Genomic DNA, 57671 nt, shown 5'->3' with positions numbered 1-57671 from the left:
GTCAGCTCTATTTTAATCTGGATGATGTAATGAAAGATGTCTATATCAAACCAGATCCATTCGCCGCCACGATGACGGTGCTAAAATATGACTTGTCCCTGCATCGCAGCAAGAAAGGCTGGGTCGGCATCTCCTTGCCCCAGCTCCAGCAGCGTATGAGCCAGCTCTCTTATACGACCAATGAAATCAATAGGATCGTCATTCAACTGTCTGATGTGCACGAGCTGCTGCAAAAAACAGTTTCGCAGCCAGCTGCAGCCGGAAGAAGTGTCGGCGCTTAAACGACAAACGAGGCTGTCCCAAAAGTTCAAAAGAGAGGCTGTCCCGCGGTCATTGGATGACTTGGGACAGCCTCTTATGTTTGTTTTAAGAATAGCGGGAAAAACTCCCGTTATTTCAAGCAATTTCGGTTTAGAAAACCAAATAACTGGAAAAATTACAGTTAATTCACTCCAACTCTCCTACTTCCTGGCTCAATCGCCCCCATTAACAGGAGAAAATTCCATTTATTCACCCAATAGCTGTGTTACTCAATTAAATAGCGGTAGTATTTCCCGTTAATCTAAGGGGGGCGCTACCAAAAGTTCAAAAAAGGCTCTCCTTCGGTCATTGGATGACTTTTGGGACAGCCTCGTTTATTTGAAAAGCATTTATTTAAATTGATCGCCGCATAAATAAGCAGCTAATGTCCGTACCATAACGCCTGTTGCTCCTTTGGGCTCGATGCCTTTGGCTGACCATAACCAGGCGGTGCCGCCAGTATCGAGATGAATCCAAGGCGTTTCTTCGGCGAAGTATCCGATGAAAAGCCCTCCGGTGATAGCCCCCGCCCAGCGGTCTGAGGAGGCTTGATTCTTGATATCGGCCACATCGCTTTTCAGCATGTCGCGATATTCCGGGTAGTTCGGCAGCTGCCAGAGCTTCTCTCCCGCTTCACCGGCCGCTTGAAGCAGCGGTTTCAGGAATTCATCATCGTTCGTCACAGCCCCCGTCGCTACATCAGCAAAGGAGATTAAGATAGCTCCTGTCAAAGTAGCTACATCAATCAGGCGCGTCGCTCCGAGCCTCTTCGCGTAGGTGATGCCCTCCGCCAAAATAATACGGCCCTCTGCGTCCGTATTCAGCACTTCCACAGAGTGTCCGCTAAGCATCGTCACGATATCGCCGGGACGATAAGCCGAGCCGGACGTCATATTTTCTGCTGACGGTATGACGACTACTAGGTTAATCTTCGGTTTCAGCTGCCCGACGACGTGAAGAGCACCCAGTAGCGTTGCAGCTCCGCCCATATCGCTGATCATCTCTTCCATGCCGTCGGGGCTTTTCATCGAGATGCCGCCGGTATCGAAGGTCACGCCCTTGCCGACGAAGCCCAGCACATCGGCTGAGTCCGGATCACCCTTATATTGCAGGGTGATCATCCGTGGCGGGTTGACGCTGCCTGCGCCAACCGCGATCAGGCCACCCATCCCCCGGGCGGCGATCTCGTGCTCATCCAGCACTTCGCAGCCGAAGCCGTAATGCTGGGCAAGCCTCATGGCTTCCTCTGCGAGGGTAGCCGGAACGAGCTTATTGGCCGGGAGGTTCGTGAGATCCCGGGCATAGTTCGTGCCCTCCGCAACCGCCTCAGCGGCTGCGATCGCAGATAACAGAAGCGCTGCATCCGCAGACGCTTCTGTGAGCAGTACCGCCCGGCGCAGCTCTGCGCGTGCCGGCTCGTTTTTGCGGTACACCGCGATGCGGTATGTACCGAGAAGCAGCCCTTCGGTCAGCGCCGTGACGGCGGACCGGCTGTCGATGCCGCTTGGCAGCTTCAGCGCCAAGCTATCGAGCTTCAGCGCGAGTGCCTCGCGCGCTGCATGCACGGCGGCTGCTCGCAGCGTATCGCGTGATGCTGCGGGGCCGAGCCCCGCAACGAGCACGTACGCGTACGGCAGCAGCCCGTGGGTGGGCAGCGCCTCGAGCTCGCCTGAGGCGCCGGTGAAGATGCCCTTTGCGCGCATGCGCTGAAGGGCTTGGTCGAGCTGCGGCTCGCCGAGGACGGTGTCCTCGCGCAGCTCAGCTTCGCTTAGGCAGACGAGGATGGCGTCTGCCCCTTGCTCGTTATGCGTGAATGACGTGAACACGCCTGTCGTAATTGCTGTGTTTTTTGCAAACATAGTGTCATTCTCCCTGTTAACTTAATAGAAAGATGCTGCCTTCTGGATAACTGACTGCATAGGCAGGTGGTACGGGCATTTCTCTTCGCAAATCGGCTTCTCTTTGCATGGATCGTGGTCAGCACAGCCTACTATTCTATCCTTTTGTCTCTGGAAAAATCCCTCGCCTTTCGGCAGCAAACCAAATTTTTCCCTGAATCTGCTCGCAATCATCACATCCGGAATGGCGATTTCAAGTGGGCAGGAGCAGTAGTTGCAGCGTCTGCAATCGTGCTGTCCGAGTTCAACGGCCAGTTGCTCAAGCTCCTGACGTTCTTCCGATCCAACCTCCTGCTCTTGGGCAGCCAGGTTTTCCTGCACTTCCTTAACGCTGACCATCCCCGAAATGGTTACATGCACGTTTTGGCTGTAGGGATATCGAATGGCCCGGTCAACGGGCTGAATGAAGCCACCTGATAGAGGCTTCATCGCAACCTTCATCAAATCCATCTCTGTCGCTTTGGGAATAAGCTCATCTAAAGCAAAAGGCTGCGCTAAATTCAAATGAAATAGAATTTGATCAAATTGCCCCTTTGCGATCCATTTCGTCAGCAAATCCGGCCGATGTCCGGAAATTCCGATGAAGCGGACCTTGCCTTCTCGCTGAGCTTCCAGAGCCGCCTTGTAAGCGCCTTCGATATCCATTGCTTTTTTAAATTCAGTTACATAGTTGACATAGTGAATTTGGAGTAAATCGACATGGTCCGTTTTCATCCGCACCAGGCTTCGCTCAATCTCCGCCTTCGCCGTTTCATAATCTCGCGCCCCTGTCTTCGTCGCCAAGAAGTACTCGTCCCTGCGATGCGAAATGCATTCGCCGATGATTTCTTCACTGTTGCGATAGGCTGCTGCGGTGTCGATATAATTAATACCGTGATCCAAGGCATAGTTCAATGCTTCTCTAGCTTGTTCCAAGGGTACATTTGGAAGATTCATTGCACCAAAGCCCAGTGATGATACGTTATAGCCGGATTTACCGAATCTTGAATATCTCAAGCTAATAGCTCCCTTCCATTCCGTTCGCGAGGATATGAATAATTGCACATGCAACTATTGTAATACAACTCTATCCTACTTTCCACGAGATCGTGAATGCTTGGGGGAACTACAGGGCGTTATTCCTTCAGTATGAGCACCATTTCCCCGAAAGTTGGCAAAATAGAGGACCAGAGTTCCTCTCATTTGTCCAAACGCCTGATCTTCAACAAATAGAGGACCGTAGTTCCCCCTGTTGGGGATTAGGTTGGGGCGTTGGGTTGAGTGGTTCGTCTGAGGTAGCTGGCCTTGGAGCTCGGTGGAGTTAGTTGGAGTAACTAGTTAGTTGGGGTAAACGGTTGGCGCAGTTGGTCAAGTTAGATGTTCGGGGTAGCAAAAAACCCCAAGCCACTCACCAGAGTGTCTCAGGGTTCCCATAACATGAGTCGTCATTATGACTCCTCAATCGTTAATGCTCATCAATCCTTACCATCATTCTTCTGTCCCCAGTCCCGATTGCCCCAATTCCAATTGAAATTGTGGTCATTCTCTGACTTCGGGGTTGATGTTGGCTTTGCTGTAGGCTTAGCCGTTGGTTTCGCTGTCGGTTTCGCCGTCGGTTTTGCTGTCGGCTTGCTCGTGCTTGTTGGTTTAACGGTCGGCTTTACACTTGGCTTAGGAGTCTCTCGTGGCTTAGACGATGACCCATTTTTCGGATCATCGTCATTGTCGTCCTTACGGCCTGGCTTTGGTGTATTTTTGTTATCATCGTCGTTATCCTTACCACCGTTGTCCTTGCCGTTGTTATCATCGTTGTCGTTCTTGCCATTTTTGTCGTCGTTATCGTCACGACCGTTTCTACCGTCCTGGCCGTTCTTGCTGTCATTACGATTGACTCTTGGCGTAGGCGTAGGTGTCGGCTTCACACTAGGCTTGCCATTATTATCGTTCTTACCAAGTTTGGTATTGTTATTACTATTATTATTATTATTGGCATTGCCGTTCTTATCGTTCTTATCATTGTTCGCATTGCTTTTGCCTTTATCTCGGTCGTTTTGAATTTGCTGAATTCGCTCACTCAATTTCCCTGACTTTTCATCGGCGACAAGTCTTTTTAGCGAGGACTTATCGATAGGCTTCGATGATGGCACCAGCTTCTCGATCCCGCCGTTATCTTTGGCTAACTGATGGATGGAGACGCTTTTGATGTCATCCAGAGATACTTTTGCCCCATTGTCTACAGCATTGAGATAAATGGCATATTTCCCGGCGGATACACCGCTGGCCTTTGCTTCTTGTCTCACTTCTTGCGGTGCTGCGAATGCAGTCACTTCATAGTTTTTGACTTGCTCAGGATGCGCTTGCTCAATATGTTTGCTAACCTGATTCTTCATCTTAGTGGCTATCGCCTCATCATTCACCACTGCATTTTGTTCTACGACTGTAGATGAGATGATAATATCGCCTTCCCCTTTGGCAAGGGCTCCCTGCTCCGCTTTATCCAAGATATCTGAGGTAACAGCTTCTAGCGACTTGCCCTTGTACACCAAGGTGCTGATTAACTCATCGCCATCTGAATTTAATCCCTGTAGATCTTGAACCACCTCTTCGTTATCAATACCAATTTCAATACTTGGATTGATATCTATGGTTACGTAAGCAACCACTTGACCACCTGGCACACTTCCCGTCAATGTGGATACTAAGACGAAGCACAAGACAATTGCGGCAGCCAAACCAGATAGGATTCCTATTTGCGGTACCCGGAAGCGCCTTGTCGCAGGTGCAAATAATATCTCTTCCCCTACTTCACAATTTCGTGTTCCCTTAGGGAGTTTCTCAAATCGACCCTCTGGACTCATGACGATAATGGAGCTGTCGCTTATTTCCATTACGATTCCCTTGTTCATGCGCTGTTCTTCCTTTCTTTATGCCGTCCTCATTCTCGAATATGTAAATAATCCCGCAAGTAAGGGTATGGACCGTTGTAAATGAGAGCAATGGCTATCAAATATTTACGGTTGCGCTCCAAGGTTTTTCTAGAAACCTGTACTTGCTCCAGCAGCTCTTTAATGGGTAGCTGCCGTTTCGTTAGAAGAGTCCGCATAAGTTCCGCATCCTGTGCCAGCGTCCGACCGATGCCGAAAAGCATCTGTCTGGAATCGTCATGTTTAGGAGAGGCTTCCGTCAATTCAGAGAAATCGATATCAAAATCACTTAGGCAGCGGCTGAAATCCATGATTTCACTTCGCCGTTCTTCAAGTCCTTTTTGCTTTTCATAAGCTTCTATTGCTTGATGAACCTCAATCGGATTGAGTAGGTTATCTTCATCATCTTCCTGATCGAATGAACTATAAGGAATCTGTCCTTTGAAACGTTGTTCTTTCCGCAAGAAATCAATTAGTCTTCTCCGCATAACGGTTTCGGCAAACCCTAGGAAAGATCTTCCCATCACAGAAGAATATTGATTAATAGCTTCATTAAATGCCCCTAAAGCAATACTGAATTCATCATCCCTGGCAGGATCTATGTATCTCTTGCAGAACCTGCTTGTCACTTTAGCCACATAGGGCTGATAGTCTGAAATAAATTGATTCCTAAGTCTTAGGTCTCCTGATTGAATTTGATGTATGGTAACCTCAAGGGAAGAGGCATAGGATTCACTTTGACCCTGGGATTCCTTTTTTCCAAGGAACCTTTTGAATAGTACCAGTAGCACCTTTCCACCTCACAGTATAGTAATTTCGTCCTTATGTATATCAATTCGGGGGGTACAATATATGTTAAACAGAAATAAAAAGCAAATTTATTATAACATAGATGTCCAAACGAGCACCTACTGGGAAATAAAACCTTTGTAGACGATTTCATTTTAATCTAGAATCCTTTACAATTAAGGTAAGGAGGTGTTTCATTTGGAACAAGGTAATCAATTTGGCAAATTTCTAGAGACGCTGCGAGGCAAAATGTCCTTGCGCAAGGTTGCCAGCAAAAGCGGCCTATCTCATGCGTACATTCGAGACTTAGAGCTCGGACGTAATCGTACCACGAATGACATCATCAAGCCATCCCCTGACACCTTAAGGAAGCTTTCGCAAGCTTATCAATATCCTTACACGGATCTTTTAATGAAAGCCGGGTATCTGGAAGAAGCGTCATCTTGGCAGACGCCTAACGAAATCCGTTTAGATAATGTCTGGTATGTGGAGTTCGGTACGAAATCGATCAAGTACGTCTCGCAAGATGGCATTGTGGAAGAAAACGTAGAATCACTCGTGGCTTTTACTAGTTTCATAGAAACATTGATGGATCTTCAATTTGCCAAAATGGATATGCATCTGTTCGTAAACCTGAACAAAATAAAAAAGTATGCCCCCTCAGAGGGCAAACTTTATTTTGATTCTTATGAAGATGGGCATTGTGTGACAATTGCAGCCATGGCGCAGATGAAATATCATCAAACGCTCTTGGACTACGTGGCTCGCAACACAGGCGCAGCTGCTGGGGCCGATGGCGATACCCGTCACTTATCGTTGAAAGCTAAGCTCCTTACCTAGCATAACATAGATGAATAGAGCTGTTGCGATACCAAGCATTTGAATCGGCATCAGTGCGCTCAGCACACTGTCTGGATAGGAATGTCGGTAAACAATTCCGATCATTACGACAATGATGAAAAGATAGAAGCCTACATTTTCTTTGGTTGGTAGTATTCGTGTGTAATGCGTCAAGAACGTAAAGCCCAGTCTAAGCTTATGCATGCCTACAAGAATACTGCATTTCACGCATAAAGCCAGCAGTAGGATGATAACGAGCTTCTCAGGATCATTTTTCAAGTCAGCATAGGAAGTCAGCGGGGTCAGTTCCCATATCGCAAATACTCCTGTAGACACAATCACAGACAGAATATACCCAGATAATGCGAGAATGACCGCAGGTATTGGGTAGAATTTCCAAACAGATACTAACAGCACACATATGATACTTATGTATAAAATAGGCCTTTGGCCAAGGGATGTGGCCATCGTTCCAGCAAGGACAGCCAATGCAATCGGCAGCCAGTGCGGCTTTATTTTTTGTCTGAATAGAACCAATGAGAATAGAATCATGGGAACAAAATCAAGACAGGTCAAGATAAATATCGCCCATGTAAACAAATACTAACCCCTCATTTCTAAGCTTGCTCTTAAGAAATTACGTCAATTAACTCTACAACTAGAATTATACAGGATAATAGATCTTTTGCGTTCAATGTGGACTAAGTTGGCTGTTTCTGAGCATGAGCTGACAGAATGCATGGATGGTCTTAGAGAAATGGAGTGCGATGATCGTATGGGGCATCGTTTCACGGTTGCCATCGTGGAAGATAATTATTGGGTTGGTAAATTACTTGAAAGCTATTGTGAACAATGCGGATTACAAGTCGTCGCGATCGCCACGGATGGCGAACAATTCATTCGGATGTATGACCAGCTTCTTCCGGATGTACTGCTCGTCGATATTGGACTAGAAGGCAATCTGGACGGCATTACTATGGTGCAGACACTACGAAGAGCTGGCTATCAGATGAAGGTCATCATGGTTAGCGGAACTACAAATATAGATCATATCCTCACGAGCTTTCATGACCTAGGTTCTCTTTATTTCCTGTCTAAGCCCGTGATGTTGCCTAAATTTCAAGCAGCCATTCGGAAAGCAATTGCCGAAATTCAATTGGAACGCAGTCATACGCAGCAAGTACCACCACCAATGAAAACAACTTGGATCACCGTCAAAAATCAGAAATCGCAGCTGCCCATCTCGGAGGAATCGATCCTTTTCATCGAGAAAGAGGACAAGCGGTTATCAAGAATTCATCTTATGAATGGTGCACACATGGATTCCAGCACGAATTTATCGGATATTTTATCTCAAAGCTCACCAATGATGTTCAGCCCCTTCAAGGGCTTTCTTGTCAATATGCGGCACGTTGTAAGTTATGTGAAGGAAAGCAGTTTTCCAACATCCCGCAGGTTCCTTATTCACTTGAACCATACCCCGGTAAAAATCCCTTTAAGCAGAAATCTGCAAAAAGAGTTCGGGCGATTGCTCCAAGACATTCATGACCAAGTCTAGTCTCACCCAAACAAAAAGCCGCCCCTTCTTCCGACAGGAAAAAGATGCGGCTTTTATGGTTATAACCTCTACATGGGCTTAGAGGTTTTTTTGTTTTTCAGCTTATCGCGGCGTACACTTAGCATTTTCAATCGTTTCATGAGCTGATCTTCCCATTCGGCATCCGCTAAGGATTTGGCCACCATGAGCAGATCTAGCGCCATATCGATTTGGCTGCGCACAATATCCATAGGCTCTTCGCCTTCATGATTAACACAATTGTCATGCAGCAGATGGTCTTTCCCATCTACATATTCCACAAAGTCAACCTCTGCAGCCCCATCACCATGGGCATATTCCGCCAATATCTCGTATTCGTTCTCTACCAGATAATGAACCTCAATGTGGTGACATACCGGGCAGAAGAGGATAGGGACATTATGAATTTGTGTACGGATGTGCTTCAATGTACCTTTTGTTCCAATCATACTAGCGCCACAACAAAAACTCATCGACATCACTCCCTTTGAGCTTTCCGTGAGGAAAACTTGCATCGTAGCATAATCTTTGTCGCCCGGATTAATCCAATATATTCGCCGTAAAAGTGCGAAATTCCTTTTTTACGAGACATCTAGATTTTAGCAATCCACGCATATTTTTCTGTTGAAAAGCGAATGCTTTTACAAGAAAATGGTCATCGAACACGCGATTGCCAGAAAAGAGGAATAGCCTTGAAAGCTTCGCTAATCTCGGAGTATGAGGTACCCGGAAGATATTACAAGGATTTACTCCATCTTATGGTTGTAGGTACAAATTCGCTCTATGTATATTGGGAAATATCTGATAGGCGCAGGTGGCTGATGTCTCAGCACTTTGAATGTGATTTTGGCGCCATGCCGTCTGTCATTCGCTTGTACGATGTGACCCATGTGCTCTTTAATGGACATAATGCCCATACCTACTGGGATACAACCATGTTGCCCGAAACTACTCATTCGTACTTACATCAAGCAGGGGCTAATCGCAGCTATATCGTGGACGTAGGTACGTACACGTGGGAGCATGAGTTTATCCCTTTACTTCGTTCCAATTGTGTCGTAACCCCCAAAGATTCGGAAGAGAATTGGGGAGAACCGAGGTGACGATAAGTTTTGATTAATCGCATGAAATCGAAGCCAGAGATCAAGGGTTATTTCGCCCTCGTCCTGCATGCCCATCTTCCTTATTTCAGCCACCAAGGACCGGACATGGCTATGGAAGAGCGTTGGTTTTTTGAAGCCATGACAGAAACGTATTTGCCATTATTAGAAGTTATGCATCAACTCTCACAGGATCAAATCGATTTCCGTTTGACCTTCTCCATCACTTCAACACTCTTATCCCTGCTCAGCGATCCGTTCTGGCAAGCGAACTATCGTGCTCACCTCCAAGAACATATAGCGTTAGCAGATAGCGAACAGGTTCGTTTACAACAGGATCCCGTTCTGCTTCCGGTTGCCAAACAGTACGCGCTGAGACTACATAAGCTTCAGAATCTGTATGAGAGCTATAACAGTAATGTCATTGTTGCCCTCAAACACTTTCAAGAGTTAGGACACATAGAAATCATTACTTCCGCTGCTACGCATGCCTATCTGCCGCTCATACAAACGGAAGAATCTCTCAGGGCGCAGATTCTGACGGCTGTGAAAGACTTTGAGCATTATTTCGATCAAAAGCCCCGCGGCTTCTGGTTACCCGAATGCGGCTATATGCCAGGGATTGAGCAGATTTTGAACGAAGCTGGCATTCCCTATTTCTTCACGGATGCCACCGCTGTTGCTTTCGCTTCCCCTCACCCCCACCGGGAGCGGTTAGCTCCGCTGATGACGTCGCCAGGTGGCGTGACGGCTTTCCCGTGTGATCTCGCTTCTGTTCATCAGATTTATTCGCCTGAGGACGGTTACTGCAGCGATTTTCTCTATCGAGATTATTACTCGGATAACGGCTCAGGTTTCAAATATGACCGTAATACAAGTAAAGGCCGGCTCAAAATGCCCTATCATCCAGCACTCGCATTAGAAAAAGCGGAAGAGCACGCAGATGATTTTCTCAAGCATCGTCAAAAGCAGGTGCAACAAGGGCATCGCTGGCTGGATCGAAATCCGATCATCGTCTCCTCTTATCAAGCGGAGCTTTTTGGGCATTGGTGGTATGAAGGTCCCCACTTCCTAGAGCAGCTTTGCCGTAAAATGTTTCTCGATCAGACGACGGTGAAAATGATAACGCCCAGCGAATACCTAGATGAGTATCCAACGGCTGGCGTCAGCCAATTGAACCCTTCCAGCACAGGGCGTAACCACAACTCTGAAACATGGCTGCAAGCAGGCAATGACTGGATCTACCGGCATCTTCACGAAGCTGAAGGGCGGATGATTCAGTTAGCCACCAATCAGGAGCGTTACACCCATTCTGACAAAGCCAACGCCGATAACTTCAAGCGAGCTTTGAATCAAGCCGCCAGAGAGCTCATGCTGGCTCAGAGCAGCGATTGGCCACTCATGATGGCCATAGCAACCTACGCTGACTATGCCAGCCGCAGGTTCAAAAACTACCTCGGCTGCTTCCACCAGCTTTGCGATCAATTGGATCGTAATCAGATCAATGAGGAATTCCTAGCTGCCCTGGAGGAGCATGATCATTGCCTTCCCGAGGTAGAATACCAGGCTTTCAGGAGCATCAGCCTCCAGTCGCCTATTCCTATTATTCCAAGCAGAGGTGAATGGGAAACCTTATTGGAGGAAACAAACCATCATCCCAATGTGTTCATGCTTGCTTGGGAATATCCACCCAAGCAAGTCGGCGGTTTATCGAAAGCAGTCCATGAACTATCGGAAACCCTTGCTTCCCGCGGTGAAATCGTCCATGTCATTACGACGTCCTATGATGGTGCACCTTCTTTTGAGAAGAAAAATGGCGTTTATGTGCATCGATTGCCTGTCCAACATTCCGGAGATACTTCTTTTTACCACTGGACTTTCGAAATGAATCTAGCCATGACGGATCATCTGGTCAAATGGAAAGAAAACGGCGGTCGCATTGATCTTTTGCATGCACATGATTGGATGGTTTTTCACACGGCAAGAGAAATAAAAATGAGTTATGACATCCCGCTTATAGCGACGATACACGCAACGGAATGGGGAAGAAATCAAGGACATTTAGGTTCCGACTTGCAGCGCAAAATTCATCAGTTAGAGTGGAAGCTGACTTATGAGGCCAACCGCATCTTTGTTTGCAGCTCCTATATGAAAGATGAAGTTGTCCGAATATTCAACTTGCCTCCGGATAAAGTCACTGTTCATCCGAATGGCATTCAGCTCCATCCTACATCCAGCAAGGAAACAGGGAAACGTCCTCGTTATATGACAAAAACCGATAAAGTCATTTTCTATATTGGCAGGCTCGTATATGAAAAGGGAGTTCACACGCTCATCCATGCCATGCCAGGCATCCTATCGCATGTGCCACAAGCTAAGCTCATCATAGCGGGGTCAGGACCGATGGAACATGAGCTTCGCATGTTAGCCGCCCATTTGGGAGATCGCGTCTTATTTACAGGCTTCATTGATGACAGCTACCGAGTCCAGCTCTACCAATATGCCAATGTTTGTGTTATTCCGAGTTTGTATGAGCCATTCGGAATCGTTGCCTTGGAGGCTATGGCCAGTCGGCGGCCGCTCGTAATCTCGGATACAGGCGGTCTGGCTGAAATCATTCGACATGGCGTGGATGGCTACAAAGCTCTGCCAGGACACGTCAATTCACTCTCATGGCATATTACCGAAATGCTGCTGCATCCCAAGTTAGCCGCCAAAATGGCCGACAGCGCCTACCAGCTGCTTCAGAATAACTACCAATGGAGCCATATCGCTGCGCAAATTCAGGAGGATTACCGCAAACTAACCAATAATCTTTCCGACATTCCGGTTACAGCAAAAGGTTGAGCAATTGCAAATCTTACGAAGCAAGTTTTCTCACGAAAACTCAAGCTAATGCTTACGAAGCAAGTTTTCTCACGAAAACTCTAAGGAGGAACCCACTATGAAGGCTGTTATTATGGCTGGAGGCAAAGGCACACGGCTTCGCCCCCTTACTTGCCATCTTCCCAAACCCATGGTGCCTCTCCTGGGAAGACCGTGCATGGCCTATATTATTGAACTGCTTCACAAACACGGCATCCAAGACATTGCCGTCACGATGCAGTATAAACCTGAAGTGATTCGCGACTATTTTGGCGATGGAGAAGCGTTTAACGTCAATCTCCACTATTTTGAAGAGATGAGTCCCTTGGGCACTGCCGGAAGCGTTAAGCAGGCGCACGAATTTCTAGACGACACCTTCGTAGTTATTAGCGGCGATGCCCTAACCGATTTTGATTTGGAGCAGGCGCTCGCTTTTCACAAAGAAAAACAAGCCAAAGCCACGTTGCTGCTGACCCGTGTCTCTCATCCTCTGGAATATGGCGTGGTCATGACCGATCAGAACGGCCTGATTACCCGCTTCTTGGAGAAACCAAGCTGGGGAGAAGTTTTTAGCGACACGGTGAATACCGGCATCTACATCATGGAGCCAGAGCTGTTAGAGCGCGTGCCGCTTGGGCAGGAATTTGACTTTAGTCAGCAGCTTTTCCCGGCATTGCTGCAAGAAAACAGAGCGCTCTACGGTTACGTAAGCTCCGGATATTGGATGGACATTGGCAACTTGCAGCAGTATCGGCAAACCCAATTTGATATGCTCGATGGAAAGGTCCAGCTCCATATCCACGGCACCCAAATTCGGCCTCGCGTGTACATCGCCGATGACGTAGAGACTAGCGACACAGCCCGCGTCGTTGGACCCGCTTTTATCGGCAAAGGAAGCAAGATTGAAGACGGGGTGGAACTCGGAGAATACTGCATCGTCGGGGAAAATAATCGACTTTCCAAGGGCAGCAAGCTCACGCGCAGCGTGCTTTGGGACCATAACCACATCGCTGCGAACAATGAATTAGCCGGTTCGACGTTAACTAGCCGCATTGTTTGCAAAGAAGCCTCGTATCTCGGAGAAGGCTCGGTCGTTGGCAATCATGTCATCATTGGGGAAAAAAGTAGGATCGAACCTCATGTGAAAATATGGCCGCATAAACAAATTCGCGATAAGTCCCGCCTTCATACTTCTCATATATGGGGGGAGCATGCTGCCAAAACGTTATTCAAAACCCGCGGCGTAAGCGGCCTTCCCAATCTCGAAGTAACACCCGAGATGACCGCCAAATTCGGCACAGCCTACGGAGCAACCCTTGCTGCAGGCAAAACACTCACGGTAAGCTGCGCTCCGCATACCTTCACTCGTTTGCTAAAGCGCACTTTGACTGCAAGTCTGCAATCGGTCGGCACGCATGTCATTGATTTGGGAGATTGCTTGGCTCCAGCAGCTTCGTTTGCTATTCGTCACTTGGGTGCCGCAGGAGGCATCCACCTGGATTGGTCGGGCAACGAGAACGATCGATGTCTACTTGCCTGCATGGATGCCGAAGGACTGCCTATTACAAGATCAGCCGAACGCAAAGTGGAGAACAGCTTTTGGCAAGAGGATTATGGACGGGCATCTATGAATCACCTTGGCAGCTATAAAGATGAAACCCATTGGTTCCAAACCTATATCCGAACTTTGTCCGAAGAAATCGCAGATGAAGGAGAAGGTTTGCCTCTATCGACGATGAAGATCGTCATTGAAGCCAGCCCTTGGCTGCAGCCTTATCTAGTACCATTTTTCGAGAAATTAGGGATTGAAGCGATTCATGTGACCACTCTTAATAACCAGGAACCACTCCCTCTCTTCACGTCGCTAGCCGGAGCCAATCTTGGTTTGCGCATCTTGGACGATGGCCGTATCTTACAGATCGTGACGGAAAAGGGGGAGCTTGTCGATTCGGATTTACAAACCGTTTTCTTGTATCTGTGCTACCTGCATAGCCGGCCAGGGGCAACAATCGGTGCTCCCGTCAGCGCTCCTGAGCTCCTTGAGAGTATGGCAGAGGGGCTGGGCGCAACAATCGTTCGTACGAAGGAATGGGAACGGGCCATTCTCGAGGCCACAGAGCAAGCGCGGATGCATCCGTTGTTCGACGCTCTTTTTGCTACTGGACTTGTCGTTCTTCATCTTGGCAGAACCGGCTTGCCGCTTTCTGAGCTTCTGGCGCTGATTCCGACCTTCTACCTGCACCGCGAGCAAATCGATTGTCCTTGGGACGCCAAGGGTGAAGTGATGCGGAGTATGATGAACAAGGCGAAGGATACATCTGTTGATTTGGTGGACGGGATCAAATTCTATCATGAAAATGGTTGGATTTTGCTGCTGCCCGATAGTGAAGACCCTGTTTTCAGGCTTGTCGCCCAGTCTCAAAATCCGACACTTGCCGAAGAACTCGTCCATTCCTATCGAGACCACATTCTAAATGTGTTGCAATAAGCATAATATATGACAGATATATCCATAAGCGGGTGATCCGAAGTCTTAAGATGAAGGGGAGAGCGGCGTGAATATGATTCCAAGCGTTTCCAGGCAGATCGCTTTTGTGCAGTATGACGATCAATCCTCCAGTATGACGGTTCAATATCATACCGGTTTCAAGGCATCTTATACGAATATTAATCAGGATGATTATCTGTTGATTCTGAGCTCTGTCAATCGATATGATTCTTTAATGAGGCTTACGGAAACCCGGTACATGGAAGGTCAACCTCCAATCAAGTAAGCACATACAGGAGATCTCCCCCTTCTTGAAAGGAGGAGATTTTTCGTTTCCAAGGCACGTATGCTACAATGTTGTCCGAAAGGTCAATGCCATTTATTTCCCATTATGACCTAAGAAAAGGTGAGTCTGATTCCTACCCAAGCTTTCTCTGCCCATCCAAATGACAGGGACACACTCCACTTGCTGGTGCAGTCATGGGCTAATCTTTTTGCCTATTGGCAGCTTTCTGCCAGAAAAAAAAGAATGGTGCAGGATCACTTCAGAGCGGACTGGCTCCTGCTTCAACCTACACTGCGTTTCTATGAAACTACTGTCGAACAAGCCGTCAGCACGCATCTTCCGGCTTCCATTTCTGAACTCCCTCTTCCAGAAGGAGAATGCTGCTTCCTAAACGGTTTTCTACCCTGCCGGCTTTACTTCGCAGAACTCGGCATTAAGAATGAACAGGGACAATTTCTCCTGCTTCTGCGTTCTAATACGATTCAGACTCCCCATATACATACGAATCAAGAATTTCCTTCAAACGATTTAACACTGGATAACCAAGTTACTTACCGGCCTACTGCCGTTTCCATTCAACGAAAGGCTTCTATAGCTCATGAGCATTTCTCAGCCTACTCCGTGTACTTACCCAAGTGCACAAACCCAGCAGATTCGGAATTCGGAGGCGATCTCGATTGAGCACAAACGTACACGGTTATGTTGCTTTGCTCCTGCATGCCCATATCCCTTACGTGCGTCATAATGAAGACGAAGTTACGCTTGAAGAACGTTGGTTTTTCGAAGCGGTTGTGGACAGCTATCTGCCTTTGATTGAAATGATGGATCGGCTGCTTGAGGAAGGCGTGCCCTTTGGGCTGACTTTATCCCTATCTCCGCCGCTGCTTGCTATGCTCGAAGATACCGGCTTACAGAAACGGCTTCGCAAGCATCTAGCCTCCCTGTGCGAGCTGTCACAGCGTGAAGTGATTCGCCTATGGGGTCATGCCGACTTCGGGCCTACCGCCAGACTTTACGCCGACAACTATCATCGGCTGCTTGCTTTGTACGATCGCCTGCGGGGCGATCTGATCGGGAAATTCCGCAGCCTGAGAAGCTCAGGCTGCTTAGAGTTAATAACGTGCGCAGCAACGCATGCCTTCTTGCCTCTGGTCAAGAATGACGCCGCGCTGCGCGCCCAGCTTGAAGCCGCCGTCCAGGAATTTAGGCGGCATTTCGGGTCTGCTCCAGCAGGCATCTGGCTGCCGGAGTGCGGCTATACGCCAGCTGTGGAGCCCCACTTGGAGGCGCTGGGGCTGCGCTATTTCGTTGTTGATGCCCATGCCTTTGCTGCGTCTGGGGCATCAACAAGCTATCCGCTGCGCACGCCCAGCGGCGCCTGCGCGTACGCTCGGGACCTCGAATCCGGCGCCCAAGTATGGAGCGCCGAAAGCGGTTACCCGAGCGACCCCGACTATCGCGAATATTACCGCGATATCGGCTTTGACCTCGGCCGCAGCGGCGGGGCCGAGTGGGAGTACTTGAAGCCCTATGTGCTGCCGGACGGCGCACGCATTCATACGGGCTTCAAGTACCACCGCGTCACCGGCCAAGGTGACGCCAAAGCGCCCTACCACCCGGCGCAGGCCGCGCAGAAAGCTCAGCAGCATGCTGAGCATTTCGTCGCCAGCCGGGTGGCGCAGCTTCGCGGCCTCGCCGCGGAGCGCGAGGCTGGTTCAGGCGGCAGCACAGCGCAGCCGCCTGGGCCGCCGGTCATCGTATGTCCATACGATGCCGAGCTGTTCGGGCACTGGTGGCACGAAGGCCACCAGTGGCTGGAGGCCGTGCTGCGCGGCCTTGCCGCTGCGCGCTGCGAGACGGCGACATTAGGCGGCTACGCAGCCGCCAATGCGCCGACCAAGGCGGCTACGCTGCCGGCGTGCAGCTGGGGCCGTGGCGGCTTCGCCGAGGTCTGGCTGCAGCCTCGCAGCCAGTGGGTGCATCCGCTGCTGCACGCGGCGGAGGATCGCTTGGTCCTTGCTGCGCAGAAGCACCGTAAGCCAGAGCTGCTCAGCAGCCTGCAGATCCGTGCGCTGAATCAAGCCGCGCGTGAGCTGATGCTCGCGCAAAGCAGCGACTGGACCTTCATCCTGGACGCTGAGACCGTAACCAGCTATGCCGTGAAACGAATCGAGACGCATATCGCTTCTTTCCATAAATTGTTAGATGTTTTTGACGACGATAAGGTTGAAATCACAGAGAGGGCGCTTTCCGAACTTGTATTGCCACTAGAGCGGAAATCTCCTTTTTTGCCCGAGGTTCATTACCGCCTTTTTCAGTCTGCTTCATCGATCAGCTTATTACGTGATGCCGTAGAGCGTTCATTCAATGCCCCTTCAAAGCCTGAAGCTCTAAGCCCTCTGCGCGTTCTGATGCTTGCTTGGGAATATCCGCCACGTGTCATCGGAGGTCTCGCCAGAGCCGTTCGTGACCTATCTGTACAGCTTGCTGCGAGTGGTCTAGAGATTCATGTCATCACATGCTTAGCTCCCGACTGCTTGTCCTACGAGCTGCTCGATGGTGTGCATGTTCATCGCGTTGAAGTATTTTCTTCCGCAGAGCCCCTTCATTTCCTTGATTGGGTGTTTCAAATGAACTTGGCTTTCACGGATACCGTCCAGCGCTTATCCGCTCAGGGACTGCAATTCGATCTCATTCATGCTCATGATTGGCTCGTCTACTACACCGCCAAAGAGTGTAAACAGATGCTGCATGTCCCGCTGCTGGCTACGATTCACGCGACCGAGTCGGGACGCAATCTGGGCAAGCTGGATACGCCAGCTCAAAAGCGCATTCATGCGCTAGAACATAAGTTAGTGCACGAAGCCGACCACCTTGTGGTTTGCAGTCCTTATATGCTGCAAGAAATTATGCACCTTTTTCATACCCCTTTTCATAAAATGACCCATATCCCTAATGGGGTTATGCCCTTTCGGGTTCCTGGCGCTAACGAATTGACCGCTAACCCGGTGCTTTCTCACATACTTTCCGCTCCGAGTGGAGATGTTTCTCGCCGCATAGTTGCTTTCCTCGGAAGGCTTGTCTATGAAAAGGGCGTGCACATCCTCATTCGCGCTATGCAGCACGTTCGTAAGGAATATCCTAACACTCATTTGGTTATTGCCGGTACGGGGCCAGAACTTGAAGCGCTACAACTCCTGGCCGCCCCACTCGGCAACTGTGTTAGCTTCACTGGCTTCCTAGACGAAACTGACAAAAACCTTTTATTACATCACGCTGAGCTCTGTGTATTCCCTAGCCTCTACGAGCCATTCGGCCTTGTTGCTTTGGAAGCAATGGCTAGCGGTACGCCGCTTATCGTTTCGGATACAGGCGGTTTATCTGACATCGTAGACCATGGAATTAACGGATATAAGGTTCCTTCAGCAGATACTAACCTGCTCGCCTTGCAAATTGTTCAGCATTTACAAAATCCCGCTGCTGCTTCTGAACTCGCTGCTAAGGCTTTGGCCAAAATCCACAACAGCTTCGGATGGGAGCAGATCAGTGACATAACGGTTACTGTGTACACGAAATTAATTGCTCACGAGCAGCCATCAGGTATAATCCCGCATCAAAAGGAAATAATCAAATAATATGGGCAACTATGCCAAATGAAAGCGTGTCCAGTCGAAATTTTCAGAATTTTTTCAAAGAATCATTGATTCCTTGGTAATTATTAGGTAACCTATTGGCAGGCCTTGTGCTAGCAATGTTCTGTATGGAACATGATTTGAACTTGCTGAACAATCAAACAAAAGAGTGGGGAAGTGATTGTATTGCCTAGACATCTGGTCATCGGAAACGGAAAATTTCTTATTAATCTCGATCAGCATTCCTATATGCGAGATCTGTACTATCCTTTCGTAGGCCAGCTTAATCATATTGGCGGTTATCAATGCCGTGTCGGTATTTGGGTGGATGGTGACTTTGCCTGGCTGAATTCCCCCGAGTGGCAGTTCCAGCTTGGTTATGTGGAAGATTCTCTTGTTACTGAAGTAAGGGCTACGCATCCTGGTCTTGGCATCACCTTACTCATGAATGACGGGGTTCATCAGCGTGAGGATATTTATCTTAAACGCATCCAAATTACGAATCACAATCATACCGTTCGCGAAGTGAGAATGTTCTTCAATCAGGACTTGCTCATTAATGAGACCGAGGTCGGCGACACCGCTGCCTTCTATCCTTTGACGAATACGGTATTCCATTATAAAAAAGACAGATATTTCATGTTCAACGGCAGCACCGGAACAGAAGGCATTTATCAATACTCTACAGGTGTCAAAAGATTTTATAACGCCGAAGGCACTTGGCGCGACGCGGAAGACGGACATCTGATGGGCAATGCCATTGCGCAAGGGTCTGTCGACAGTACGATCTCCTTCCGACTTTTCGTGCCTCCTAATGCCGACCAGACGCTCTACTACTGGATGGGCGCAGGCAAAACACTCGAAGAAGTCAAGAAGCTTGACGCCTATGTCAAGGACAGCCACCCGGGTAAATTGCTAGATCGTGTGACGGTTTACTGGCAGCGCTGGGCGAATAAGATCGATAGGGATTACGGAGATTTGAATGCCGATGTGCAGCGCCTCTTCAAACAAAGTTTACTGCTTGTTAGGACGCAAACCGATGTGAACGGCGCAATTATCGCCGCGAACGACTCGGACATCATGCAGAGCAACCGCGATCATTACAGTTACATGTGGCCTCGGGACGGCGCCTTAATTGCTTACTCCATGTCTATGGCCGGCTACCAAGGGATGATTATTCCTTTCTTCAACTTCTGCGCGAACGTGCTGTCTCCTGAAGGTTACCTGCATCATAAATATAATCCGGACGGCACCGTAGGCTCCAGTTGGCATCCCTATATTCATTCCGGACGTGTCCAGCTCCCCATTCAAGAGGATGAAACAGCCCTTGTGCTCTTCGCTCTCTGGGCTGACTTCCAGAAAAATGGAAGCCTTGAGTTTGCGCAATCTCTCTATCGCAATCTGATTCGCAGAGCAGCCAGATTCATGTCCACTTATATTGATCAGGAATTGAACCTGCCGAAGCCAAGTTATGATCTATGGGAAGAACGTTACGGAATCTACACATTTACTGCATCTGCTGTGTATGGCGGACTTATCGCGGCTTCTAACTTTAGCAACCTCTTCGGTGACGAAGAGCGCAGCAACCGCTATAAGCATACAGCGGAGAAAATAAAGGCTGGTATTCTCAAGCATTTGTGGGATGAAAATGAAGGCCGATTCGTTCGTGGTTTGTACATGGAAGACGGTGAATGGGTCAAAGATATGACGCTCGAAAGCTCTGTTTACGGTATTTTTGAATTCGGAGTGCTGCCAGCGGATGATGAACGTGTTGTCGGTACGATGAAAGCGAATAAAGAAGGTCTTAGAATAAAAACAGAAGTCGGTGGCATTGCCCGCTATCATCATGATTATTACTTCCAACGCTCCACCGATATCGAAAATGTACCAGGGAATCCTTGGATCATCTGTACGCTCTGGATCGCTGAGTGGGAAATCGAGTACGCCAAAACACTTGCTGATCTCGAAGCTCCTCGCCAAACGTTAGAATGGGTCGTCAAACATGCTATGGAAAGCGGCGTCTTGTCGGAGCAATTGGATCCCTTCACAGGTGATCCGGTCTCTGTCGCCCCTCTTACCTGGTCGCATGCGACTTATGTGCTTGCCGTTGTGAAGTACCTGAACAAATACAAGCAGCTCTCTAAGCCGTAATTTATGTAGAACCGCAGGGTTAACACTTGTTTGAATAAAGTGTTAGAACTGCGGTTTTTTGTTGGTAGCCTTCTTGCGGTCCATCCATTGGACAAAATCCAATATAATGGCCCTGCTGCTGAGTAAAATCTATCTCTCGTTGGACAGAATCCAGTGGGATGGGCTTTTATGAGGCGGATTGGGGTGATATTCAGCCTCTTCATTGGATTCCATCCAATGAGGTGGGCTTTTATGGCTCTGAATTTGCCGTTACATTGGAAAACATCCAATGAGCTAATCTTGCAGTTGACCCTGCAATGTCAAAAAACGCAAGTCCTGTATTAGTGGATTTGCGGTCTGCGGCCGATCCCTCACTCAAATGAATAACTCGACGCATACGTCTGCGCATCCAACAGCTGCTCCAGCTCTGAAGGCTCGCTGCATGCTACTCTGAACAGCCACCCTTTATCATAGGGTGACTCAATCAACATCATCGTAGCCCGTTCCAGCAGCATATTAACAGCAATGACTTCACCTGTTAAGGGTGCAAGCAAATCATGCTCGCTTTCGGCGGTCTCCAAGGAGCCAGCATAACTGCCTTGCCCTAGCACCGCTCCACGTTCCGGGAGTTCGATGAATAAGACCATTCCCCATGCAAGCAAGCCGATTTCCGTCAGGCCGATGACGGCCTCATTCCCCTCTTTGCGTATCCAATAATGATCTCTTGTATATTGCAGATGCGTAGGTACGATCACGTTCATTCTCCTTCATGAAGAAAAGCTCCCCCGCCGCATTCGCATGCCAGCTAAGAGGAGCTTGTCTATGTATGAAAAGCTTATTTTACGACAAGGTTTTTGTCGCCTGGTTTCCAGTTCATTGGGCACAATCCGCCGGATTGAAGCGCTTGAAGCACACGAAGTGTTTCTTCTACGCTGCGGCCTACATCGTTGTGGTTAACAACTTCGTATTTCAATTCGCCTTCTGGATCGATGATGAAAAGACCGCGAAGCGCGATACCTTCTTCTTCGATTAGAACGCCGTAGTCACGTGCTACGGATTTCGTGATGTCAGCAGCAAGTGGGAATTCCAATTTGCCAAGACCATTGTCGTTCACAGGTGTATTGATCCATGCTTTGTGTGTGTGGATGCTGTCGATGGAAACGCCAAGAATTTCAGTGTCCAATTCTTTGAATTGAGCAGCAGCATAGCTAAGCGCTGTAATTTCTGTCGGACATACGAAAGTGAAGTCCAATGGGTAGAAGAACAATACTAACCATTTGCCTTTGTAATCAGACAAAGATACTTTACCAAACGCTGTACCATCACCTGTAGCTGTCTCCATTGTAAAATCTGGAGCTTGTTTACCAACTAAACGCTCTGCCATGTGTATAATTCCTCCTCAAATCTATCTTCTTCGTATAAAATGGTATCATCCGAATAGGTGAAAGTCAATAATTAGAGCGCATACTATATAATAATTACTTTAAAATATGAAAGGTCCTTGAACAAGCCTAATCGCGCTTCCTTTTCCATACATGTTGACACTCAGCCGCCAATCGCGGAGCTCCACCTAGCTAACCGCAGTTATACAAGTAAGGCTTAAACATAGTCCCATTCTATGTTGTATTTTTTACAACATTATGACCGATATTAGGCAGCACAATGCCTCAATGTTGTACTTTATGCAACTTAGAGAGTTAAAAAACGCCAATATTGGGTGTTTGGGTCCAAATGATTGCATAATGTACAATGTAGGAAGCATTACATGGTGAAGACCGCTTCTATGTTGCACTAAATACAACATAGACTACGGTGTTAAGAACTCCGTGGGTGAATGCTTCCCCCATTGCCTCTCAACACACAAAAAGAGCCTGCTCGCTACGCACAAAATGCTTAGCGAACAAGCTCTTATTCTTATTTGCGCATTGCGTCTACAATCAGTTGGCCCATAGCCAATGTTCCGATTGCTTTGCTCTTATCAACTGCGATGTCGCCTGTGCGGTTGCCAGCATCAAGCACTTCTTTCACGGCGCGTTCGATGGAATCCGCTGCATCGTGGTAACCGAATGTCAGGCGGAACATCAAAGCAACGGATAGAATTGTTGCGATTGGATTGGAAATACCTTGGCCTGCGATATCAGGCGCAGAACCGTGTACCGGCTCGTACAAGCCGAAGCTGCCTTCACCAAGCGAAGCGGATGCTAGCATTCCGATGGAACCTGTCAGCATAGCAGCTTCATCGCTCAAGATGTCGCCGAACATGTTCTCTGTTACGATGACGTCGAAGGAAGACGGACGGCGCAGCAATTGCATAGCGCAGTTGTCTACAAGCACGTGCTCAAGTTCAACATCCGGATAGTCAACCGCAATACGGTTAACTGTTTCGCGCCATAGGCGGGAAGTTTCCAGAACGTTTGCTTTATCAACGGAAGCAAGCTTTTTACGACGTGTGCGAGCAATTTCAAACGCTTGACGAGCAATACGCTCGATTTCGGAAACGTTATATGCACATGTGTCTACGGCTTCTTGACCGTTCGCTGTTTCGCGACGGAATTTCTCACCGAAGTAGATACCGCCTGTCAATTCACGTACAACGATCAGATCCGTACCTTCAAGTACTTCCGGTTTCAACGTAGAAGCTTCTTTCAAGCAATCAAAGATGAAAGCTGGACGAATGTTAGAGAACAAACCAAGCGCTTTACGAATACCCAGAAGACCTGTCTCCGGACGAGTTTCTTTCGGGTTGTTATCCCATTTAGGTCCGCCAACAGCACCTAGAAGAACAGCATCTGCTGATTGACAAACTTTCAATGTTTCTTCCGGAAGCGGTGTACCTGTCTGATCAATGGCAATTCCACCGAACAAGGCGTGCTCTGTTTCAAATTGATAACCGAAAAGCTCTTCGGTACGTTTCAATACTTTTTCCGCTTCTGCAACGACTTCTGGACCAATGCCGTCTCCAGCGATTACAGCAATTTTTTTCACATCTGCCATGACTGTCATTCACTCCTTAGAATAGTAAAGCTGCTTGGTAAGCATCTCTATCGACTATATGATGCTCTCATTGTAACATAAGATAACCCTTTTCCTTAGATATAAAAGCTATTGCTTTAATAGGTTCCTCCTATAACAACAAACAAGACTCTTTTAAAAGTTGGATATTGACACCGCTTCAAGTAGTAACTATAATTGTTACAACAATAGTCGGAGTTAAACAAGACTCAATCCGCTATGGAACACAGGCTGGCACAAACGACTTGGTAAGTAGGAGCTCTATTCTGAGAGCTTTTATTTTACACCCAAGTTGTAACAATTATTATTGCAAAGTTAGCAAGATAAAACACATTATTTTTAGGAGGATTAGAACAATGAAAATTTTAGTCACAGGCGCGACAGGGAAATTAGGAACAAGAGTTGTAGACACACTGTTGAAAACAGTACCGGCAAACCAGCTGGCTGTAAGTGTCCGTAATCCAGAGAAGGCCGAAGGATTGCGTGCTCGTGGCGTAGACGTTCGCCTAGGGAATTTTGATCGTCCAGAAACCTTGCAAACAGCTTTTGCAGGTATTGATCGCTTATTAATTATTTCAGCGGATGGAGACACGGAAACAAGAATTCGGCAGCACACCAATGCTGTAGCAGCTGCTCAGCTTGCTGGAGTTAAATTTATAGCCTATACCAGCTTAGCTAATGCAAGTGACAGCACTATTTTCCTTGCTCCAGTGCACCGTACAACAGAAGAAGTCATCGTCAAAACGGGCATTCCTTATACTTTTTTACGCAACAACTGGTACCTGGAGAATGAACTTTCAAGCATTCAAGGTGTGTTGGCAGGAGCTCCATGGGTGACCTCTGCAGGCTCTGGCAAAGTAGGTTGGGCGCTGCAACAGGAATACGCAGAGGCCGCTGCTGCTGTATTGGTTGGGGAGGGCCACGAGAATAAAATTTATGAGCTTTCAGGCAAGCTGCTCACTCAAAATGAATTAGCGTCCGCACTTGGTGAGGTATTAGGCAAGGAAGTTCTTGTGCAGCAGGTCGATGATGCCACTTATGCCGACATTTTGAAAGGGGTAGGCGTACCCGACTTCGTTATCCCAATTCTTGCAGCTATCCAGCAAGGCATTCGGGAAGGCCTACTTGAGGTCGCAAGCGACGATTTCGAGAAGCTGCTCGGTCGCCCAGCTACGCCGATCCGTGAAGCCCTGGCTCAAGTTATTAACGCGCAATAAAATAATTCACGCCATACAGATACAACAAAAGGACTATCTCAAAAGTAGAAATATCTACTCTTGGGACAGTCCCTTCTTTTTATACACTTTGTAGGTAAGATTCCATAGCTTTCGCCAGTTTCTGCATGCCGAGAATTGTGTTCTCGCGATCCGTGTGCGTGTAGTTCAGGCGCATCGTGTTGTACTGAGGATTCTCCGCATAAAATGTGGACCCCGGTACAAAAGCCACGCCTTCTTTTACCGCAATTTTCAACAGATCTTCTGCACGTATATGTGTCGGAAGTTCCACCCAGATGAACATGCCGCCCTTCGGCTCTTCCCACTTCAGACCAGGCCAATTCAATTCTTTCAAAAGACCTGACATGAATTTCATGCGATCCAAATATTGCTCACGAATTAAAGAGATGTGTGCATCGAGATCGAAATGCTCAAGCAGATGGAACAGCGTTTGCTGATCAATCGTACTGGAGTGCAGATCCGCCGACTGCTTGAAACGAGCGATTTGACGAATGAGCGTCTCATCCCCCATCACCCAGCCTGTCCGGAAAGCAGGCGCTACCGTTTTGGAGAAGGTGCTCGTGTACACCACATTACCGCCTTCAGCTTTACCGCCAAGCGAGAAAATGGATGGATACGTTTCATTTTCATCAAATTGAATTTCCCCGTAGGGGTCATCCTCAAGAATCAGTACATCCGCTTCGCGGCAAATGTTCAGCAAGCCTTGACGGCGCTCTAAGCTCCATGCACGACCTGCCGGATTCGAAAATGTCGGAATAACATACACAAGCTTCGGATTATGCTCGGCAACTTTGGCAGCCAAATCTTCAAGAATCATGCCGTCGTTATCACTTTCAACGGAATAGATCTTGGCGCCTTTGGCTTGAAAAACTTGAATCGCCGCCAAGTATGTTGGTCTTTCTACCAAAATGATATCGCCTTCATCAATCATTACGCGTGTCAACAAATCGATCGCTTGCTGGGAACCTGTCGTTAGCAGCATCTCGTCTGGTGTGACGTGCATGTTCTTAGCAGCCATGCGTTTGCATAAGGACTCGCGCAGCGGCTTGTACCCTTCGGTTAATCCGTACTGCAGCGCTGACTTCCCGCCGCCAACAACTCGTTTAAACGCATCGCTCACCGCGTCCAATGGGAAAAACTCTTCAGCTGGCAATCCGCCGGCAAAAGAAATAATGGAGCTGCCTTGTGTCAGCTTAAGAATTTCTCTTACCGCCGAGGATGAGAAACCTTCTAGCGATTTAGAAAATCGATATTTCATAAATGGACGCATCCTTTCGCTATTTGTAGAAAGCACCCCTCCTCTAGCTTGGAGGTGAGGTGCTTATCCAGTCCGTGGACTTAGGGTGATTAAATCAACGTAACGTTGCTTCTATTGCTTGTTGGCGTTTTGCGTTTATCAATGAGTCTATTCACAGCGTCCAGATAAGCCTTGGCACTTGCTTCCAGAATATCTGTCGAGATGCCGCGTCCTTGAACGGACACATCGTTCTGCTTCAGAACGACATGCACTTCCCCGAGCGCATCTTTCCCGTGAGAGACGGACTTGATGGAGTAGTCATCCAGCTCGACTTCTTCCTTCGTTGCTTTATCAATGGCATTATAAATGGCATCAACGGAGCCGTTACCCACAGCACTTTCCGCCACTTCACTGCCGTCTTGGAAACGAACATGCACGGTTGCTGTTGGTGTCATCTGATTGCCGTAGGCCACTTGAAGCGTGCCAAGCACGAAAATTTCCGGCGTTTCGATCAACTTCTCTTCGATCAGTGCACGGATATCTTCGTCCTCTACCTGCTTCTTGCGGTCAGCCAAATCCTTGAACTTGCCGAACGCCACGTTCACTTGCTCGTCTGAGAGATCATAACCAAGATCGATCAACTTCTCACGGAACGCATGGCGGCCGGAGTGTTTGCCCATCACGAGCTTACTTTCCTTGACCCCGATGGTCTCAGGGGAAATAATCTCGTAGGTCGTTTTCTCTTTGAGCATCCCATCCTGATGGATGCCGGACTCATGAGCGAACGCGTTAGCGCCTACGATCGCTTTGTTGCCTGGCACCACCATGCCGGTCAGCTTGCTGACCAAACGGCTGGTGCGGTAGATCTCGTTCAGTACAAGCGATGTTTTCGCTTGGTAGAAGTCCTGGCGTGTCTCCAGCGCCAGCACAACTTCCTCGATCGAGGTGTTCCCTGCTCGCTCGCCAATACCGTTGATGGTGCCTTCGATTTGATCGGCACCATTCAGAACCGCCGCTAGCGCGTTAGCTGTCGCCATGCCAAGATCGTCATGACAGTGCGCGCTCAGTTGGATTTTCTCAATGCCTGGCACGGTGTCCTTCAGCATTTTGAAAATATTCCCATAGTCGTACGGTGTCATATAACCGACGGTATCGGGAATATTCACGACCGAAGCGCCGGCGCGGATCGCCATTGCTGTTACTTCTGCGATGAAATCAAGCTCCGTACGTCCAGCATCCTCAAGTGAAAACTCGATTTTGCTGAAATACTTCTTCGCATATTTAATCGCAGATTCCGCTGTCTCCAGCACTTGGTGCTTCTCCATCTTCAGCTTATGCTTCCGGTGGATAGGCGACGTCGCCAGGAACAGATGAATACATGGGTCCTGAGCGCCTTGCAGCGCTTCACGGACAGCCTCGATGTCCGTCTCCTTCGAGCGGGACAGACCGATTACAGAGGCGTTCTTAACAGCTCTCGCTACGGCATTAACGCCTGCCAAGTCACCAGGTGATGCAGCTGGGAAGCCAGCCTCCATCCGATCGACACCCAGCTTCTCAAGTTGAAGCGCGATTTCGACCTTCTCCTGTGTGTTCAAGTTCACGCCTGGCGATTGTTCTCCGTCTCTGAGCGTTGTATCAAAGATGTAGATTTTGCGCACCATGGTCACCTCCTAAAAGATTACGAGTGTTCAATTAAACTTCTAAACCTACCGAGTGACCGTTCCGTGCTTCAGTATTTGTCTCCGATCGTTTCTTGAAACCGTGTCCCCTGATTGGAATAAAACAAAAAGTCGGGACGCGTTTTCAAATACGAACGCTTCGCTTCTCCGACAAACACTGAGCCCTCCACTGGGGTGATCTTCGAAGTTTAAAAGACACACTCGCCAATTTTTACTCGTCTAAATAGTATTCACAGGGAGTGACTGGGAAATTCTCCGCAATCACTCCCTGTGGGATGAATAACTATATGATTCAATCAAGCATTAAATTACTTTTTGATCCAGTGCATCATTTCGCGTAGTTCCGCACCAACAACCTCGATTGGGTGTTGAGCTTCGTTACGGCGAGTTGCGTTCATGAACGCAAAGTTGGATTGGTTTTCCAAGATGAAGTCGCGAGCGAATTTACCTTGTTGGATATCTGTAAGAACAGCTTTCATTTCTTTCTTCGTTTCAGCTGTGATGATGCGAGGTCCTGTTACATAGTCACCATACTCCGCTGTGTTGGAGATGGAGCTGCGCATGGAGGAGATTCCGCCTTCATACATCATGTCAACGATCAATTTCAACTCGTGCAAGCACTCAAAGTAAGCCATTTCAGGAGCGTAACCAGCTTCAACCAATGTTTCGAAACCAGCTTTAACCAGTTCAGATGCACCGCCACAAAGAACGGCTTGCTCACCGAACAAATCAGTTTCTGTTTCTTCACGGAAGGAAGTTTCGATAACCCCTGCGCGTGTACAGCCGATACCTTTTGCATAAGCAAGTCCGATTGCTTTTGCATTGCCAGTAGCGTCTTTCTCGATCGCGATCAAACCAGGAACGCCGAAGCCTTCAACATAAGTACGACGTACCATGTGACCTGGGGATTTAGGAGCAACCAAGAATACATCTGTACCTTCAGGAGCTACGATTTGACCAAAATGGATGTTAAAGCCGTGGGAGAACATCAAAGCTGCGCCTTTTTTCATGTTCGGTTGAATGGACTCACGGAATACGCGAGCTTGCGTTTCATCCGGCATCAAGATTTGAATAACATCAGCGCGTGCTGCTGCTTCTTCAACGGATACAACTTCGAAACCGTCATTTTTTGCTGCATTCCATGAACGGCCTTCACGAAGACCGATAATTACGTTCAAACCACTGTCACGCAAGTTTTGTGCTTGTGCGTGCCCTTGGGAACCATAACCAACAACTGCAATCGTTTTGCCTTTAAGTACCGCTAAGTCTGCATCTTTTTCATAATAAGTAGTAACTGCCATTTCGTATAAATCCTCCTTTGATATGATGAATCCGTATTGTCTACCCCTTGAGTGGGTGTTTCAACGATGAACCCTGAACGACTAGCCTTTTAAAGCGCTAAAGAGTCTATCGCTCAAAGCCCCACTCAAGGAGGCTTTCCCTACTTTTTCACTTAACTGACTATTATTTATTTAACTGAGCCCCGAATCATTGCCGTTGCTCCCGTACGGGATAGCTCACGGATACCATATGGACGAAGCAATTCTACCATAGCATCTATTTTATCTGAATCTCCGACAACTTGCACGATAATTGAAGCTGGTCCAATATCGACAACCGCGGCACGGAATGTTTCGACAATTCCGAGAATTTCAGGACGCATGATCGGTTCAGCGTTTACTTTAATAAGTGCTAATTCTCTAGCTACCATCGGGTTAGAGCTAAGATCAACGACTTTGATGACGTCAATTAGCTTGTACAGCTGTTTGGAAATTTGCTCCAATGTGCTGTCATCCCCTGTTGTTACAATAACCATCCGGGAAAGTCCGAGTTCTTCGGACTCCCCTACAGTGATACTTTCAATATTAAAGCCTCTGCGTCCGAACAAACCGGATACTCGCTGCAGAACACCAGGCTGATTGTTTACGAGTACGGAAACTGTATGTTTAGTTGTCGTCATCATTCCGAATCCCCCATTAACATGTCGCTAATTGTATCGCCTGCTTTAACCATTGGGAACACGTTCTCTCCTTTTGGTACGACGAAATCAATCAAGACCGGTCCAGGTGTATCAAGCGCTTCCTGCCAAGCTTTTCTTGCTTCTTCCTTCGTCGTAGCACGCAAGCCTTTTACGCCATAAGCTTCAGCAAGCTTCACGAAATCCGGGCTTCCAGCCAAATCGATATGGCTGTATCGGTTATCATAAATGATTTCCTGCCATTGACGAACCATGCCGAGTACTTGGTTATTCAGAATAACAATTTTCACTGGAATGTTGTTAATCGAACAGATCGCAAGCTCTTGCGCACACATTTGAACGCCGCCGTCGCCATTGATGGAAACAACCAGTTTATCCGGGTTCCCCATTTGCGCGCCGATCGCGGAAGGGAAACCAAAGCCCATTGTACCAAGTCCACCGGATGTTACCAAGGAGCGAGGGTTTTTGAACTTGTAGAACTGAGCAGCCCACATTTGGTGCTGACCAACGTCAGTTGTAACGATCGCTTCGCCTTTCGTTGTTTCACTGATCATTTCTACAACATATTGCGGCTTCAATTCTGTTTCTGTATCACCGTATTTGAGCGGGAATTTCTCTTTGTTAGCTTGAACTTCAGCAATCCATGCTTCGCTTTTCGCAGGCTTAGCTTTGAGATTGGCTAAAGCCAGAACAGCTTTCACATCGCCAACACACGGGATATCCGTTTTCACGTTCTTGCCGATTTCCGCAGGATCCACATCGATATGTGCGATTGTTTTCACCTTAGGGGCAAAACCGTTCAAGTTCATTGTCACACGGTCATCGAATCTCGAACCGATGGAAATCAGGAGGTCCGCATTCTGAATGGCTGTGTTCGCCGTGTACGTTCCGTGCATCCCCGGCATACCGAGCCATAGCTCGTGCGCACTTGGGAATCCGCTAAGTCCGAGCAGTGTAGTTGCCACCGGAATCTGTGTAGCATTGACGAACTCGATCAGCTCTTTGGAAGCATCGGAGTAGACAACGCCACCGCCAGCGATGATCACTGGACGTTCTGCTTCTTCGATTGCTTTCAGCAATTTGTCAACTTGCAGCTTATTAGGCTGAACAGTCGGGTTGTAGCCGCGGATGTTGACATCCGATACCGGCTTAAATATCGTTTTATGAGCGGAGACATCCTTTGGTATGTCAATGAGAACCGGACCTTTACGACCTGAGTTCGCAATATGGAACGCTTCATGAATGATGCGCGGCAGATCTTCTACATCACGAACCAAGTAGCTGTGTTTCGTAATCGGCATCGTAATCCCCGTGATATCTGCCTCTTGGAAAGCATCCGTACCGATAAAGTTCGTTGCAACGTTCCCTGTAATAACGACGAGTGGAACAGAATCCATATATGCTGTAGCTATCCCAGTGACGAGGTTCGTAGCCCCCGGTCCTGATGTAGCGATACATACGCCAACTTTGCCTGTGGAACGTGCATATCCATCGGCAGCGTGAATGGCTCCTTGCTCATGTCTTGTTAGTAGGTGGTTAAAATCGGAAAAGCCATGCATGGCATCGTAGATGTACAAAACAGCGCCGCCCGGATATCCAAAGACGCAGTCCACACCCTCCAGCAATAAGCTTCTTAGCAAAATCTCAGAGCCTGTGATCAGGTCCGGCTTCATCAGCTTGTCAATCAGTTCTTCTTTTGACCTCTTTGGTTCAGTTTGAACATTCATTGTGATCCTCCTCTCAAAAAGTAAGTCCATGTTAATCATCGATCTTTCTTAGACAATAAGAAAAACCCCTGTTCATCCCGCGCACGTACGTAACGTGTTAAACGGGACGAAAGGGGTTTAAGCTTCCGTGGTACCACCCAAATTTGCTACATGCCTCACAGCATACAGCCTTAGCAGGTATGTTCGCGTAGAACAATACCCTCAGCACTATAACGTGTGCTTTTCCGATTCTCCCTAGTGCTTACAGACAATGCTATAAGTCTTCAGGAAAACAGCTCCGAGGTGACTTCGTACGTAAGGGATTAAGGCGATGGTTTCAGCAAGTCCAACGCTCTCTGCGCATAAGTGCCCTTATGACTTCTTCCTCTTCATAGCCGATTTATTCGTGAACACCATCCGTTAAGATGATATTAGAGATTATTATATGCATCCCCAGAGCATTAGTCAATAGCATATCGAATAAAACAAACGAAAGTGAGGGAATATACTACCAATTCAGGAAATGAGGGCTTCGCTGATGACATCTTCTCAGAAATCCGCTCTCCCTTTATCAACGGATTTGCATACGAATATTTCGATGATGAAAGAAGCTCTTGGCGATTCTCCAGATATCATTATTCGCCTACTCGATATGCAGGTTAGTCAGGATCACCTTTCCGTTGCTTTAATCTACATAGATGGGCTTGTCCAATCAGAAGCAATACATAAACACCTCATTGAGCCCTTATTAAATGTTCAAGCAACTGAGCAGACAAGCGAGCAATATTGCGGAGTTCACGAAATCCTGCAGCAAACCATTTCCGTTGGCGAGCTATTCGAAGCCAAATATGACATTGAGCTGCTGAATGCCCTATTAGAGGGCAGTACAGTTATTTTAATCGATGGATTCGACGAGGCCTTTATCGCCTGCACGAACGGCTGGGAGAAACGAGCGATTGAAGAACCGCAATCACAAACCGTGATCCGGGGACCAAAGGAAAGCTTCACGGAGGACATTCGAACGAACTTGACCCTATTGCGCAGAAAGATCAAGTCGCCTGATCTTCGCTTTGAGAGCATGAAGATTGGCCGTTACACCCGGACTGAGATCATTCTGACCTACCTGCATGGTGTCGCGAATGAGAAGGTGCTGAATGAAGCACGCAAACGGCTTAAGCTCATTGATACGGACAGCATTCTGGAGAGCGCTTATATCGAGGAATTCATTGAAGATAAAGGCTATACACCTTTTCCCACCATGCTGAACACCGAACGCCCTGACACAGCAGCTGCGGGTTTGCTAGAAGGGCAAATTGTCATTATGGTCGACGGGACTCCATTCGCTTTAATCGCTCCCGTGTCGTTCTTTAAGTTCTTGCAATCAAGTGAGGACTACTACCAGCGGTATGATATCGCTTCCTTCGTGCGTCTTATCCGGTACGCCTCTTTTTTCGTCTCTATGCTTCTTCCGTCTCTCTATATCGCGATTACCACTTTCCACCAGGAGATGCTGCCTACAACACTCCTCATCAGCCTCGCTGCCCAACGGGAAGGCGTGCCTTTCCCTGCGCTTGTGGAAGCGTTCCTGATGGAGATTACGTTCGAGGTGCTGCGGGAAGCAGGGGTGAGGATGCCCCGCGTTGTCGGACCCGCCATCTCCATTGTGGGTGCGCTTGTTCTCGGACAAGCTGCCGTGCAAGCTGGGCTCGTATCCGCAGCGATGGTTATCGTTGTCTCTTTCACAGCGATTTCCAATTTCGTCACGCCCGCGATTAACTTGGCAGTAGCAGCAAGACTGATCCGCTTCATGCTCATGCTTTTAGCTGGCTTGCTTGGACTGTTCGGGATTCTATTCGGCTGTATGTTCATCCTTATTCACATGTGTTCAATTAAATCGTTCGGTCTGCCTTATATGGCGCCAATTTCCCCGTTTATTCCGTCCAATGTGAAGGATATCTTCATCCGGCTTCCATGGTGGAAATTAGTCAAGAGACCGTTAATGCTGACCAAGAATATATATAGACAGCGTCCTATGCCTAAAAATCCAAAGAAAAAATAACTGCACACGGAGGAGACTGGATGCATGCGGACCAAGCGCCGAGTGGTATTGACAAGCCTAATCTCTTTCGTTATTTGCTGCTTGTGTACGAGCTGTTGGGACCGGACTGAGCTAAATAAGATCGCCATCACCTCAGCAACCGCCGTTGATTGGGAGAATGATCACTGGAAAGTCACTTATCAAGTCGTCATTCCCCAATCCATCTCCAACGCGGGCGGAATGGCGATTCAGCAGGCCCCTGTATTGGTGTTCTCTACGAACGGGGACTCCATCCAATCTGCCGTTCAAAGGGCCAGTTTAGAGATGCCTCGAACGATGTTCTTCGCTCATAACCGCGTCGTGGTCATTGGCGAGAGCGCAGCTCGCAAAGGCATCGCTCCCATTATCGACGTTTATTTAAGAAGCGCGAGTTCCCGAGAAACCGTAAGCTTGCTCGTGAGCAGAGACGAGGGCCGGAAAATTCTAGAGCAAATTTTACCACTCGAAAAAATACCCGGCGCAGCCTTGAGAAACATGGTACTCAATGAGGACAAAACCGATGGCAACCTCAAACAAGTCATGCTTTATCAGCTCGCGATGAGGATGGCTAGTGACTCTGGTTATTCAACAATACCTGAAGTATTTATCTCGGGTGAAGGTGCCGAGTCCACTTCAATCGAAAATTTAAAAAGCACAAATTTCGATACCAAGCTCAAAATGGGGCGCATCGGGGTTTTTCAAAAAGATCAGCTCGTCGGCTGGATGACTGGACATGAAGGTTATGGACTCAGTTGGATTAAAGGAGAAATCAGCCAGTCTATTTTATTTTTCGGATGCACTGAGAAAAGTGAGCAGTCTAGCTCCGCCATACGTATTACCAAGGCTTCAACCAAGCTGACCCCTGTAAATATCCAAGGAAAGTGGGTCATCAAAGCTGAGGTAAAAGCCAATGGACAACTGCTTGAAAACGGGTGTACGATTGACGCCTCAAAACCGGAAGGCAGCCGTGAAATGGAGAAACTGATTGGAAATACCATCTCGAAACTTATGCTAAATTCCTTGCATAAAGCCCAAAGCATGAAAGCAGATGTCCTTGGATTTGCAGGCCTCATCCATCGGAAGGATCCGAAAGCCTGGGAGTTGCTAAAGCCAGATTGGGAAGCGTATTTTGCCCACATGCAGATGGAGTCTTCTTTCCAAATCGAGATTGCGAATATCGGCATGAACAGTAAATCCGTGAAACAGCTTATTGAGAGTGACAGCAAGTAAAGGCATTCGGAAGAAGGAGTCTAACCGCATGGAACGAATCAGCAACTACCAAATTGCCGTTATGATTATTCTTTTCCAAATCGGCAGCACGCCTTTATTTGCCATTGGCAGCAAAGCCAAGCAGGATTCATGGGTTGCTATGATTGTCGCGGCGATCATTGGCTTGGTTCTGCTGCGGATGTTCCTCTATATCCAGAGCATCGCGCCTGATCAGTCTCTCATCGTCTTAATGCGTATCTGCTTCGGCAAAATAGCAGGCGGCATACTAAGCTGCTGCTTTCTTATTTACTTTGCTTATGAATCCATGAGAAACGTACGAGACTTCGGCGAAATCACGAGCGTGACACTGCTCACTCGAACGCCAAAATTTGTCGTCATGCTGCTGGTCATTGTGCTGGCCGCGTATATGATTATTATGGGCATTGAAACCTTTTGCCGCGTTGCTGAAAGTTTAATACTACCCGTACTTTTTAGCTATGGCGTCCTCTGTCTTCTCATATTCGGCTCCAAATTAATCAGCATTGAACGGATTCAACCTATTATGGAAAAGGGCTTCAAGCCAATCCTTGCGGCGGCTTTCCCCGATCTGGTCTCTTTCCCATTCGGCCAAATGGTCGTCTTTCTGATGTTTTGGCACCTCATGGCAGATAGCAAGAAACTAAAACGCATCAGTGTTCTCACCTATCTCGGGGTAGCGGTATTCCTCGTTGGGATGAATATGATGAATGTACTGGTGCTCGGTCCCTCCTTGATTGGCAACAGCACTTTGCCCTTTCTGCAGACTGTGCAGTTAATTCAGGTTGGTGATATTTTTGAACGGCTGGATGTCTTCGTGACCCTGCTGCTATTTCTCGGCTTATTCGTTAAACTAACAGCGTTCTTCTGGGCAGCCGCTTATGGGGTTTCCCAGCTTACGGGCTGCAGAGCCAAGCTTTCTATTTGCTTTGTAGGCGCTGTGATTTTCGCTTCTTCCTTTCTCGAACCTAACTACACCTATCACATCTGGTTAGGTCTCGCGGTGAGCGTTAAGCTGTTCCCTATTTTTCAAATTCTGCTGCCCCTCGCCATGTTCATCGCCATATTGCTTCGCAAACTGAAAAAGAATCCACCATCGGAAGACACACAAACCCACGAGAATGCGTGTTAAAATAAAAAAAAGCTTGCCCCCTTGTGGGGACAAGCTTCCTGAACGCGAAGCGCAGCTTACGCGTTTACTTTTGCTTTTGCAGCTGTTGCCAAATCGTTGAACGCTTTAGCATCGTTTACAGCCAAATCAGCCAAGATTTTGCGGTTGATGTCGATACCAGCCAATTTAAGGCCGTGCATCAATTTGCTGTAGCTCAAGCCGTTTTGACGAGCGCCTGCATTGATACGAGTGATCCACAGTCTGCGGAAATTACGTTTCGTTTGGCGACGGTCACGGTAAGCATACACTAAAGATTTCATTACTTGCTCTTTAGCTGTTTTAAATAAACGGTGTTTGGAACCGAAATAACCTTTTGCCAATTTCAAAATTTTCTTACGACGGTGAGCGCGAATAAATCCGCCCTTGACTCTTGCCATTGTTAACTACCTCCTGGGATGTATAAATAATGTTCGAATGTTAAAAGATTAACCTTTAATAAGTGTCAACTGTTGTTTCAAACGACGTACATCGCCAGGAGCCATAACTGGGTTCGTGGACAAAACGCGTTTTTGCTTAGATGATTTACCGGAAAGCAAATGGTTCTTACCTTGTTTGTATCTCATCACTTTGCCTGTGCCAGTAATTTTGAAACGGCCTTTCAGGCTGCTGTGTGTTTTCATTTTCGGCATGGTGTTGTTCCTCCTAATTTAGTATACCGCCTAGGTTGTTGCCTTCGGCGTTAAGATCATGATCATGCTTCTTCCCTCAAGCTTAGGAGCGCGCTCCTGTGAGGAAATGTCGGCTGTTTCAGTAGCCAGACGTTCAAGCACTCTGCGACCAATCTCCGAGTGCGCTATTTCGCGCCCGCGGAACCTGACGCTGGCTTTCACTTTATCGCCTTCGCCAAGGAACTTAACCGCATTGCGAAGCTTCGTTTGGAAGTCATGCTCATCGATTGTCGCGCTTAAGCGAATCTCTTTGATATCCACGATCTTCTGGTTCTTACGAGCTTCTTTCTCTTTCTTCTGTGTTTCATAACGGAATTTACCGTAATCCATAATGCGGCATACCGGCGGCTTCGCCGTTGGTGCTACATTTACCAAGTCCAAGTTCGCGTCCTGTGCGATTTGAAGAGCTTCGCGAATCGGCGTAATGCCGAGTTGTTCTCCGTCCGCCCCGATCAGGCGTACTTCCTTCACACGAATCTCATCATTAATCATATGGTCTTTGCTAATAGTGTTCCACCTCCAGAAAGTATGTACCTCTATCCAATATAAAAAAGATGTGGGCGCGCAGTGGCCCACATCTTCATCAATAACAGGTTTAAGCAACCTATTGAGCATTCATGATGATTCATTCAAACCAGCCAACAATCTTGTCGGTCAGGTGAGAAGCGGGCGCCTCTGCTTTTACTTGAAGTATAATATCATCTCGGTGAAGAAAAGTCAACTAACTTGTTTACTTTTCATTTCATCCAGGCGAATGACGCGTGTATGCTCCGTGTGGCTCCATTGCTTGTTGTTTTGCGTGAAGAAAGCAAAGAACGTAATCGGCCACCAAGATATCATAAACACTGGATATAAAATTAAATATTTATAAACTTTGCGTGGCGCCTTCTCAATTAACATAGAGATTGGCAGCAGCACGAAAATGGCAAAACTCACTGAGTTAAAGAAAACGGGATTGATGTCGGCAAGCATTGGTGTTTCCGACCAGCCCGGCGTTACGGATTTGATCCACAGCAGAACCGTGATAATCGCTCCGAAGAAAAAGTTGTATACGTTAGCGGAATAAATAGCCGCGTCAATCTTCGTCCAGCTGCCTTCTTTGATACCTTGCCACAATAGCGGGAAGAAGTAACGCTTAGCCACGTCAAAGTGTCCTTGCATCCAGCGCAGACGCTGTTTGGCAGATGCTCTGAACGTAAGCGGCTTCTCATCATAAACAAACGCTTCGTAGTTGTAAGTCGGTCTAATACCCATCTTGATGCAGCGCATCGAGAATTCCAAGTCCTCAACGAGGCTCGTAGCTCCCCATCCAATCTGCTTTAACAGCTTGGACTCAAAACACATACCCGTACCGCCCAAATAGTTGGCAAGGCCCAAGTTCGTGCGGGGCATTTGCCAGAAGCGATTTGCAAAGTAGTACGAAATCGCGTAAGAACCGGTAACCCAGGAATCGTTAGGATTCTTGCTATCTAGGTAAGCCTGAATCACTCTGGAGCCAGAGCAAAGATCATTGTTCATGTGCAGCAGGTAGTCCGGGCTAGCGAGGTTGTCGGCATCGAACATAACAACCGCGTCATACTGACGCTCGCGTTTCCAGAGCTCCTTCAGCATCCATTCAATCGCATAACCCTTGCCTCTTAAGTTCGGGTTGTGACGCTCCATGGCATAGACGCCATGACTGCGTGTAATATCAGCCGTGTTATCCGTACAGTTATCACAAATCACGAAGATGTCATAGAGCTCTTTTGGGTAATCCAAAGCCTTCAGATTCTCGATCAATGCGCCAACGACTTGCTCCTCGTTATGAGCTGCGACCAGGACAGCAAACGATTTCTGCGGTGCAAACTTCTGTTTGTTTCTTGGACGGTACCATCCGAAGAAAGTTAAAAAAAACTGATACGCACCGACGAGCGCCAAGCCAATCTGAAACGTAAGCACAATCTTGTCAAGCATGAAGCAAAGTCCCCCTTTTTGTTTATGCACACAAGCTATCTTTTTATACGCATAGTGCGCAATTATGTACAGGTGAATTAACCGTTCTTGATTTTCCTCTCTTTCCCCCTATTTGTCAAAGTCTACAAAAACCGAAAAATAGCCGGTTCTCTGAGATTTAAGGGGAACGGACACATACTTTACCGCATGTGCTTGAAATCAGATCGTTAAAGTCCTGTTTTCAACGTTTTTCATTTTATTGTGTACAAAAAGTTCACCATTTAGACCAACCAGCAACCCCTCATGTGTTTCGGGTTTATTATAATTCACCCGAGCTTCCCCTGACAACTTTTGCCGGGTCCGATCTAACAGCGGCTCCAGCAAACAAGTTCTGAGGTATCCTTCATACCATTCGCCGGGTTTTCACGCAGAGAGTCCGTCATGAGGAAATCTCATTCATTAGGACCTTGTCACCCAGACTTACAGCATAACGGACTCTACAACATCGATGCCATATGACCTAAGCACTGACTTTCTTTCGGGCATTTTCAACCTGAACCGCGCTGTGTCGACACCTAATTCGAAAAATCCTGAATTGAAAGGGTTTACAAAAAGACTGTTCTAGGCACAATGGATCGGGATATCACTTCGACATTTGGGGTAAAATAAAAGGAATACTATACCATTATTTCCATCATTAATTCTTTTTACCCGATCATAAAAATGTAAACGAAATATTTCTAAAAATTTATTGCTGCGTTAATCTCCCTTTAATAAATGTTCTTTATAATTTGAAATAGCAGATATCTCAAGTTTCGAAGGAGGCTACTACTCATGAGCAGAGTCGTGAACTGGCTTCAGCATCATGAAACACGCATGTTCCACTTTGTGAATCAACGTATTCAGCACTTCTTCCTCGATCATTTTTTTTCTAGAATTACGCATTTAGGAGGAGCTACGGCGACGATCGTTATTTCGCTTTGCTGCGCGTTGTTTGGGCAAGGAGCTCTGCAGACCGCTGGTATTCAAGCTCTCATCGCCCTAACGATCAGTCACATTCCGGTTGCTATCATTAAAAAGAAATATCCGCGGCTCCGGCCTTATCTTGTACATCCCCAAACGATTACGTATAAAAATCCATTAACGGATCATTCTTTTCCGTCCGGACATACAACCGCCATTTTCTCGATCATCATTCCGTTTATGGCAGCCATACCAGTTCTTGCTCTCATCCTTTTGCCACTAGCTTTGATCGTTGGTCTATCACGTATCTACCTAGGGCTGCATTATCCTTCCGATTGTTTCGTTGGTAGTTTGATCGGTACGGCAGCATCTCTAACAACTGTAGCTTTATGGGGGTAAAATGAATGGATGCTGTGCAGGGTAAAAAGCGGGTTCTCATCCTCTCTGAAGGTTTCGGAGCAGGTCATACTCAAGCAGCCTACGCGCTCGCTGTAAGCTTAGAAAAGCGTTGCACGACGATTGAAACCCGTGTACTAGAACTGGGGTCTTTCCTGCATCCGACCATTGCGCCTTGGATTATCCAAGCTTACAAAAAGACACTGACTACAAGTCCCAAGCTTTACGGTCGGTTATACCGCTCTCAGTACAAGAAATCGTTAAATCGATTGACGCAATTAGCACTGCACCGCATCTTTTACGCTCAGACGGCGGAGATCATCCAGAACTGGGCTCCTCAAGCCATCGTCTGCACACACCCTTTTCCCAGCGTCGTTGTGTCACGGCTCAAAAGAGCCGGTCTTGCCATTCCGCTGTGCACCGTCATCACCGATTATGATGTACACGGAACATGGGTCAGTCGTGAAGTGAATAAATATATGGTCTCGACAGAGGATGTCAAAAACAAACTGCTTGGTCGAGGAATCCCCGCGGCTCAGGTCGAAATCACAGGGATTCCTGTCCATCCCAGCTTCCGAGTAGCGCACGATAAATCGATCATTCGACAGCAATTCCAGTTGGCCGCGATGCCAACAGTACTCGTAATGGGCGGCGGTTGGGGCCTAATCGGAGGAGATTCACTCAGCGAGCATCTCGTAGCATGGAGAGACAAAGTGCAGTTCATATTTTGCCTAGGAAATAATGCCAAAATATTAACGAAACTCGCCGCGGACGAACGTTATCAGCACCCGAACATCCGCCTGCTTGGATTCACGCCAGATATTGACAAATTAATGGAAATTTCGGACTTACTGGTTACCAAGCCAGGTGGCATGACCTGTTCAGAAGGTCTTGCGAAATCCATTCCAATGCTGTTCTATGATCCGATCCCAGGACAAGAAGAAGAGAACGTACTCTATTTTACCGAACAAGGCTTCGGTGAACCCATCCGATCCGCCGATACCATCTCGAACTGGTTGGCGATGCTTGTAAGCCGTTACACAGATGTCCAGGCAAGACGCGTTTGGAATTACCGCCAACGAATGAATACACCTTCAGCGGATTGTTCAGAGGTTATTCTCCAAGTGATGGGATAACCATCGCTTTAACGCAAAAGAGGCTGCCCCTAAGTCATCAAATGACCGTGGGGAGCCTCTTTGTTGCATTTATGGGACAACCTTTTCAGATTAGCAGCACATACTCCCGAGTAACGCAGCTAAAGCAGCTGTTTATTCAGCTTTCGCCTTGCTCAATTGGTCGAGATGAGCAGCAAGCACGTCCTGACCAATCACTACTTCACAACGGTGAATGTTCATACCCTTTGTGGCGAATTTCGTTTCATATTCCGTCATGACATGATCCGGGTGAAACCCTTCTGCATGCAGATTCAAAGAAATATTACGCATTCTTAAGCCCATGTCGGCAAAAGAATTCAGCGAGAACTCGAAGAGCGATTGCGAATCGGTTTTCAAATGAATCTCGCCGTTCGCATTCAGAATTTGCTGATATTTGGCGACAAAACCACGATGCGTCAGACGTCTGCGGGCATGCTTTTTCTTCGGCCATGGATCACTGAAATTCAGATAAACCCGCTCCAGCTCTCCTTCAGCAAAAGCTTCTTCAATATGTTCGATATTGAACAGCATCAGCTTCAAATTCGCAATGTTCGCCGCTGATTCTGACTCTTCATCGGTATTAATCTCATGAGCGATCTTCGCTTTCTCACTTGCTTTGCGGATCAGCTCATCATACATATCGACGCCAATGAAATTAATATCGGGATATTTCTTACTCATTTCACTGATGAAACGCCCTTTCCCCATCCCAAGCTCAGCATGAATAGGGTTATTATTGCCAAATAACTCAGCCCACTTGCCTTTATAATCCTTGGCATTCAGAACAACGAGTTCCTTCTGGCGTTCTATATCTTCTCGAATTCCTTTTCTTCCCCGTAAACGCATCTATTATTTGCCTCCTACACGTACAAGCTATCGAATACAAATCATAGACCATTCTTGGGAAAAAATCAAAGGGAATTAGACTTCCAATTCATGATATTGAATGGTTTTGGAGGTTGCTGGGAACAACATACGATCTAAGGAGCGATGCACCTTTTGTCTGGCTTCCTTTGCTACATTCGGATCTGCCACAAATTTCACACCACTGCTTAACGCCTGAGCTTCCCTCACGGTTAGCTCAACGATCAGGGTATCTGTGGATAAGGTAGTAGTTGTCATGTTGATTTCACCTGCTCTCTTTTCAGCTTTTAATCGTTAGTCTTGGTTTGGAAGGATATCTTTATGAATGGTAGATCATGAGGGGTAAGGAATTATGTTGCAACAGCATTCTATGTTGTACTTCGTGCAACTATTTGCCTATAATCGGGCCACAGCACGCTTCTATATTGTACTTAATACAACGATTTAGGCACTAAACTGCTCGCATCTCACCTCTTCGCAATAATGGTTGTATTTTGTGCAACGAAAGACCGCATTTGCAGTCAGACCAGGCCATTATGTTGTATATAATGCAACGTAGGCCCTCCACACTTGCTGCCGTCTACCCGCACCGATCACTCAAATTTCAACGGGAAATAGTACAGCTAATTTGTTCTTCCACACCACTTTTAACAGTAGAAATTCCAGTTATTCCACCAACGAATAGGTTGCTTTGCTTCACTTACATCAAGAAAAACGCCTTCCGTTAGGAAGGCGCTCACTTGGTTACTTGTAGCTCTCATCTCTGCGTTTATTGCCACCTCTTAATCCTGCCAAACCTATTAAGCCAACTAAACCAAGCCAACCCCAGTTCATATCATTGTCGTCTGCTGTTGTCGCATAGGCGCGATAGGATGACGTATCATAATTGCCGCGATTTGTTCCTGCTGTGCCTGCTGTGCCTGTCGTGCTCATTCGATCCATGAGATTGTTGCCATAGCCGTTGATTTGACCCAATACGCCGGTACCAGTGCCGGTGCCGGTACTTTTTCCCGTATACGTATTAGTGGTTGTTCCATCAGGTCTGTAAATACCATCGTACCTGTTTGGATTCGTCGTTGGAGCAACCTGTCCTGTAATTGGAGTTGTAACTCCATTATACGTATTCGTATTGGTCATCGTCCCCGTTCCGTTCAATAAACCCGTCCCGGCGCTAGTCCCCGTCGTAGCGTCGTAAGTGCTGCCCGTATAACCCGATGTTGTCGTAGTCCCCGTCCCCATTGTCCCAGAAGTACCCGCGTGAGTGTTCATCGTCGGTGTACTCATATTTGCGTGCGCCCCCACTGCCCCAAAGCTCAATGCTGTCGTTAAAGCTACCGCCAATGTCACTGTACGAAACTTTTTCACTTCTTCATTTCCCCTCTCGGCATATGATCGTCATGCAAAGTTATCATGCTCTGATCAGCCCTCTTTTAACGGGGAAGTTGGTGGAAAGGCAGGGGTCGCTTTCATGTTTAATTTTCGCTACAATAGGGTGGAAGGAAAGGAGTTCTAATCTGATGTCTACAATAATACAAGAATCGCCTCAGCTCTGGGGGGATAAACGTTTCCATACATGGAATTATGAAATGCGCGAAGCGTTCGGCGGCAAAGTGTTTAAAGTCATGCTGGATGCAGGCTTCACTTGTCCGAATCGCGATGGCAATATTGCAACAGGCGGTTGCACGTTTTGCAGTGCAAGAGGCTCTGGCGATTTCGCCGGAAGCCGCCGCGACGATCTCGTTACGCAATTTAACAAGATCAGAGATCTACAGCACCAAAAATGGCCGGAAGCTCAGTATATTGGCTACTTTCAAGCCTATACGAACACATATGCACCTGTGGAGCAGCTGCGCGAGTATTATGAAGTTATTTTGCAACAGCCAGGCGTAGTAGGCTTATCCATTGCAACGCGGCCCGACTGCTTGCCAGATGATGTTATTGAATATTTGGCTGAGCTGAACCAACGAACCTATCTATGGGTCGAAATGGGCCTCCAGACCGTTCATGAATCAACGTCTCAGCTTATCAACCGCGCACATGACACTCAGTGTTATTTAGATGCCGTGGCTAAGCTCAGGAAGCATAATATTCGCACTTGTGCGCACATTATTTACGGATTGCCTGGGGAAACCCATGAAATGATGCTGGACACTGGCAGAGCTGTCGCTCAAATGGATGTACAAGGTATCAAAATTCATTTACTTCATTTAATGCGTAAAACACCTATGGTGAAACAATATGAAGCCGGACTGCTCGAATTTCTTGAAAAAGATGAGTATGTGAAGCTCATTGTTGATACACTGGAGTTTCTTCCTCCGGAAATGATCGTTCATCGGCTAACCGGAGATGCTCCGCGCGATTTGCTGATCGGTCCGATGTGGAGCCTTAAAAAATGGGAAGTGCTGAATAGCTTCGATAAGCTGCTAGCAGAAAGAAATACATGGCAAGGCAAGTATTGGAAAGGTAAGATCAACAAATAAATAGCGGCTAGGATCAAACCCATTTCGATTATGAACCGTTTCCTATTATATAGTGAGAGCTTATATGAGGGAGATGGATGCGATGAAGAAAAGGGTTGGAGCAGTTTTAGTTGGATTCATGCTAGTCATGTCAGGGTGCGGAGCGGCGCCCGAAACAGCGGCGCCGGTTTCCGTATCGCCGCCACCCACGATGGCGGCAAGTGCCACGCCTGCCCCTGCGGCGCAGACGGCGACACCAACAGCCGCGGCCACGCCAGCGGCTCCTACAACGGCGCCGGCCACGCCAGTGCCGGCGGCGAGCAGTACGCCGCAGCCAAGCGCAGCGGCTGCGACACCTAGCGCAGCAGCGGCAACCGCTGCGCCGCCACCGGTGTCGGCTACGGCGAAGCCGACGCCGGTGCCTACACCGACGCCCGCGCCTGCGAGCGCGGCGCCCACTCCATCCGAGAAGCCACAGGCTGCGGATGCAGGTGTTACGACCGCAGCGCAGGCGCAGGCGTTGTTCAAGGACAACTGCATGTCCTGCCACGGGGCTGGGCTTGAAGGGGACTTCGGGCCGAACCTGACGAAAGTCGGTTCGCGTAAAACCAAAGATGAGATTGTGCAACAAATCAACAAGGGCAGTGGCGATATGCCACCTTTCCAAAAAGCCTTAAAGGCCGAAGAGATCGAAACACTGGCCGCATGGCTGGCAGCCAAAAAATAACTGTCGCTCACAAGCACAATCAGCATGGAGGCTTTCTTCGTATGGGTTTTGTTTCTGTTTTGGGTTTTGCTCATCAACTAATCGGCCAGCGTGTTCAACCAGGCGATACCGCCATTGACGCGACACTCGGCAACGGCGTAGACACCGTCTTCCTTGCGAAGCTGGTGGGCCGCCGCGGCCGCGTGTACGGCTTTGATATCCAGCAGCAAGCGCTGGATCAAACGAAGATGCGTCTGGAGAAGGAACTCCCAGACGCATCTTCTTCTGTGCACATGAGCTTATGCAGCCATGCGCTCATGGAAGCGGCTGTGCCGCAGGACCGCCATGGCAAAGTAGCCGCTGTGACCTTCAACCTCGGCTATCTGCCTGGTGCCGATCCGGCAACAATCACTAAGCAGGAATCAACCATTCCTGCTCTGGAAGCGGCACTACGCCTGCTCCGCAAAGGCGGCATTGTGACCATCGTCCTATACAGCGGGCACGATGGCGGCTCTGAAGAATCGGCTGCTGTCGAGACTTGGGCAGCGCAGCTCCCGCTCGCAGCTTATCAGGTACTACGCTACCAATTTATGAATACTAGTGCGCATGCCCCCTATCTCTTAGCCCTAGAAAAAAGATAGTCCCATGGTATAATGCTAGATAGGTAGTAGCTTTATTAGTTACTACTTATTAAATACATAGAGAGAAAGTAGGGATAGTAGTGAAATCATACCCGCTTCAATTTCAACCTGAAATGAAAGAACGTGTCTGGGGAGGCAGAGCCCTGGAGAAGTTTGGATTTCAGCTGCCGGAAGGCGCGATTGGCGAAGGCTGGATGATCGGCGATCACCCGAACGGAACTACGAAAGTTATTAACGGAGAGCTCGAAGGTCTTGGTTTGGACGAAATCCGTGAAAAATACGGTAAAACGTTATTCGGCACCAAAGGCTTTTCCGAAAAAAACGGACGTTTTCCACTCCTGATTAAACTTTTGGATTGTGAAGACGATCTGTCCGTTCAAGTTCACCCAAATGATCACTATCACAATTTGGCCGCGGGAGAACTAGGCAAAACCGAAATGTGGTACATCCTAGATGCTAAGCCCGGCGCCAAAATTATATATGGCATGAAGGAAGGCGTTACACGCGAAAGCTTGGCACAAGCTATTAGCGAGAATCGTATTTTGGACTGCCTGCAGGAAGTTCCTGTAGAAGCCGGCGATTCCTTCTATATCCCTGCCGGAACTGTTCATGCGCTAGGCGCAGGAGTTTTGGTTGCAGAAATTCAACAAAACTCCGATACGACTTACCGTCTGTATGACTATAACCGTCCTGGATTAGATGGCAAACCGCGCGATCTTCATATTGAAGATTCACTGAATGTTATCGCCTATGAAGGTTCAGGCTCCACGCGCATGAAAACAAACCTTAGCGAAACCAGCACATGGTTAACGCTGGCCGAGTCTCCTTTTTTCATCGTTGAAAAAGGTGTAGTAGGACCTAAGTGGGAGCTTAGCACATCACCTGAAAGCTTCGTGATCCTTGTCGTTGCTGAAGGAAATGGACAGCTTCACTGGGAAGATGGCAGCATCTCCACCAAGCCAGGCGACTGCTTCTTGCTTCCAGCTGATCTAGGCAGCTATGCGCTCGAGGGCAGCATGACGGTAATTCGCAGCTACTTGCCTTAACAGCGAACCAGTCGGCCTCTAAATAGCATACAAAAAGCGCTCCAACCAACATCTTAATGATGTGATGGAGCGCTTTTTTATTTATGTCTCCCGTCTATTCTTCAGACAAGGAGCTTTCTTTTAAGATAACGTCATGCGCGCCGCCCTCGACTAGGCTGGTTGCTGAAACAAGAGCAATTCTTGCTTTGCTTTTCAGCTCATCCAAGCTAAGCGATCCGCAGTTACACATGGTGGATTTAATTTTGCCAAGTGTCTTGTCCAAGTTCTCCTGCAGGCTTCCCGCATACGGCACGTAAGAATCAACGCCTTCTTCAAATAAAAGCTTGCTTTTGCCGCCAGTGTCGTAACGCTGCCAGTTGCGGGCACGATTGGAGCCTTCACCCCAGTACTCTTTCACGAAGTTGTTGCCTACTTTCAGCTTTCTGGTTGGACTTTCATCGAAACGGGCGAAATATCTGCCCAGCATCACGAAATCGGCCCCCATAGCTAAGGCTAGCGTTATATGGTAGTCATGCACGATACCACCATCGGAGCAGATTGGAATGTATGTCCCTGTTTCTCTGAAATATTCGTCTCTGGCTTCAACAACTTCCATGATGGAGGAAGCTTGGCCGCGGCCAATCCCTTTTTGTTCCCGCGTGATACAAATCGAACCGCCGCCGATGCCTACTTTCACGAAATCCGCGCCAGACTCCACGAGGTACAGGAAGCCCTCACGGTCAACAACGTTACCAGCCCCGATTTTCACATTGAAATTTTCTTTCACATACTGAACTGTTTCACGCTGATATTCGCTGTAGCCATCAGAGGAATCAATGACCAGAACGTCTACTCCCGCGTCAACGAGAGCAGGAACTCTCTCTTTATAATCCTTGGTATTGATTCCTGCACCAACAATATAGCTTTTGTTCGTATCAAGAAGCTCCATCGGATTTTCTTTGTGCTCATCGTAATCTTTGCGGAAAACAAGAGTTTCAAGCTTCAATTGCTCGTCAACAATCGGCAAGCAGTTAAGCTTGTGATCCCAAATTAAATTGTTCGCTTCCGATAGGGAAATACCCGATTTGCCGTAAATCAGTTTATCAAAAGGCGTCATAAACTCACGAATCGGACGATCCAACGGATCACGGCTTTTGCGGTAGTCGCGACCTGTGACAATACCTAGCAGCACGCCGTTAGCTGTACCATCATCAGTAATTGCTACTGTGGAATGGCCAGTCTCTTCTTTCAATGCCAGCACATCGCTTAATGTATGATCGGGTGTCAAGTTAGAACGGCTTACAACGAAGCCAGCTTTATACCCTTTCACTTTCCGTACCATTTGTGCTTCCTCTTCAATTGACTGCGAGCCAAAAATAAACGAAATCCCGCCACAACGCGCCAAAGCAATCGCCATTCCATGGTCGGATACGGCTTGCATGACAGCAGATGAAAACGGGATATTAAGCGAGATGGCAGGCTCCTCACCCTTATTGAATTTGACAAGCGGTGTTTTGAGCTTCACATTTGCCGGTGTACAAGACTTGGTTGTAAGGTTAGGAATTAGCAGAAATTCACTGAACGTGCGGGATGGTTCTAGGTAATACGTAGCCACTTTACATTTCCTCCTCATCGATCCATAGGTAAATTTTTTCAATCGTATCATTGAACCTCACCTGTGGTCAATGGTTTTTTCAGGAAAACATTTATTTACCTCTCCCAGATCTGCGGCTCAGCCTCTCCGTTCATATATTCCATGTACGTAGGGGTTATGTCCAGGACGACGTAGTTAGGATCCTGTGGACCGTCAAACCACTTTGCCATTTCGTTAGTCCACAGCTTTTCACGCAGTGCATTATCCTTGTTTATCGTCGCTGTTGCTTGGATCTGCAAAATGTCAGAGGACTTTTTCCCGTCATACCCGACTAGAATGTGAACATTGGGATTGTCCTTCACCTCGTCCACTTTATCCGTCTTCCGATTCGTGGCCAAATACAGGGTCAGCCCCTCATGATGCAGCGCCATATAGCGGACTTTTGGTTTGGTTCCTTCAACCGTAGCAAACGAGCAAATTTTATTGGCGTCTAGAACTTTTTCAATTTGCTCTTCCAATTTATTCTTCGTTTCGATCATGCAGATAATCCCCTTTCATATCAGGTGCTATTTCGTAAGCAGCCTGTGAGTTAACTCCCCTAGATTACCCTGAAAAGGCACGTTTTTATGCGAAAAGCCCCACACCCATCATCGTGACGAGGGGTGTGGGGCTTACTTTTATACAGTTGCAGTCTGGTGCATCGGCATGCTGTAACAGCTAGCTGTACGCTGGGCATCCGGCGGGAAGTGAACGATAAGCAGCTCCTGGCTGGAGTTATCAATCACACCTGTTTGCAGATATGTCTGCAAAGCGAAAGGCAGCACCTCAAGCATCGCATGCTTGTGGAGATCTTTCTCATTGATGCGAAGGAGATGGAAGTCGCCGCTTGCAAGCTCTGGCTGCTCAGCCAAAAGCTTGAGGTAAGCGTTCTGTTCGGACTTCTCCAGCGTGAAATCCCACCAGATTTTACGCGGCTTATACTTATGTCCCAGGAAATAATCCAGCTTCATGAGACCTTCGATAACGGCCATATTCTTCGCTTCACGTTGAAGGAGGAACTCGCGCAAGCGGGTAAACAGATCCTCGAGCTGATGCCCGATTTTCTGCCAGCCGCGGCCTTCCCAGAAGTCACCGAACTCTTGGAAGAAGTCGAATGCCGACGCGAATTCATGAGCGATCAAATATTTGACCGTATGGTCCATACGGTGCGCATTCCAATATTTCTCGAGCACATCCTCAACCCGCTTGATACGAATCAAATCAGTAAAAGGGAGGATATCATTCCCGAGAATCTCATACGGGGCATGATCCATATACACGTAGCCATATTTATGTGCGTCTTTGCGCATGCCGGTGCCTCGCAGCATTTTGAGGAAACCAAGCTGCAGCTCTTCCGGTCCTAGCTCAAATACATCATTAAACGTCTTACGGAATGAATGATAGTCCTCTTCTGGTAAACCAGCGATTAGATCGAGATGCTGATCGATTTTGAAGCTGTTTTTCACCTTGGAGACGGTTCGGCTCAGCTTCATGAAGTTTTGCCTACGCTGCACCAGCTCATTCGTGGTGTCATTCGTCGACTGAACGCCGATTTCAAAGCGGAACGTGCCCGGTGGCGCATTTTCAGCCAAATAATCAAGAACCTCCGGCCGCATAATGTCCGCCGTAATCTCGAATTGGAAAACGACTCCACGGTGATTGGCAATCAGAAATTCAAAAATCTCCATCGCGTAGTCACGTTTGATATTAAACGTCCGGTCAACGAACTTGATCAGCTTCGCGCCAGAATCAATTAAATACAAAAGGTCCGACTTCGTCCGTTCCATGTCAAAGTAACGTACGCCTACTTCAATACTGGAGAGACAGAATTGGCAAGAGAACGGGCAGCCGCGACTTGTTTCGAAATACACGACGCGATTAGCCAAGCTTGGCAAGTCTTCGGTAAACCGGTGCGGGGACGGAATATCATCGAGTTTGAGCTTCGGTCTGCCCGGCATCAGCACGACCTCTTCGCCTTTGCGGTAGGCAAGCCCGTACACGAAGTGGTATTTGCGCGTTGTCGAAATTTCAGTCAGCAATTGGTGGAAGGTCTCTTCGCCTTCGCCCATAACGATAAAGTCAACTTCTGGAATGCGTTCCATCCAGTATTCCGTATCGTAAGAAACTTCAGGACCACCGAGCACGATGAGAATCTCGGGCCTGATTTTTTTAATCATTTTAATAATATGAATCGTCTCTTCAATGTTCCAAATGTAACAGGAAAAGCCCAGCACGTCCGGCGCCTTCTGGTACAGGTCGGAGACAACGTTCATCACTGGGTCTTTGATCGTATATTCGGTAATTTCAACATCAAAATCCTTCTCGCAGAACGCTTTCAAATAGCGCAGTGCCAAGGATGTATGAATGAATTTGGCATTCAGTGTCGTTACTAGTACTTTCATTGTAAAAAGACCTCGTTCTATTCTCGTTTTTCGTACTCTCTAATTCTACACGAAAACCGAGGAAATACAAAGGAGCGAAGAAAGGTGCGTTTAGTAAGTTACAGCACCATATCATCATCTAGCTGCGGATTTTCATAGGGAAACTGTAGATAAGAAGCTTCTTGGATCGCATTTTTCCATCTTTCGGCATGGGAGTGGAGCTGCTCTTCGACATCTTGAATTCTTTGCTGCAGATCGTTGCTGCTGTCGGCCGTTCCACTTTGCAGCGCCTGCTGCAGGGACGTGCGTTCTTCGAACCACTGCGTTAATTGGTATAAAAGCATAGGGAATACCACCTTTTCTCACGTTAGGTAAGTGTAAGTATTCCCTATGTTTGGGGCGTGCATACCGCGATGTAAAACATCGTGCTATTTATCAGGATTATATCCACTTTCTACCAATTAATAGGGGCCCCCTAAGAGAGCAAAGCCCCATCCTGCACAAGCACAGACTGCAGCTCGGCAATATCGATCTCGCCCGGCAGTACGCCGTGCTTAACGGCAAGACCAGCAGCAGAGCCGGCCGCTTGCCCCGTTGCCATGCAGCTCGGAGTCAGGCGTGTCGTGGCTAACGCTTCATGCGTCGTCGAGATACAGCGCCCTGCGGTGAGCAAATTCTCAATTTTTTGCGGAAGCAGGCAGCGGTAAGGGATGTCATAGGCGCCATCACCTTTGACCCAAGCAGCGGTCACGCCCTTGCCGGAAGGATCATGGATGTCGATTGGATACCCGCTCCGCGCGATGACATCCTCAAAATGCCGACCTTGCACGACATCGTCAACTTGCAAAGCATACTGGCCATCGATGCGGCGCGTTTCGCGAATGCCGATCTGGGCGCCGACGGATGAAATCGACGCTTTTTCGAAACCGGGCAGGTTATTCTTCATGAATTCCGCCACCATCAATACCTGCTTGCGTCCTAGCTCTTCCGCCTCGGTCAAATCCTCCACATTGGTGCCGTCAAGCCCTTGGACACGCGTAGTATTGACCAGTACTTCGTCAGCTTCTGGCCCTGTGAAAAAGAGCACCTGATCGCGATTGATCGGCAAATTCGCTTCCTTCCAGTGCTTGAAGTAACCCAGAACACCAGATAAAGGCAGCTCAGCCAACTCGGAGAACGGTGTTTTTTTATAAAACTCATCCGGATGGTCGATCATGTATTGTTTCACGCCCGCCAAATCCACACCGCGCATGCGGAATTTCATCGTCATCGGCTGTGTCAGCTTATCCCCGTCACGGCCCTGCAGGCACGGAGCTCCAGACAAATAAGCGAGATCGGCATCGCCCGTCGTGTCGATAAAAACTTGGCCGCGCACATCAATTCTGCCGGACTTGGACGTGAGCTGTACTGATTGAATGCGGTTATCTACAGTTTCCACCTGATCGACAAAGCTGTGAAAAAGCAGCTTAACCCCCGCTTCCTTGAGCATATCCACTGCCAGCACTTTGTAAATCTCAGGGTGATAAGGCGTTATGGTGTTCACGAATCCAACGGTATCTCGGAGATGCCCTGGCGAGGCATTCATTGCCATAAGACGATCGATAATCTCCTGCGCAAGCCCTTTAATCACCTGCTTGCCGTCCGTCGTATGAAAGGTCATCCATGGATAGACAAGCGCAGCCGTCGACATCCCGCCAATAAACCCATATTTCTCGATCAAAACGGTCTTAGCGCCACTCCGCCCTGCAGCAATAGCCGCATTAACACCCGCTGGACCGCCGCCAACAACAACGATATCCGCTTCTATGATTTTGTTCATATCGATCTCTCCCTTGTATGAAGTTCAGGCCACTATCTCGCTTTTCCCAAGTATAGATGAAATTTAACTTTCAATTTAGTTTAAAATTAGTTTAAAATTACTACATACTTGTACAAGGAGACTCCGGAACTTATGCGCAAAAGAATAACGCTCCACGATCTCGCCGCTCAGCTTGGCCTAACGATTCAAACGGTGTCCAAGGCACTTCGCGGATTACCTGGTATGTCTGAACAAACACGAAGTGAAGTGTTTAAGCTTGCGCGGGAGCTTGGTTATATGACCAAAGATCAGAAGCAAACGCTGCAGCTTGACCATATCTCGCCTTATCCCGTTGTTCAACGCAGATTCGTACTCGTGCAAAACAAGATGTCCTTGAATTTCAATCGCTTGCTGCTGCAAGGCCTTCATGAGAGGTTCATGGAATTCGGACATACCGTTCAGCCGCTGCTCATCCCGCCGGATCTGAAACCTTCACACTTTGAAAGCTGGGCGGAAGATCAAGAACTGCTATATGCAGAGGGAATCTTCATCGCACCGCGAATGAATCACGATCTACTGGAGCAGAAGCTGCTGGAGCTGCCGCTGCCACGGATTTTGCTCAATTTCCCCCCACCAGAATCTAGAGTGGACAGTGTCATTTGGGATGTTTACGAAGCAATGTTCCAAGCCGTACGCAGGCTCGTCCGAATGGGACATCGGAATATTCTGTACGTGGGAGATACGCGAGATCAGAGAGGGTTTGTTATTCGATGGCAAGCGTTCTGCGAGGCAATGAAGGAAGCTGGTTATGCCGTCGATGCGCGGGAGCACGCGACCAAACGTGACGGCACAGACAATTGGCTGCACGATGTCGAGCAGCTCTATCAACTGCGCAAGCCGACGGCCGTTATCTGCGGCATCGACGAGGAGGCTGCGCCAGTGTACCATACTCTGCGTCGAATCGGCGCCCTAATTCCGCAGCAATGCTCATTCATCGCGCTGCTCAACGAGCAAATTGATACACTCCCTTTGTGCTCACGCCCGCAGCTGCCCATCAGGGAATCCGGCTATCGCGCCGCAGACCGGATGCTCTGGCGGATCGCCAACCCGCATTTACCCTTTGAGCATGTGCGGCTGCAAGGAGAATTTTTCATGGGGAGCACACTATCTGTGCATAAGCAGAAATGATTTCAATCCAATAAAAAAGAGGGCAGCTTCACTAAGCTCCCTCTTACTCTTCTTCGCTTGTATAATAGTTAGCGAGCTTGATAAATTCGGCTGCTTTCATTACATTCCCCCTCTTCTCCTCCTGTCCGGACATCCAAGCCGCAAGAACGCCTAGCCTGAATTCTGCTCTTGCTTTCTTTTCAATGAACCATTGGTCAAAAATACCTGGCATAATTTCCTTATGACGCATAAAACGAAATAATCGTTTGCAGCTATCATACATATCCGCTTCGTTATCTTCGTGATGTAAGGCCTGTTTGATATGCTCGAAAAAATCAAGAAGATCGCACTCGATCTTGCACTGCAGATATAAATGCTTGCGATCCGTTTTCAAAATGGAGTTCTGATCTTGATCGTAGATGAGCAACTTTTTCAAATAGTTCAGGTATACCTTTAAATTTTTCAAGGCAATGGGTAAAGGTAGTGCTGGAAATATCGCATCACACAGATCTTCTCTGGTGGAAGAAGGGTGTAAAACCAAGTAGACCAAAATATTTTGGGCATAACGCTTGTTCCAGCCATCCAATATCTCATGCCCGTTCAAGGTTACTCGAAATCCAGATAAAAGTTCCACTTTCATGACGGGTTCCGTGTGCTTTGTAAGTGGAAGCAGGGTTTGCAAGAAAGAATCCCACATGTGTTGGACGGAGCTTGCAATCTCCGACTGTTCCACGCTTTTAGCAACTGCAGGATTATTCATCTTCCTCTTGATAAAGTCTTTGATCCACTGCACGGTTACGTCAGGCTGATCAATAAATAGCGCATTCCCGGCATTAGGAACGACATAAAACGCAGCATCCGGAATAAGCACCGCCGTCATATTTTGGAAAGAAGAAGGATAAACTTTATCACATTCCCCAGCAAGCAGCAGGGTCGGACTTTGAATCAATGATAACTCGTTAATTGGCCGCTGCTCGATTTGCAGCTTAAATAATTTGGTGTAATTTTCAATAGACACGTCGACATACATGTTATACAAACGCTGAGCTTCCTCATGTCGAAACGGATAGACCGTTAAGGATGGGAGAAGAAAATGTTGGAGGATATAGGTCATGCCGTATTTTTCAATCAAAGCTATATAGTTCTTAATGACGGCGCTCCCATCCATCTCTGGAAAGAGCACATTAATCGAAATAAGGATGAGGCACTTGACTAACTTCGGGTATCGGGTGGCGAAAAAAATGGCCAAGGACCCTCCAAAACTATGGCCTATCAGGTGAAAATTCTGCAGATTCAAATGCCGGATCAGCACGTAAATATCATCAACAAACAGGTCCCATGAGATCTCGCCTAAGGTTGGTTCACTTTGTCCGCATCCACGCAAATCAACAAGCAGAAGATTGTAATCCTCTTTTAACCCGTCAATTAAATGTCCCCATCGTGAGGAGTCAAAACCATTTCCATGGAAAAAAACAATCGTTTCTTCGGAGTCGCGCGTGGATGTAAGTAATTCGTAGTAGAGGCTAACGCCATTGACTTGCGCAAAAGACACCGATGCACCACCATTCCATTCTATGTTAGGTTATATCATATAAGGAACGGGGCATTTAAACAATATGACTAGCTGTACAAAAATCTTTGGAGGTTTCAACCTTTCCATACAAAAAAGCGCAATCCGAAGAGTGCACTTTCCAGAGTTTATCTATTAATTAGCAATGCGCAGTGATGTTTTGACAATAACCATGGCGTTGGCAATGGTAACTCTGTAACCCAGATTAACAGCCTCAGAAATAATCTGTACAACTTGCTCCTGATGCAAAGTAGTTGCGGGAAGAAACCTTTGGTAAACGGTTAGAACATCCTCATAAACCAACTCCAAGACTTCAAACGGAGGCATAACCGCGTTATAGTACTCATCAATGAAGGCATCGCTTTCTATGAATACATCTTCCGTAGGCAGCCTGTATCCCCTGGCCTCCAGAACAATTTTGGCAATCCGATTGCCTTTAACCGCCGCATAACAAATAATATTGTCTCTGAGCAGCTGAGCTTCTTCCTGATTCAAAGCTCGTAATTGGGGCGCCGAACCCGTCAGGAAAACTTCCCACATAGTTTCCAGCATAACCTGCATATTTTGTAATAACGTGTCCGCATTATCGTCAATCCGGGCTTTAGTGTTGCATAAGATCGTTTCACGGTTATCATTTAGTGTTGTATTGACAGTTGCCATATAAGAGGCCAACTTGGCTTGATTCCGCTTAATTGCTGCTAGCTCTTTGGCGACAACGCCTTTTTCCATCTGCTCCTTCACGGCCTCTATGAATTGTTTCTGCTTCCCTACATACCATAAATAACGGCCTGTCCCCTGCTCAAAAGAACCTTCAATCCAGACAACAGGCTGAGAATCGATCGTATCAAACCCCATGCCGGTTGTATGCAGCAGTGGGAACATCTCCATTTTTTTTTTATTTCGGTCAAAGAATGCGATATAATGGTTCGTCACCGCAAGAAAACCCTGACTAACGCCAGAGTTGCTTGCATCTGTGAGGAAATGCGGTGTTTCACTGGTTAGCTCACGAACATAAGTGATAACTTTCGTTCTATACAAAAACGTTCTATGCAAATATTGAATCCCTTGCAAGAAGACCCTGCGTGCTTGCCGGAACGTTAAGAAATCGGTCGATTTTCCCATATTGAACAGTACCCGCCCTTCTATCTATGTAAGGAGCATAATTTCTATTGATATGCTCTTACTATACGCTTTCGGCGGTTACACAAAAGTTACAGGAAACCTAAGCTTTGGGCTTATGCACACATGAAATTCCGTGCCAACGTTTCTATTGTTTTTGTGAACATGATATATTGTTAGACATACACGATTAGATCGGCGTGCGTATGTATTGAAAAGGAGGTCATTTTTATGCCCAAAAAGCAAAGCAAGCATCAAAGCCCTAGCAAAAACCAAAATCACAACCCCAAGCTCAAAATCAGCAAGAGCCAAACGCATAAACCTGTTTCAACCAAGGCCGTCACGGAGGCGAACACTCGCCAGTATACGGTTAAGGAAGCAACAGAGCTTCTGCCCTTCTTATTGGAAAAGCTTTCTGGCGTAGGCCGAAATTCCGTGAAAGCCACCCTGGCCCGCGGTCAGGTTTCGGTGAATGGAAAAGCCGTCACAGCTTACAATCACCCCCTGCAGCCTGAGCAAACGGTAACGATTAGCAAAGAGAAGATCGTGGAAAATATCCCACTCGCTGGGATGTCCATTTTGCACGAAGATGAGGATGTTATCGTTATTCAAAAGGACACGGGTCTACTATCGATCGCGACCAATCCAGAGGAAAATCAAATTACCGCCTACCGCCAGCTGACGGCACATGTGCGTAACCATGATCCGAAAGCGCGGATTTTCGTTGTGCATAGACTTGATCGGGATACGTCAGGTGTCATGATGTTCGCCAAAAATGAAAAGGCTCAGCAGCACCTGCAAAACAATTGGCAGGACAGCGTGAAAGAGCGTACATACGTAGCTCTGGTGGAAGGATTGGTCAAGAAATCAGAAGGCACCATTTCTTCCTGGCTGAAGGAGCATGCCAAATCTCTTAAAATGTACTCGACACCTTATCCGAATGACGGTCAGCACGCCGTAACGCATTACAAAACGTTACAAGCAAACCGGAATTTCTCCCTGCTTGAAGTTAATCTGGAAACAGGGCGTAAAAATCAAATCCGCGTCC

General features: G+C 47.6%; 50 protein-coding genes (2 of these 50 running past the window's edge). 22 read left to right on the top strand and 28 right to left on the bottom strand.

Going from position 1 to position 57671, the window contains the following annotated elements; translation table 11 throughout:
• Nucleotides 1-281: the 3' portion of a hypothetical protein gene (locus AC58VC_RS23895; protein ID WP_497372013.1), read on the top strand. 277 nt of this gene lie to the left of the window's left edge; 281 of the gene's 558 nt are visible here — the last part of the coding sequence; the start codon falls outside the window, past its left edge; its stop codon occupies nucleotides 279-281.
• A 369-nt stretch (nucleotides 282-650) separates the two neighbouring features.
• On the opposite strand, the gene AC58VC_RS23890 is transcribed toward AC58VC_RS23895, so the two are convergent.
• The 4 genes from AC58VC_RS23890 to sigI all read right to left on the bottom strand — a co-directional run bounded on the left by AC58VC_RS23890 (nucleotide 651) and on the right by sigI (nucleotide 5892).
• The gene (locus AC58VC_RS23890; RefSeq protein WP_497372011.1) at nucleotides 651-2159 is read right to left on the bottom strand and encodes a leucyl aminopeptidase; all 1509 of its coding nucleotides are present in this window, start codon (nucleotides 2157-2159) and stop codon (nucleotides 651-653) included.
• Nucleotides 2160-2180: 21 nt separating this feature from the next.
• Nucleotides 2181-3194 carry an aldo/keto reductase gene (locus tag AC58VC_RS23885; protein WP_497372009.1) on the bottom strand — a complete coding sequence of 338 codons (1014 nt, stop codon included), beginning with the start codon at nucleotides 3192-3194 and terminating at the stop codon, nucleotides 2181-2183.
• 458 nt (nucleotides 3195-3652) lie between these two features.
• The gene (locus AC58VC_RS23880) at nucleotides 3653-5083 is read right to left on the bottom strand and encodes an anti-sigma-I factor RsgI family protein (RefSeq protein WP_497372007.1); all 1431 of its coding nucleotides are present in this window, start codon (nucleotides 5081-5083) and stop codon (nucleotides 3653-3655) included.
• A gap of 29 nt (nucleotides 5084-5112) precedes the next feature.
• Complete coding sequence (sigI, locus tag AC58VC_RS23875) at nucleotides 5113-5892, bottom strand: RNA polymerase sigma factor SigI (RefSeq protein ID WP_127455543.1); 780 nt, start codon at nucleotides 5890-5892, stop codon at nucleotides 5113-5115.
• A gap of 196 nt (nucleotides 5893-6088) precedes the next feature.
• On the opposite strand from sigI, the gene AC58VC_RS23870 reads away from it, so the two are divergent.
• Nucleotides 6089-6730 (top strand): helix-turn-helix domain-containing protein, encoded by a 642-nt coding sequence (locus AC58VC_RS23870; protein WP_497372005.1) that lies wholly within the window; start codon nucleotides 6089-6091, stop codon nucleotides 6728-6730.
• On the opposite strand, the gene AC58VC_RS23865 is transcribed toward AC58VC_RS23870, so the two are convergent.
• Nucleotides 6701-7282, bottom strand: coding sequence for a hypothetical protein (locus AC58VC_RS23865; protein ID WP_497372003.1), 582 nt, complete (start codon nucleotides 7280-7282; stop codon nucleotides 6701-6703). The two genes, AC58VC_RS23870 and AC58VC_RS23865, sit on opposite strands and share 30 nt — an antisense overlap.
• A gap of 142 nt (nucleotides 7283-7424) precedes the next feature.
• Here AC58VC_RS23865 and AC58VC_RS23860 point away from each other — a divergent pair, with 142 nt between their 5' ends.
• Nucleotides 7425-8288: a LytR/AlgR family response regulator transcription factor gene (locus AC58VC_RS23860; protein ID WP_497372001.1), complete on the top strand. Its 864-nt coding sequence runs from the start codon at nucleotides 7425-7427 to the stop codon at nucleotides 8286-8288.
• A gap of 68 nt (nucleotides 8289-8356) precedes the next feature.
• Here the strand turns inward: AC58VC_RS23860 and AC58VC_RS23855 are convergent, their stop codons facing one another.
• Nucleotides 8357-8779 carry a hypothetical protein gene (locus AC58VC_RS23855; RefSeq protein WP_315953952.1) on the bottom strand — a complete coding sequence of 141 codons (423 nt, stop codon included), beginning with the start codon at nucleotides 8777-8779 and terminating at the stop codon, nucleotides 8357-8359.
• 219 nt (nucleotides 8780-8998) lie between these two features.
• On the opposite strand from AC58VC_RS23855, the gene AC58VC_RS23850 reads away from it, so the two are divergent.
• The 7 genes from AC58VC_RS23850 (at nucleotide 8999) to AC58VC_RS23820 (ending at nucleotide 20828) form a co-directional block, all read left to right on the top strand.
• Complete coding sequence (locus AC58VC_RS23850) at nucleotides 8999-9409, top strand: DUF4912 domain-containing protein (RefSeq protein WP_497371999.1); 411 nt, start codon at nucleotides 8999-9001, stop codon at nucleotides 9407-9409.
• A 9-nt stretch (nucleotides 9410-9418) separates the two neighbouring features.
• Nucleotides 9419-12253 (top strand): 1,4-alpha-glucan branching protein domain-containing protein, encoded by a 2835-nt coding sequence (locus AC58VC_RS23845; RefSeq protein ID WP_497371997.1) that lies wholly within the window; start codon nucleotides 9419-9421, stop codon nucleotides 12251-12253.
• A 97-nt stretch (nucleotides 12254-12350) separates the two neighbouring features.
• The gene (locus tag AC58VC_RS23840; RefSeq protein WP_497371995.1) at nucleotides 12351-14759 is read left to right on the top strand and encodes a sugar phosphate nucleotidyltransferase; all 2409 of its coding nucleotides are present in this window, start codon (nucleotides 12351-12353) and stop codon (nucleotides 14757-14759) included.
• A gap of 73 nt (nucleotides 14760-14832) precedes the next feature.
• A complete protein-coding gene (locus AC58VC_RS23835) occupies nucleotides 14833-15045 on the top strand; it encodes a hypothetical protein (protein ID WP_246069161.1) in 213 nt (70 codons plus the stop codon).
• A 120-nt stretch (nucleotides 15046-15165) separates the two neighbouring features.
• A complete protein-coding gene (locus AC58VC_RS23830; RefSeq protein WP_497371993.1) occupies nucleotides 15166-15726 on the top strand; it encodes a DUF4912 domain-containing protein in 561 nt (186 codons plus the stop codon).
• Nucleotides 15723-18680, top strand: coding sequence for a 1,4-alpha-glucan branching protein domain-containing protein (locus tag AC58VC_RS23825; protein ID WP_497371991.1), 2958 nt, complete (start codon nucleotides 15723-15725; stop codon nucleotides 18678-18680). Before AC58VC_RS23830 ends, AC58VC_RS23825 begins: the two co-directional genes overlap by 4 nt.
• Nucleotides 18681-18863: 183 nt before the next feature.
• Complete coding sequence (locus tag AC58VC_RS23820; RefSeq protein ID WP_497371989.1) at nucleotides 18864-20828, top strand: glycoside hydrolase family 15 protein; 1965 nt, start codon at nucleotides 18864-18866, stop codon at nucleotides 20826-20828.
• Between the two features lie 350 nt (nucleotides 20829-21178).
• Here AC58VC_RS23820 and AC58VC_RS23815 read toward each other — a convergent pair whose 3' ends face one another.
• From AC58VC_RS23815 to leuB, 3 genes are all read right to left on the bottom strand, one after another.
• A complete protein-coding gene (locus AC58VC_RS23815; protein WP_497371987.1) occupies nucleotides 21179-21568 on the bottom strand; it encodes a glycine cleavage system protein H in 390 nt (129 codons plus the stop codon).
• Nucleotides 21569-21642: 74 nt separating this feature from the next.
• Entirely contained in the window at nucleotides 21643-22191 is a 549-nt protein-coding gene (locus AC58VC_RS23810; RefSeq protein WP_145658072.1) for a peroxiredoxin, read from the bottom strand.
• 530 nt (nucleotides 22192-22721) lie between these two features.
• Complete coding sequence (leuB, locus tag AC58VC_RS23805; RefSeq protein WP_497371985.1) at nucleotides 22722-23801, bottom strand: 3-isopropylmalate dehydrogenase; 1080 nt, start codon at nucleotides 23799-23801, stop codon at nucleotides 22722-22724.
• 374 nt (nucleotides 23802-24175) lie between these two features.
• On the opposite strand from leuB, the gene AC58VC_RS23800 reads away from it, so the two are divergent.
• Nucleotides 24176-25036, top strand: coding sequence for an SDR family oxidoreductase (locus tag AC58VC_RS23800; protein WP_497371983.1), 861 nt, complete (start codon nucleotides 24176-24178; stop codon nucleotides 25034-25036).
• A 79-nt stretch (nucleotides 25037-25115) separates the two neighbouring features.
• On the opposite strand, the gene AC58VC_RS23795 is transcribed toward AC58VC_RS23800, so the two are convergent.
• From AC58VC_RS23795 to ilvB, 5 genes are all read right to left on the bottom strand, one after another.
• Nucleotides 25116-26312, bottom strand: a complete 1197-nt coding sequence (locus tag AC58VC_RS23795; protein WP_497371981.1) for an aminotransferase-like domain-containing protein — start codon at nucleotides 26310-26312, stop codon at nucleotides 25116-25118.
• Between the two features lie 89 nt (nucleotides 26313-26401).
• On the bottom strand, nucleotides 26402-27949 hold the full coding sequence (locus AC58VC_RS23790) for a 2-isopropylmalate synthase (protein ID WP_497371979.1): 1548 nt from the start codon (nucleotides 27947-27949) through the stop codon (nucleotides 26402-26404).
• Between the two features lie 329 nt (nucleotides 27950-28278).
• Entirely contained in the window at nucleotides 28279-29271 is a 993-nt protein-coding gene (ilvC, locus tag AC58VC_RS23785) for a ketol-acid reductoisomerase (RefSeq protein ID WP_161407711.1), read from the bottom strand.
• Nucleotides 29272-29438: 167 nt separating this feature from the next.
• Nucleotides 29439-29930 (bottom strand): acetolactate synthase small subunit, encoded by a 492-nt coding sequence (ilvN, locus tag AC58VC_RS23780; protein ID WP_145659093.1) that lies wholly within the window; start codon nucleotides 29928-29930, stop codon nucleotides 29439-29441.
• Entirely contained in the window at nucleotides 29930-31675 is a 1746-nt protein-coding gene (gene ilvB / locus AC58VC_RS23775; RefSeq protein ID WP_497371977.1) for a biosynthetic-type acetolactate synthase large subunit, read from the bottom strand. Before ilvB ends, ilvN begins: the two co-directional genes overlap by 1 nt.
• A gap of 517 nt (nucleotides 31676-32192) precedes the next feature.
• Here ilvB and AC58VC_RS23770 point away from each other — a divergent pair.
• From AC58VC_RS23770 to AC58VC_RS23760, 3 genes are read left to right on the top strand one after another with little or no spacing between them, the layout of a single operon-like run.
• Complete coding sequence (locus tag AC58VC_RS23770; protein ID WP_497371975.1) at nucleotides 32193-33713, top strand: spore germination protein; 1521 nt, start codon at nucleotides 32193-32195, stop codon at nucleotides 33711-33713.
• 24 nt (nucleotides 33714-33737) lie between these two features.
• A complete protein-coding gene (locus AC58VC_RS23765) occupies nucleotides 33738-34961 on the top strand; it encodes a Ger(x)C family spore germination protein (RefSeq protein WP_497371973.1) in 1224 nt (407 codons plus the stop codon).
• 28 nt (nucleotides 34962-34989) lie between these two features.
• Nucleotides 34990-36108: a GerAB/ArcD/ProY family transporter gene (locus AC58VC_RS23760; RefSeq protein WP_497371971.1), complete on the top strand. Its 1119-nt coding sequence runs from the start codon at nucleotides 34990-34992 to the stop codon at nucleotides 36106-36108.
• A gap of 56 nt (nucleotides 36109-36164) precedes the next feature.
• Here AC58VC_RS23760 and rplT read toward each other — a convergent pair whose 3' ends face one another.
• The 4 genes from rplT to AC58VC_RS23740 form a co-directional block, all read right to left on the bottom strand.
• A complete protein-coding gene (rplT, locus tag AC58VC_RS23755; protein WP_127455519.1) occupies nucleotides 36165-36524 on the bottom strand; it encodes a 50S ribosomal protein L20 in 360 nt (119 codons plus the stop codon).
• Between the two features lie 48 nt (nucleotides 36525-36572).
• A complete protein-coding gene (rpmI, locus tag AC58VC_RS23750) occupies nucleotides 36573-36776 on the bottom strand; it encodes a 50S ribosomal protein L35 (protein WP_477503422.1) in 204 nt (67 codons plus the stop codon).
• 30 nt (nucleotides 36777-36806) lie between these two features.
• A complete protein-coding gene (infC, locus tag AC58VC_RS23745; protein ID WP_029199202.1) occupies nucleotides 36807-37307 on the bottom strand; it encodes a translation initiation factor IF-3 in 501 nt (166 codons plus the stop codon).
• 225 nt (nucleotides 37308-37532) lie between these two features.
• Nucleotides 37533-38768 carry a glycosyltransferase family 2 protein gene (locus AC58VC_RS23740; protein ID WP_497371968.1) on the bottom strand — a complete coding sequence of 412 codons (1236 nt, stop codon included), beginning with the start codon at nucleotides 38766-38768 and terminating at the stop codon, nucleotides 37533-37535.
• Between the two features lie 813 nt (nucleotides 38769-39581).
• Here AC58VC_RS23740 and AC58VC_RS23735 point away from each other — a divergent pair.
• Both AC58VC_RS23735 and AC58VC_RS23730 read left to right on the top strand, forming a co-directional pair.
• A complete protein-coding gene (locus tag AC58VC_RS23735) occupies nucleotides 39582-40109 on the top strand; it encodes a phosphatase PAP2 family protein (protein ID WP_497371966.1) in 528 nt (175 codons plus the stop codon).
• A gap of 5 nt (nucleotides 40110-40114) precedes the next feature.
• Nucleotides 40115-41242 carry an MGDG synthase family glycosyltransferase gene (locus AC58VC_RS23730; protein WP_497371964.1) on the top strand — a complete coding sequence of 376 codons (1128 nt, stop codon included), beginning with the start codon at nucleotides 40115-40117 and terminating at the stop codon, nucleotides 41240-41242.
• A gap of 132 nt (nucleotides 41243-41374) precedes the next feature.
• Here the strand turns inward: AC58VC_RS23730 and trmB are convergent, their stop codons facing one another.
• The 3 genes from trmB to AC58VC_RS23715 form a co-directional block, all read right to left on the bottom strand.
• A complete protein-coding gene (trmB, locus tag AC58VC_RS23725) occupies nucleotides 41375-42106 on the bottom strand; it encodes a tRNA (guanosine(46)-N7)-methyltransferase TrmB (RefSeq protein ID WP_497371962.1) in 732 nt (243 codons plus the stop codon).
• Nucleotides 42107-42181: 75 nt separating this feature from the next.
• On the bottom strand, nucleotides 42182-42382 hold the full coding sequence (locus tag AC58VC_RS23720) for a hypothetical protein (RefSeq protein WP_497371960.1): 201 nt from the start codon (nucleotides 42380-42382) through the stop codon (nucleotides 42182-42184).
• A gap of 486 nt (nucleotides 42383-42868) precedes the next feature.
• Nucleotides 42869-43489, bottom strand: a complete 621-nt coding sequence (locus AC58VC_RS23715; protein ID WP_497371958.1) for a WGxxGxxG-CTERM domain-containing protein — start codon at nucleotides 43487-43489, stop codon at nucleotides 42869-42871.
• A gap of 152 nt (nucleotides 43490-43641) precedes the next feature.
• On the opposite strand from AC58VC_RS23715, the gene mnmL reads away from it, so the two are divergent.
• From mnmL to AC58VC_RS23695, 4 genes are all read left to right on the top strand, one after another.
• On the top strand, nucleotides 43642-44604 hold the full coding sequence (gene mnmL, locus AC58VC_RS23710; protein ID WP_497371956.1) for a tRNA modification radical SAM protein MnmL/YtqA: 963 nt from the start codon (nucleotides 43642-43644) through the stop codon (nucleotides 44602-44604).
• A gap of 64 nt (nucleotides 44605-44668) precedes the next feature.
• On the top strand, nucleotides 44669-45310 hold the full coding sequence (locus AC58VC_RS23705) for a c-type cytochrome (RefSeq protein WP_497371954.1): 642 nt from the start codon (nucleotides 44669-44671) through the stop codon (nucleotides 45308-45310).
• A gap of 41 nt (nucleotides 45311-45351) precedes the next feature.
• Nucleotides 45352-45930, top strand: a complete 579-nt coding sequence (gene mnmM, locus AC58VC_RS23700; RefSeq protein WP_497371952.1) for a tRNA 5-(aminomethyl)-2-thiouridylate-methyltransferase MnmM — start codon at nucleotides 45352-45354, stop codon at nucleotides 45928-45930.
• 80 nt (nucleotides 45931-46010) lie between these two features.
• Entirely contained in the window at nucleotides 46011-46976 is a 966-nt protein-coding gene (locus AC58VC_RS23695; protein WP_497371950.1) for a type I phosphomannose isomerase catalytic subunit, read from the top strand.
• A gap of 94 nt (nucleotides 46977-47070) precedes the next feature.
• On the opposite strand, the gene AC58VC_RS23690 is transcribed toward AC58VC_RS23695, so the two are convergent.
• The 5 genes from AC58VC_RS23690 to AC58VC_RS23670 form a co-directional block, all read right to left on the bottom strand.
• Nucleotides 47071-48570 carry an IMP dehydrogenase gene (locus AC58VC_RS23690; RefSeq protein WP_497371948.1) on the bottom strand — a complete coding sequence of 500 codons (1500 nt, stop codon included), beginning with the start codon at nucleotides 48568-48570 and terminating at the stop codon, nucleotides 47071-47073.
• A gap of 95 nt (nucleotides 48571-48665) precedes the next feature.
• Nucleotides 48666-49088 (bottom strand): pyridoxamine 5'-phosphate oxidase family protein, encoded by a 423-nt coding sequence (locus AC58VC_RS23685; protein ID WP_497371946.1) that lies wholly within the window; start codon nucleotides 49086-49088, stop codon nucleotides 48666-48668.
• A gap of 138 nt (nucleotides 49089-49226) precedes the next feature.
• Nucleotides 49227-50990, bottom strand: a complete 1764-nt coding sequence (locus AC58VC_RS23680) for a B12-binding domain-containing radical SAM protein (protein WP_497371944.1) — start codon at nucleotides 50988-50990, stop codon at nucleotides 49227-49229.
• A gap of 98 nt (nucleotides 50991-51088) precedes the next feature.
• A complete protein-coding gene (locus tag AC58VC_RS23675; RefSeq protein WP_497371942.1) occupies nucleotides 51089-51313 on the bottom strand; it encodes a hypothetical protein in 225 nt (74 codons plus the stop codon).
• A 131-nt stretch (nucleotides 51314-51444) separates the two neighbouring features.
• A complete protein-coding gene (locus AC58VC_RS23670; RefSeq protein ID WP_497371940.1) occupies nucleotides 51445-52788 on the bottom strand; it encodes an FAD-dependent oxidoreductase in 1344 nt (447 codons plus the stop codon).
• Between the two features lie 132 nt (nucleotides 52789-52920).
• On the opposite strand from AC58VC_RS23670, the gene AC58VC_RS23665 reads away from it, so the two are divergent.
• The gene (locus AC58VC_RS23665) at nucleotides 52921-53955 is read left to right on the top strand and encodes a LacI family DNA-binding transcriptional regulator (RefSeq protein ID WP_497371938.1); all 1035 of its coding nucleotides are present in this window, start codon (nucleotides 52921-52923) and stop codon (nucleotides 53953-53955) included.
• Nucleotides 53956-53998: 43 nt separating this feature from the next.
• On the opposite strand, the gene AC58VC_RS23660 is transcribed toward AC58VC_RS23665, so the two are convergent.
• Nucleotides 53999-55486, bottom strand: a complete 1488-nt coding sequence (locus AC58VC_RS23660) for an alpha/beta fold hydrolase (RefSeq protein WP_497371936.1) — start codon at nucleotides 55484-55486, stop codon at nucleotides 53999-54001.
• 153 nt (nucleotides 55487-55639) lie between these two features.
• A complete protein-coding gene (locus tag AC58VC_RS23655) occupies nucleotides 55640-56626 on the bottom strand; it encodes a hypothetical protein (protein WP_497371934.1) in 987 nt (328 codons plus the stop codon).
• Between the two features lie 228 nt (nucleotides 56627-56854).
• Here AC58VC_RS23655 and AC58VC_RS23650 point away from each other — a divergent pair, with 228 nt between their 5' ends.
• Nucleotides 56855-57671: the 5' portion of an RluA family pseudouridine synthase gene (locus AC58VC_RS23650; protein ID WP_497371932.1), read on the top strand. 194 nt of this gene lie beyond the right edge of the window; the window shows 817 of its 1011 coding nt (coding positions 1-817); its start codon is at nucleotides 56855-56857; its stop codon lies beyond the right edge, outside the window.

This window comes from Paenibacillus sp. J22R67, assembly GCF_059692175.1.
Note: the sequence above shows the minus strand (reverse complement) of the source record. Positions and strands in the feature narration are given on the sequence as shown.

Bases quoted from the DNA above. Each gene is read 5' to 3' on its own strand.
- AC58VC_RS23890 (WP_497372011.1), bottom strand. From the start codon at position 2,159: ATGTTTGCAAAAAACACAGCAATTACGACAGGCGTGTTCACGTCATTC.
- AC58VC_RS23880 (WP_497372007.1), bottom strand. From the start codon at position 5,083: ATGAACAAGGGAATCGTAATGGAAATAAGCGACAGCTCCATTATCGTC.
- AC58VC_RS23865 (WP_497372003.1), bottom strand. From the start codon at position 7,282: ATGATTCTATTCTCATTGGTTCTATTCAGACAAAAAATAAAGCCGCAC.
- AC58VC_RS23860 (WP_497372001.1), top strand. From the start codon at position 7,425: ATGTGGACTAAGTTGGCTGTTTCTGAGCATGAGCTGACAGAATGCATG.
- AC58VC_RS23855 (WP_315953952.1), bottom strand. From the start codon at position 8,779: ATGAGTTTTTGTTGTGGCGCTAGTATGATTGGAACAAAAGGTACATTG.
- AC58VC_RS23840 (WP_497371995.1), top strand. From the start codon at position 12,351: ATGAAGGCTGTTATTATGGCTGGAGGCAAAGGCACACGGCTTCGCCCC.
- AC58VC_RS23835 (WP_246069161.1), top strand. From the start codon at position 14,833: ATGATTCCAAGCGTTTCCAGGCAGATCGCTTTTGTGCAGTATGACGAT.
- AC58VC_RS23815 (WP_497371987.1), bottom strand. From the start codon at position 21,568: ATGAACGTGATCGTACCTACGCATCTGCAATATACAAGAGATCATTAT.
- AC58VC_RS23810 (WP_145658072.1), bottom strand. From the start codon at position 22,191: ATGGCAGAGCGTTTAGTTGGTAAACAAGCTCCAGATTTTACAATGGAG.
- leuB (WP_497371985.1), bottom strand. From the start codon at position 23,801: ATGGCAGATGTGAAAAAAATTGCTGTAATCGCTGGAGACGGCATTGGT.
- AC58VC_RS23800 (WP_497371983.1), top strand. From the start codon at position 24,176: ATGAAAATTTTAGTCACAGGCGCGACAGGGAAATTAGGAACAAGAGTT.
- AC58VC_RS23795 (WP_497371981.1), bottom strand. From the start codon at position 26,312: ATGAAATATCGATTTTCTAAATCGCTAGAAGGTTTCTCATCCTCGGCG.
- ilvC (WP_161407711.1), bottom strand. From the start codon at position 29,271: ATGGCAGTTACTACTTATTATGAAAAAGATGCAGACTTAGCGGTACTT.
- ilvN (WP_145659093.1), bottom strand. From the start codon at position 29,930: ATGACGACAACTAAACATACAGTTTCCGTACTCGTAAACAATCAGCCT.
- ilvB (WP_497371977.1), bottom strand. From the start codon at position 31,675: ATGAATGTTCAAACTGAACCAAAGAGGTCAAAAGAAGAACTGATTGAC.
- AC58VC_RS23770 (WP_497371975.1), top strand. From the start codon at position 32,193: ATGACATCTTCTCAGAAATCCGCTCTCCCTTTATCAACGGATTTGCAT.
- AC58VC_RS23765 (WP_497371973.1), top strand. From the start codon at position 33,738: ATGCGGACCAAGCGCCGAGTGGTATTGACAAGCCTAATCTCTTTCGTT.
- AC58VC_RS23760 (WP_497371971.1), top strand. From the start codon at position 34,990: ATGGAACGAATCAGCAACTACCAAATTGCCGTTATGATTATTCTTTTC.
- rplT (WP_127455519.1), bottom strand. From the start codon at position 36,524: ATGGCAAGAGTCAAGGGCGGATTTATTCGCGCTCACCGTCGTAAGAAA.
- rpmI (WP_477503422.1), bottom strand. From the start codon at position 36,776: ATGCCGAAAATGAAAACACACAGCAGCCTGAAAGGCCGTTTCAAAATT.
- infC (WP_029199202.1), bottom strand. From the start codon at position 37,307: ATGATTAATGATGAGATTCGTGTGAAGGAAGTACGCCTGATCGGGGCG.
- AC58VC_RS23740 (WP_497371968.1), bottom strand. From the start codon at position 38,768: ATGCTTGACAAGATTGTGCTTACGTTTCAGATTGGCTTGGCGCTCGTC.
- AC58VC_RS23735 (WP_497371966.1), top strand. From the start codon at position 39,582: ATGAGCAGAGTCGTGAACTGGCTTCAGCATCATGAAACACGCATGTTC.
- AC58VC_RS23730 (WP_497371964.1), top strand. From the start codon at position 40,115: ATGGATGCTGTGCAGGGTAAAAAGCGGGTTCTCATCCTCTCTGAAGGT.
- trmB (WP_497371962.1), bottom strand. From the start codon at position 42,106: ATGCGTTTACGGGGAAGAAAAGGAATTCGAGAAGATATAGAACGCCAG.
- AC58VC_RS23720 (WP_497371960.1), bottom strand. From the start codon at position 42,382: ATGACAACTACTACCTTATCCACAGATACCCTGATCGTTGAGCTAACC.
- mnmL (WP_497371956.1), top strand. From the start codon at position 43,642: ATGTCTACAATAATACAAGAATCGCCTCAGCTCTGGGGGGATAAACGT.
- AC58VC_RS23705 (WP_497371954.1), top strand. From the start codon at position 44,669: ATGAGGGAGATGGATGCGATGAAGAAAAGGGTTGGAGCAGTTTTAGTT.
- mnmM (WP_497371952.1), top strand. From the start codon at position 45,352: ATGGGTTTTGTTTCTGTTTTGGGTTTTGCTCATCAACTAATCGGCCAG.
- AC58VC_RS23685 (WP_497371946.1), bottom strand. From the start codon at position 49,088: ATGATCGAAACGAAGAATAAATTGGAAGAGCAAATTGAAAAAGTTCTA.
- AC58VC_RS23680 (WP_497371944.1), bottom strand. From the start codon at position 50,990: ATGAAAGTACTAGTAACGACACTGAATGCCAAATTCATTCATACATCC.
- AC58VC_RS23675 (WP_497371942.1), bottom strand. From the start codon at position 51,313: ATGCTTTTATACCAATTAACGCAGTGGTTCGAAGAACGCACGTCCCTG.
- AC58VC_RS23670 (WP_497371940.1), bottom strand. From the start codon at position 52,788: ATGAACAAAATCATAGAAGCGGATATCGTTGTTGTTGGCGGCGGTCCA.
- AC58VC_RS23665 (WP_497371938.1), top strand. From the start codon at position 52,921: ATGCGCAAAAGAATAACGCTCCACGATCTCGCCGCTCAGCTTGGCCTA.
- AC58VC_RS23655 (WP_497371934.1), bottom strand. From the start codon at position 56,626: ATGGGAAAATCGACCGATTTCTTAACGTTCCGGCAAGCACGCAGGGTC.